We start from the raw sequence: 57,671 nt of genomic DNA on the forward strand, positions 1-57,671 counted from the left end.
CGGACACCTTTCTGTGGGAAAATCATTTCCGTGTACATTCCCACTTGCAGGTAGTTTCGCCCTAACCTCGACATATCTTCTTGTGTCAAGTAGGGACTAAAAAAATTTTGAGAATTTACAAGCCGTTCATAGGTGGACAACCACCCGTGAACGGCTTGCGTTTCTCTATGCTCTTTTGCCGTTCTTTGTGCGACGTTTCTTATACGCCGCTTCAAACGCCTCCATCATCGGAGTGACCGGAAGCTCGTTGTCAGGCTTGGACAGATACTCGAACCGGATGCCGTTCTCCCGGAACTTTCGCTCAAACCTCATGAAAGAGGAAGTGTCCCGGCTGATTCGCGAGGTGTCGCGGGTGAGGATCGTACCGATGTCCTGACGCTTTGCTTCATTCAGCAGGAAGTTCATGATACCTTCCGTATGGACGCCGGAGATGCCGTCTGCCGCCACAGCAGCAGCCACCTCATAGCCTTTGTCCTTCGCATAGCGTTCCAGCTCTTCCCGCTGGTCTGCTGCCGCAAGCTGATCCGCACAGGCAACGCGGATATAAAGAAATACTTTCATTTGGTTTCTCCTTCTGAGGTAGTGAGGAAGTCCTTGACCTTCCAGACGATTTCTATGTTGTCAAGATCGTAAATGTAGACCGCAGAAATGAATGCGTGGGTCAGCTCATAGGTCAGAGCTTTGCAGTCGGCGTACTGTTCGCAGACCGCATCCAGCTTTTCATCTGAACAGGCGGTCTCGGAGTCAAGCTCCTTCATCCGCTCGTGACTGCGCTGGATTGCTCCATCGTTTTCAGCAATCTTCACATCCGCTGCCGCCTTCTGCTGAATGTACGCCTCCTTCGTGATTCTTCCGGCTGCATACTTCTCGTAGAGCCTCAGCTTGGACGCCTTGTGCTGCTCGTTCTGCTTTTGCAGAGTGCGGATTTTATCAGCACATTCCTTGATGGCAGATTTCCGCAGATCACCGACTTCGCGGTTCTGTATTGCTTCCTTCTGTGCCAAAGCAAGAAACTGAGTAAGGGCATGGAAGACAACCTTCTCAATATCCATTTCCGGAAAGCTCCTGCCAACCGGACAGTCTGTGTTTCCGTTGTTGACCGAGTGAATGCACTGGAAGTATCGAATGCCAGCCTTGTTCTTTCGGCGTGTCATAGCACGTTTACAGTTACCGCAGCGGACGAGTCCCTTGAGCGGATAGTCATGCTGCTTGCGCGTGGGATTCCGTCCTCCGCCTCGAATGACCTTCTGAGCAAGCTCAAAGTCTTCCTTGCTGATAATAGCTTCATGCGTTCCTTCTACGATAATCGGCTCATTGACAACACGCTTTTTTGAGCCGACACCGCAGGACTTCATTTTGCGGCTGACCAGTGTTCCGGTGTAAACAAGGTTCTTGAGAATGTTATAGACCATCACGGTTTCCCAACTGATTTTCTCGCTCATGTTACTGAACTTCTTCTTGTCGGGATGCTTGCTCTTGAAGTATTGCCCCGGCGTCGGGATGCCTTCATCATTCAGGCTGCGGGCGATCTGAGAGGTGTTGCTGCCTTCCAGCGCCTCGCGGAAAATACGACGGATCACATCAGCCGCCTCCGGGTCTACGGCAAGTTTGTTCCGAATGGTGGGATGCAGGACGTAGCCGTATGGGGCGTAGCCACCGACATACTTGCCCTGCTTCATCATCTGGATTTTTGCCGATGTGGTCTTTACGGAAAGGTCTTTGCTGTATGCGGCGTAGATGATGCTGCGCATAACCACTTCCAGACCGCCCGTTGTGCCTTTGTAATCGTCGCTGTCATAGCCGTCGTTGATGGAAATAAAGCGGACGCCCATGAATGGAAAAGTGCATTCCAGATAGTTCCCCGTTTCAATGTAGTCACGAGAAAAGCGGGAAAAGTCTTTGACGCAGATCAGATCGATTTCGCCGCGCTTGACCTTCTCCATCATCTGCGTGAACTGAGGACGGTGAAAGTTCGTGCCGGTATAACCGTCATCCGCAAACTCAGACCGCTGACAGTGAGACAACTCCGGATGATTGTCGAGAAAGCGATTGATGAGCATACGCTGGTTGCCGATGCTGTCACTTTCCGCCTTGCTGCCATAGCCGGTATCTTCATCAGCCATTGAGAGGCGGATGTAGATGCCGATGTTGTATTCCTTGCTCATTTACATCGCCTCCTGTACTTCCTTGATACTCTGAACGGTCAGAGCGTAAATATCGCCGTATTTCATGACCAGCTCGATTGAGCCGTCCTCATGGACTTTCACAAGCTCTACGGACTCGTCAACTAACTCCTGAGAGAGTTTTGCTGCGCCGCTGGCAGATTTCATCAGCGTGAGCCACTTATTGTCCTCGGACATTGCCTCGGCAAACTTTACCTTCCGCTGAACCGCTTCATCCAACCGCCGTGAAAGATCGACATACTGCTCATCGTAGGCTTTCTTGGCAAAGGCGTATTCCTCTTCATCGAGAACGCCTTCCGTGAAGTCCTCATAGAGACGGGTACGCTTCTTGGAAATACCGCTGAGTTTCAGATTCAGGCTTGTAATGAGCGCATTCTGCTGATCTCGGATGCTGCGTTCACCTTCGCTGTTTCTCAGTTTGGCAAGCAGCTTGTCGTAATTGAGAGCCGCCTTGACTTGAAGCTGAATCGCCGCAAGCACATCGGCTTCGAGTTTGTCCTGCCGCGTATAGTGTGGCGTACAGAGATTGCCGCGCTTGACGGATGAACTGCACTCATAGAAGGCGTACCATGCGCCGTCCTTGCGCTTGTCAACGCGCTTGCGATGGAAGTAGAGCTTTTTGCCGCAGTCTGCGCAGACGATTTTGCCTTCAAAGAGATTGATCAGCGTAGCGCGGATTTCTTCCGTGCGCTCCATCTTCTCAACCCTTGTCCTTGCAGCAGCGTTCCGCATTTCTCGTACCTTCTGGAAGTCCTCACGGGAGATAATCGCCTCGTGAGTATTGGGAAAAACAATCCATTCCTCACGGTCAATGTGCTGATTCTTGACGCCCTTGTAGATGGCGTTCAGCGTCCGTCCGAGAACGGTATCTCCGACGTAATGGGGATTATCCAGAATGGTAGTCAGTGAAGACTTGTTCCAAATCTTCTTTGCCGTAGCATTGCCTGTGCGGACGCCGACCTGATACTTCTGAAACTCCGGATTGGGCGCGTTCATTGCATCAAGCCGGTCTGCAATCGCAGGAAGGGACAGTCCTTCAATTTTCCATTGGAAAATCTTCCGGACAATCGGTGCGGTTTCTTCATCGAAAACCATATTGCTGTGTTCTTCATCCCAGCGATAACCATACGGGAGATTGCGCTTCTTGAACTCTCCACTTTCCATCTGTGCTTTGAGCGCAGTAGAAACCTTGCGGGAGATGTCCTTCGAGTAAAGGGTGTTGATCATGTTTTGCAGAGGGATAATGAGGCTTTCGCCGGAGCCGTCCGTATCAAAGTTGTCGTAGTTCTCTTTGATGGCGATAAACCGAAGCCCGATCTGCGGAAAGACCCGTTCCAGATAGGTTCCAGCCTCGATGTAGTCACGCCCGAACCGGCTGAGATCACGAACTACAAGGCACTTGATCCTGCCGGTGCGGATGTCGTTCATCAGCCGGTTGAACTCCGGTCTATCAAAAACCGTTCCTGTTCGTCCGTTGTCCACATAGGTATCTATCAGATTCAGGTAGGGACGCTCTGCAATGTAGGACTTGCAAATCTCAATCTGATTTGCGATGACATCCACCTTTTCGGACTTGCCGCTGTTTTCAACGGAAAGACGGGCATAGATGGCTGTTGAGAAGACCTCGGAAGAAACACATTCGATAACCGGCTCTTCGACTGCAATTTGCTTTCTGCTTTTTCTTGCCATTTGCTCATCCCTCCTTTATACGGCAATATCCAGTTCATCGGCATAGCCGAGAACGTATTCAATCGTCTGCTGGTATTCGTCCCTGTATTTGAAGACGATTTCGATTGCATGGTTTTCGTGAATCAGAATGCGGTCAACAAGGGACATCAGCACACGGCGGTTCAGTTCTTCGACGTTTTCATACTGCTTGAAAAGCGTTACCCAGTTCCGTTCGGTCGTGCCGGTTGTCACCGTCTGCTTCATTTCTTTTTTGACCCGCAGAAGTGCCTCCTGTTTGTCCTCAATGATTTTGGTGTAGCTGCTGCGGAACTCGAAGTATTCCGATTTATCAATGACGCCGCCGATGAAGTTCTCGTAAAGCCCCAGCTTGAGCTTTTGGTACCGTTCAATCTCTTCCTCGATTTTGGCGATCTGAGCTTCGTAATTGAAAGCCTTACGGCTCTGAGGCGGAAGCCGTTCTATCATCGCAAGCGCGTGTTCCAGATTGATGACAAGCTCGATCTGGTCATGAATGGCACGGAAGACCTTCTCTTCAACCTCTTTTGCGGCGATGCTGTGCGGGCTGCACGTCCGGGTGTGCTTATTGGTGGAGCAGACGTAGTAGATATACTTTTTCGTCTTCGACGGGACGGTCTTGCGGATCATTGGCTGCTGACAGTCTCCGCAGAACAGGAAGCCGGAAAACAGATGCGCTTCGTCCTGATCGGGCGAACAGCGCATATCCCGCTGCATCATGACCTTGACTGCCATGAAGTCCTCGTAGGACACAAGAGCTTCATGCGCATTTTCTACCTTGACCCACTCGGATTCATCCTTGCTTTTCACAACGCGGACTTTGTAGTTGGGAGTGCCGCGCTTGCCTTGCGCCAGAACGCCGATATAAACCTCGTTGGTGAGAATACGCTGGACGGCTTTGTATGTCCATTTTGCGGTATCGCCGGTTTTGAAGACGGTATCGAACTTTACACCGGCGGAATGCTTGTATTCCATTGGGGACAGGACGCCCATCTGGTTCAGACGCTTTGCAATGCGCCCAATGGAGAAGCCGTCCTTGTACATGGAAAAGATCATCTGCACATATTCGCTGACCGCTTCATCCACGATGAGCTGGTTTTTGTTCTCCGGCGATTTCATGTAGCCGTAAGGGGCGAACGAACCGACGAACTCACCGCTCTTCTGCTTGACTTCCAGACTGCTTCGGATTTTCATGGAGATGTCCTTGCAGTAAGAATCGTTAATCAAGTTTTTGAACGGGATAACAAAGGAGTCGGACTGCGGATCACCGGTCAGACTGTCATACGCATCATTGATTGCGATGAAACGTATGCCGAGCTGCGGGAATATCTTCTCAATGTAACGTCCGCCGTCGATGTAGTTTCTTGAGAAGCGGCTGAGATCCTTGACTACAATGCAGTCAAGCGCACCCTTGCGGATTGCCTCTTCCAGCTTTTTGAACTGAGGACGATTGAAGGAAACGCCGCTGTAACCGTCATCCACAAACGGCTCACAGACAAGCTCCAAATCCTCATGTCTTGCGATATAGTCCTCGCAGATGGCTCTCTGGCTGGCGATGGAGTTGCTTTCTACTTTGTCTCCATCCTCACGGGACAGACGGCAGTAGATCGCCGTGCGGTAAACCTTGTCTGGCATAAAAATAACCTCCGTTTTTCTGTTTGGTGTGGTACATCAAATCAGAAAGACGAAGGCTTGCTTCAACTCTTATGAAGAGGAACACGAAAACGCCACATGACCATCAAGGCAAGCGGCTTAATCCGTATTCTTCTTTTTTTGACCGATTAAATTATACCACAGGCTCAATCGCTTGTCCATAGAACCGGGCGAAAAGATTCAGACTGTTCATAAATCAAAGACCTCTCAGATAGTGTTCCAGACAATCTTCCATTGTCGTATCCGTCTCGGTGAAGCTGATCTTCACCACAGTTTTTCCGTCCAGATAACAATAGGGATTTCTGATCTGCTTAATGAACTCCCTCAGCCTGTCCTCTCGCGGTGCCGCAGGATCAAGCCGGATGCTGCTTCTCTGAACGAGTGTGCTTCGGTCAACCGTTTTCGGGCTGACATTTTTCATTGTTTCAATGCCCATCATATTCTAAGCACCTCCTGTTTCGTGAAAATATTCAGGACAAAAGGATATGGCAGAGCATCTTGTGAAGATACCCTGCCACATAGTTTTCATCCTGAAACTATATAGTAAGTTTCTTTTGGGTTTGTTTCATTGTCCGGCATATTTGCAGCACGCGCCCCTGCCAGAAGAACTTTGCAGTTCCGGGAATGCTGCGGACTACCAATGGTCAATCGGTATCATGGGACTCTCACCCCTCCGAGGATCGCTCCGAGCCGCCCATTCAAAGAAAAGACGGAAGTATCATTATACCCGGCATCTGCATCGTCGCAAGCAGCCGCACCACACGACTGTTATAGCTCTCCGGAGGTCGCTCACTCCCTTTCGGGAGGTCTTGGCGTCGGAAGCTGTGTTGCTTCGCAGAAGCGGAAAGATCCGCAGCACTGAACTATTCAGTTTTCAAGGAGCAGTGAAGTGGTCTGATTGACCCTTTCACTTTACAACGGACATCTTTTTGCCGTTTGTTGAGTACCGCTCAAAAAATTCTTTGAAATTTTTTCTGCACCGCTGCTTTGAGGTCAAATGCAGCTCTGATGCCGATGCCTTTCCTTCGGGCAAACTCTCGAAGAGTCAGTCCTTCACGGGTCATCGCAAGATACAATTCGCGCTGCTTCTCGGTCAGAATGGAAAGAAGCTCCTTCTCTTTGAGGGCGGTAATCAGTTCCTCCATGCAGTCGCGGGAGTCTGCCAGCCATGCAGCGGACTTCACATCGTCCTCCGGCATAGCGTCAAGGGACAGCACGGTATCAGAAATTTTCTCTGCGCCGTCCTCATCCTCAGAGGTGTTGTCAGAGCCATACGAGCGTCTGATCCGCTTTTCCTCTGCGCGAAGGATTCTCATAACCTTGCGGTCAACCTCGGAAACTTCGCCGGTTCGTTTCACGCGCACCATGCACTTGCCGTCCTCCGTAGTCCAGAGGTCGTAATCGAAGGCGATAGGGGTCTTAGGGATTTTCATTGTTCATCCTTTCCGCTGCGCGGGAGCAGCGGGAAGGGTGAAGACAGAAAAAGAGCCGCATGACGGTGAGGTTTGAATCCCATGCCGATAAAACAGAGCAATTAAACTCTGTCTCATGCGGCATTAGGATGACTTCACCTATCAGGCGGCTCCACAGCTCAGCTATGACATATATTTTATTTTAGAACAGAGGCTTGTCCTCCGGTTTTTACTTGGTACGCGGTCGCAGTCTTCTCATATTCAGCACATCAAAGACTGTGATCCGCCCGCATTTCTTGCACTTGGATTCTACATGACCTCTCGTGTCCTCGTAGACAGCAATGGCATTATGCTGACAATAGGGACATTTCAGGTATCGGGGCTTTTGCTGGGAAATGGCAACTCTTGCCCTGCGGATTTTTTCGATCAGCTCCGGCGTCGGTTCCTGAACCCGAATGGATGCTCTCTTCATTACCACACCTCCAATGGGTCAACATACTCACTGAATGGACGATCTACCATGTAGCCGAGCTGACGAAGGCGGATAGAAGCCGTTGTCTTGGAGACACCGAACAACCGGCAGAAAAGGCGCAGCGTTAAGTGATCACCATACGAATACCTCCCCTCGTAATTGATCAGCGGCGTTTCTGCAAACCGACGCATTGCCAGGTCAACCTCTTTTTGAGGAAGCAGGATCGCCGCGCCCAAGACATTTGCTTGCCACTCGTTCCAGTCCTCGCGGGTTTTCAGCTCTCGCGGCGTATAGGCTGTCCGTGCGGAATATTTCATTTCGCAGGAAGCCTTTACCTCTTCCGATTCCAGTTGGAAGAGAATCTGATGGGCGCACTCGTGGGCAAGGGTAAATCTGCGCTTGGCGCAGAGCCGCTGCACGTTGCCGGATCGAATGAAGCTCTCGTCCAAGATGACCTGATTACGCTTCAAAGCCAGTGTGCGCGTAATACCAAGTTCCGTGATCTTGTACTCAGTGTCGGCATAGGCAGTGACACCGCAGATGCTTCCATCCGGCGAGAGACGGGCGAATGATACGCGAAGACCGAGATAATTCTTTGCAAACTGATCAATGGGTGTTGGCAAAGCTGATCGGTCGGGCTTGTCCGCCTCATCCCCGAAAAAGAACCGATTGAAGTCCTTTGTTGTTGAGGCTGCAATTTCTTCAAGTTGGCGCTGGGATAAAATCATGAGCAGTTGTCCTCCTTTGCTTCGACAAACCACTTGTCTCCTTCGTGAAAAAGAAATGACTCCTTTCCGCGAATCTGAACTGTGTAACGGATGCCTCCGCCCCCAACCTTCTTGGATGTGGCGCGGCATTTGTAAAGAATCTGGTCGATTTGAAAGATTACACCGTTGTCCCACCAGATAAGGCGAGGGAGGATTGCCCCCTCCTTGTCCACATCCAGCGTAACCGAGACGTATGCTTTTCTGTACTGTGTAGCCATTTCTGTTTTTCTCACTCCTGTTCCCTCATACCGGTGTATGCCGGTACGGATGATCTTCGGCAGCATAAATGCCTGTCCATTTGAACTGCTCAAAAGATGTAACTTTTTCGTGTACAACTACTCATGCCCCTTGACAGGATGAGCAATTCAGGATATACTATGAGTAGTTGGATTGCTCAGTCATTATTATACGCACTTCAAGTGCCTTTGTCAATAGACTTGCGCAATTTGATGTCGCAAACTTTTTGTGAACAGGAGTGATTACCAAAATGACGTTTGGAGAGAAATTCAAGGCTGAACGGGAGAAGCGGAAGCTGACCCAGCAGGAAGTAGCCGATGCACTAGGGATCAACAGGCGTATGATTACCCGGTACGAGAACGGCATTTCCTTTCCCCGTACCAAGGACGCTTACAGAAAAATCGCGGAATACTTCAAGGTGGATGTGAACTATCTGCTGACCGAGGACGAAGAGTTTGTGGTTCAGGCATCCGAGCAGTACGGCTCCCGTGGCATGAAACAGGCAAAAGACCTGATTGAAGGGATGTCCGGTTTGTTTGCGGGCGGTACGCTGTCCGAGCAGGACAAGGATGCGGTGATGAAGGCGTTGCAGGATATATATTGGGAATCCAAAGCCCGGAATGTTGAGAAATACACGCCGAAGAAATACAAGAAGACCGGTACGGACGCAGAGGAATAACTGTCTACGTCTCGGTTTCTTGACGGATTTACTTTGACTGTTTTCAACATGAAAGGGGTGAAGGTCCCGTGATAATTCGCTCCGAGGAAATATACAAAAAGGCGAACAGCATTGTCAAAAGCTGTGGAACAAGAGATACCTTGAAGATTGCCCGTGAGCTGGGCATTCATCTCCATTTTCTTGACAATCTGAACGATCTGCTCGGAATGTACACCTACCGCCATAAAGAGCGGCATATTCTTCTGAACTCCAACATGGAGTATCTGATCATGCAAATGGTTTGCGGTCACGAGATCGGGCATGATACCTTTCACCGTGATCTTGCCAAAGGAAACGAACCGCTCCCGGAGTTCGTGCTGTTCGATATGCGCACAAAACACGAATATGAGGCGAATGCGTTTGCCTCACACCTGATCATTGACGATGATGAGCTGATTGACCTGATGAAGCAGGACTACGATGTGGTGCAGCTCTCGGCTGCAATGGGAACAAACATCAACCTGATGCTGATCAAGCTCAACGAACTGAACCGCATGGGCTGGCAGCTCAACTTGCCTTATGTACCGCACTCTGACTTCCTGAAAAATGTCAGACCGGAGGGCTGAATGAGGATGAAGGATAGCAATTAGATGAACAACAACGACTATAAAGAAGCCTTTTTCTATGCCGCTTCCATCTTTAACGAACGCTTGGGAACGGAGTTCGGAGTGGACAATCTTGTGCTGCGCTGCTTTCAGACGGAAAACCAGCAGGAAGTCTTTGAGCAGTTCTGCAAGCAGTATTTCCCGGATCGCCTGACAGATCAATATAAAGAGGACGGCTATTTTGACTTTCACGCTTCCGCTTTCGTTGGCAAAGAAGATGGCGTGGACGGGATCCTGCTGCGGACAGACATAGCGCGTCATCCGGCAGAGTTGAAGCACATTCTTCTGCATGAGCTGGCGCATATCTTCTGCACCCGCAACGAGCTTGGCGGAGACAACTTCTATGAACGATATTGCATGGACGATACCATCAGCCGCGAAGAGGACGGAACCATTAACGCCGGATATGCGGTCTGGCGGGAACTCGCGGCGGAGCTGATTGCATTTGAGCTGGATGACAACTGCGACGTAGTTCCGCTCCGACGCAAGAAAGACCTTCTCAGCTATTACGAAGGAGAACTCCTGACCGGCAACGGGAAAATGGGCGTCAGCATGATTCTCTGCGAGGCGATGACCAGTGCTGAGGGCGAGGCGTCTATGACATGGGACGCTGCCAAAAGCAAGTTTACGCGGTTCAAGCCCTTTGATGATCCACTGTACAAGGACTTGCTGGAACTGGTTTTTACACACGTTAGAGAATACTTTATCGTGATCGACCGCGACTTTATCTATGAAATTGGAGTTTTGTATCTAAGCATTGCCGCACAAGCGATGATTGCGTCCCTAAAGAACAGATTTCAGGAAGAATAGACAGAACGATAGAGAGAAAGGACGGGCAATGATATGAAATATAAGCTGTTTCGCTCCCCCGGTGATCTGGACAAGGCGGTCCGGAAGCACGAACTGGTTGCCGTGGAGACCGGCAAAAGCATTGATGATGTGGCAGATGCGCTTATCCGTGCCGTTCGGGATGATCTTGCGGAAATGCCGGAGTATGCGCACTGCGAGACTGCCGCCTATGTACCGGAACCGGTTAAGTCGTTTCGCAGGGTGAGGCGTTACCGGTATGAGATGATGGGTATTGTCTACCCGAAGTACGCCGAAGAGAACGTCCTGATTGACTACGGAATTATCGAGGAAGAAGAGGTATGAGCAATGAGTAATATCATTGAGACCCGCAGGAATCTAAAGAACGTATCCTAAAACATCTGCAATCACGTCTGCCTAACGCGACCAAAATGCAGCTTGAGAAAATCATAAAGGGGTAACGCAATGGACGATATTATCTTTGAGAAGGATTACCGGGAAACCGAGTCTGCCGAATACGATAAATGGTGCGATGAGGTGTTTGACCGCGCAGTTAATTGTGGTATGCTGAAAGCGTACTCCGAAGCAATGGACAAGATACCAAAGATCATTGTACCGGAGGACAAGAAGAACTACGAGTATCTTCTGGAACGCTGTGATGCGTTTGTCAAGCAACACCGCGGGTATATCAAGGGAATCGTGGACTATCATCGTTGGCACGCGGAAATCAATATGTTTCTTCCGTTTGCGGAGTTCGATGACTCAGAAGACCTTGCATTTTTGAAAGAAATTGCAGAAAAATCGCAAACCGTCTGCTTCTCCCCGGACGAAGAAGGTGGCATTCGCGTTCATATTTTTATCAACTACTTTGAAGAATTGATGTCAGCCGAACACAAGTCATACATCGAATACGATGCTATTATGCAGGACAAGAAACTATCTGAGTTACTTGGCATACCGGAGCTTTCTGACGAGGAAAAAGAACTCGCCCTGAAAATGAAGGGCATACTTGACCGCATTGATGAGGAAACAAGGATTGACCGTACCACGGCTTTTCGAGCCGTGCTTGATAAGATGACAAAAGAGCCGGAAGAAAACTGGTCGCTTCATTATATGGCAACATTGCTGGAAGCTCTGCTATACTTCATGCTGAATGAAGGAAATGAAAAGATTGATGAGGAAGAACACAATGAGTAATAAACTTGTAGCATATTTTTCTGCGTCCGGCGTGACTGCAAAGGTAGCCGAGACGCTGGCTGAGGCAATCGGCGCGGACATCTTTGAGATTGAGCCGAAGGTGCCTTACACGGAAGCTGATCTGAACTGGATGGAAAAGAACGCCCGCAGCACGATTGAAATGAACGATCCCGCTTCACGACCGGAAATTGCCGTGAAGCGGGACAACATGAAGGACTACGATACAATCTTTGTGGGCTTCCCAATCTGGTGGTACGTTGCGCCGACGATTATCAATACGTTCCTTGAGAGTTATGACCTGAGCGGCAAAACGATCATCCCGTTTGCAACCTCCGGCGGAAGCGGCATTGGCAAGACGAACGAACGCCTTGCGCCGAGCTGCAAAGGCGCAAAGCTGATGGACGGCAAAGTTTTCAAGGGCAACGTCGGGCATCAGGAGCTTGCGGCGTGGGTTGAAGGACTTGGACTTTAAGGGGCAGACAAATCGGAAGTTGTGGAGGTGCTTTATGAACGAGAGAGAAAAAATTATCCGATTATGGTTTGATATGTGGATTAAGAAAGCAGATTTAGGAATTGACAATATTTTTACAGATGATGTTGTATATACTGAGAGTTGGAGTCCTAAATATGAAAACCGCAAAACGGTAAAGCACTGGTTTGACGAATGGAATACACGCGGAAGTGTTCTTGTCTGGGAGATTAAGCAATTTTTTCATCAAGGCAATCAAACAATCGTGGAGTGGTATTTTAAAAACAAAATGAATAATGGAAATGTTGAAGAATTTGACGGAATATCTTTAATTGTATGGACACAGGATAACAAAATAAAATCATTAAAAGAGTTTGGTTGCAATCTTCATAATTACAATCCATATCGAGATAGTGATATTCCCGTATTTCGAGAAGAAAAAGCAAATTGGTTTTGAGAGGACTATAAATTCCAGTTTAACGAACAGGAGATGATGATCGCATGAAAATCCTACATGAACTTTCTTGGCTATGGGAAACGCTGGGCATTGCGCTTGTTGCTGCGGCTGTCTGCATGGCTTGCGCTGCGCTGATTGGCAAGGCAGCGAAGAAGAAGCTCGACAAAAAGGTGTTGGCGGTCGTAGGGGCAGCGGCATTTGTGGGCGCGATTCTGGCGGTCATTCTGATCGCCCGGACACCGATGCCGCTTTGATAGGACGGAGGATAGAATCATGCCGCTTCAAATCGTCAGAAATGACATCACGAAAATGAAGGTGGACGCCATCGTCAACGCTGCCAACGAGTCGCTGCTGGGTGGCGGCGGTGTGGACGGCTGCATTCATCGTGCTGCAGGACCGGAGCTGCTGACGGAATGTGAAACGCTCCACGGCTGCAAAACCGGGAGCGCAAAAATCACGAAGGGCTACAAGCTGCCCTGCAAATATGTCATTCATGCTGTCGGTCCGCGCTGGTATGACGGACGGCATGGTGAGCGCGAACTACTGACATCCTGTTATCGGACATCGCTCATGCTGGCGAAGGAATACGGCTGCGAATCGGCTGCGTTCCCTCTGATTTCCTCCGGCATTTTCGGCTATCCGAAGGATCAGGCTCTCAAAGTGGCGATTGACACCATTAGCAGTTTCCTTCTCGAAAATGAAATGACGGTGTACATCGTCATTTTTGACCGCAAAGCCTATCAGATCAGCGGCAAGCTGTTTGCCGATATTGCAGCGTACATAGATGACCGCTATGTGGATGAGCATACTGATAATCGTTCCGAGCGTCTGCGCAGGATGAACGCCTTCCGGATGGAAGAACCCATGCCTTGCGAGGCATCCGTTTGTGAAGAGGCAATCGAACAGCTCATGCCTCCCGTCTCTGCGGCGGCTGCCCCCAAAAAGGCGGCAACCCTTGATGACGCGCTGGGACAGATCGACGAGAGTTTTTCCGAGATGCTTCTGCGAAAGATTGATGAGCGCGGCATGACGGACGCGCAGTGCTATAAGAAGGCGAATATTGACCGGAAGCTCTTCTCGAAGATCCGCTCGGACAAGTCTTATAAGCCTTCCAAGCCCACGGTCATTGCGTTTGCCATTGCCCTTGAGCTGCCGCTTGTTGAAATGAAGGATATGCTCATGAAGGCTGGCTTTGCGCTCTCCCACTCCAACAAGTTTGACATCATCGTGGAGTATTTCGTGGAGCATGGGAACTATAATGTCTTTGAGATCAACGAGGCTCTGTTTGCCTTCGACCAAAGTTTAATAGGAGCATAAGGTCTATGGATAAAGTGTTTCAGAAATTTTTGCGAAGTGGTGTTGACCTTTCGCCCGTAGGGGTGGAGCGTCGTGAAGATAACAACCCATACTTTTGCACGCCAAAAGGTGCATCTATTTTTGGCTGGGCGGGTGTGGACGGCATCCACTTCTGCTTTGTTCGAGACTTTGGCGGTATGGTATTTTCCGTCAGTCCCATGAACGCGGCTCCGGATTTTGTTCATCCGCTGGCAAACGATTTTGAAGACTTTCTGAGGTTGCTCCTTGCTTGCAGTGATTCGGCAGCGCTGGAACAGGCGTGGATGTGGGATAAAGCCCAGTTTGAAGCCTTTTTGCAGGACAACCCTCCAACGCAGGATCAGCAAAGAACGCTATCAGAGCTTGCTGAGAAAATGAAATTGACGCCTATGGAACAGCCGTGGGTATACATCAAAAAGCTGCAAGCATCTTTTGATTATAGTAAGATCAAGTACACCGAGGACTATTATGATGTTGATATGAACCCAGAAGCAGAACCGACCATGCCTGAGTGGAAGGTCTACTTTGATGGAAACTTCTGGGGACATTCGGGAAAAGACCATGCCGGAACGGAAATCCGGTTGAATAAGCAATTTGACTGGGCGAGGCATCATTGGGTTATTCCTGCGGCGTATTCTTGCAGCAAGGGACTCGTCATGGACTTTTGTATGCGTACCCCGGAAGAAGACATTCGCAAGTTCATAACTAAATGGGATTTACACCCCGAAAACGACTCCTGCGAATACTTCACGCAGGAGCAGCAAATGCAGATAGATTTAGACAATCCACTTTGCCTTGACTTTATTCCTCGTTTGGAATTGAACGGGAAAACAATGCTGACCTCCCACGGCTGTTCCGTGGTCTTTAATCCATGTTTGCCAGACGGGGTGATCAATGAAGCGGAAGCAAAGTGGGCATTGGAACACTATGATTTGGATACATCCTATGGATGGATGATTTTTCGGGCAGCTTTTCCGTGGACAAGCAAACGCCGTCCTGAAATAAAAGCCCTCTCCCTTACAATGGAGCAGCAGTCGTGTCGTGTCCCGGGACCACATTTCAAGGCACACGCTCCCGGTGATTCGTTTTCTTTCCTCCATCCGGTCAGTGGAAAAAAATACACATTGACTGTACAGGAATTAGAGCAGCAGACAATTTCCGAAAAGCGTTACGGTTCTGACCGCTGGTTTTATCCTACGCATTTTACTGCTATGAGCTATACACTTTCTCCTGAACCTGACAGCGATGTTACGATCTGTGATTGCGCTGAGGGGGACAAGCCTTTGGAAATTGCGCCATGCTCTGACCGCTATGCACCAGAGGCACGAAACGATATTGCTTGTATCGGCATTATCGGCGGAGCGGACGGTCCAATCGCAATCGTGTGTGGAGACAGCTCAAAAGAAAAACTTCATGCAGTTTGTTCCTCTCTACACTTTGAGCCGGTGGAGGGTGATATTGAATGGCGTATCGTATTCAACATTAAAAGCTCCAATGAAATGTCATTAGGGCTGATCTAAGAAGAAAGCGGAGGCAAAGAAGGTGAAACAACACACTTACATCGCAATCGACCTGAAATCCTTCTACGCCTCCGTGGAGTGCCGGGAGCGCGGCTTAGATCCTCTGGACACAAACCTTGTTGTTGCGGATGAAAGCCGTACCGATAAGACCATCTGCCTTGCCGTCACGCCCTCCCTCAAGAGCTACGGTATCTCCGGACGCGGGCGGCTATTTGAAGTCAAACAGCGCGTGAAGGAAGCGAATGCCGGACGGCAGCACGACGCGCCGGGACACAGATTGGACGGCACATCACACTTCTACTCTGAGCTGCAAGCAAACCCGTATCTGGCGATTGACTTCATCATCGCGCCGCCTCGGATGGCGTACTACATGGAGTATAGCACCCGCATCTATCAGGTTTATCTCAAATATATTGCCCCGGAGGACATCGTGGTCTACTCCATCGACGAGGTGTTCATGGACGTGACGGACTATCTGAATACCTACAAGCTCTCGGCACATGATCTCGCCATGAAGATTATCCTCGATGTGCTTGAGACAACCGGCATCACGGCAACCGCTGGGATCGGGACGAACCTCTTTCTCTGCAAAGTGGCAATGGACATTGTAGCGAAGCACATCCCAGCCGACAAGAACGGCGTCCGAATAGCCGAACTGGATGAAATGAAGTTCCGGCGTGAGCTTTGGGCGCACCAGCCTCTCACGGATTTCTGGCGCGTGGGTCGAGGTATTGCGAAGAAACTTGAGCAGAATGGGATGTTCACAATGGGCGATGTTGCCCTTTGCTCGGAGCGGAATGAGGACTTGCTTTATAAGCTGTTCGGCAAGAACGCGGAATTGCTCATCGACCATGCGTGGGGCTGGGAGCCTACGACCATTGAGGCAATCAAGGCATACCGTCCCAGCTCCAACAGCATCAGCTCCGGTCAGGTATTGCACTGTCCCTACGAGCCGCAGAAGGCGAAGCTGGTTGTCCGGGAAATGACGGACTTGCTTGTGCTGGACTTGGTGGACAAGGGACTTGTCACCGACCAGATGGTTCTCACCGTCGGCTATGACATTGAGAACCTTACCGATCCGGCACGACGGGCAAAGTATCACGGTGCAGTGGAGAAAGACCCCTACGGGCGGGAGATTCCCAAACAGGCGCACGGCTCTATCAACCTCGACGGTCACACATCATCTACCCGCAAAATAATGTGCGCTGTGTCAGAACTCTTCGACCGGATCGTGGACAAGAATCTGTTTGTCCGCCGTATGTATGTTGTAGCAAATCATGTCCTGCCGGAAGCGGACGCGCCGAAGAAAAATGACGGTGCTGTCCAGCTCGATCTCTTTACCGACTATGCCGCCGAAGAGAAAAAACAGAAAGCTGAGAATGCCGCCTTGGAGCGTGAGCGGAAAATACAAGCCGCCACGCTTGCAATCAAAAAGAAGTATGGAAAGAACGCCATCCTCAAGGCAATGAATCTTGAAGAAGGTGCAACCGCGAAAGACCGCAATGCGCAGATTGGAGGGCATAAGGCGTGAACAGAAAATACAACGAGATCATGGGGCTTCCTCACCACGTCTCCAAAACGCGATCACAAATGCCGATGTCAGATCGTGCAGCGCAGTTTGCGCCCTTTGCCGCCCTCACCGGCTATGATTCTGCAATCAAGGAAACCGGACGTCTGACCGACGAAAGGATTGAGCTTGATGAGGGAGCCTTGACCGCTTTGAACATGAGGTATCAGCTTCTCATGGATGCCCTTGATGAAGAGCCGGAGGTTGAAATAACCTACTTCAAACCTGATGAGCGCAAAGCTGGCGGTGAGTATGTAACTGCAACCGGCGCAGTCATAAAGGTTGATGACTTTGAGCGCCTGATTACCATGCAGGACGGCACGAAGATTCCGATGGATGACATCCTAAGCATTGACGGAGAGCTGTTCTTGTCCTTAGAATAATGTCGCTTGCCATGCGACCAAATGAAGTGAATACCGAAGTACAATATGACTGTAAGGTGAGACACCAAGCAGTCATATTTTTATATACGGAGGTACAAAACATGAGAAAGAACTTGACGGAGATCGTATTCATCCTTGATCGCAGCGGCTCTATGAGCGGACTGGAAACAGACACCATCGGAGGATTCAACTCCATGATTGAAAAGCAGAAAAAAGAGAATGGCGAGGCATTGATCTCTACCGTTCTCTTTGACAACGTGAGCGAGGTTATCCATGACCGTGTGCCGGTTCAGAAGGTGGAGCCGATGACCGACAGGGACTATTCCGTTCGCGGCTGCACCGCGCTTCTGGATGCTATCGGCGGAGCGATTCATCACATTGGGAATGTCCATAAGTACGCAAGAAAAGAGGATGTCCCTGAACACACACTGTTCGTCATCACAACGGATGGCATGGAGAATGCAAGCCGCCGTTATGACAGCGAGAAGGTCAAGAAAATGATTGAGCGTCAGAAGGAAAAGTATGGCTGGGAGTTTTTGTTCCTCGGTGCAAACATCGACGCGGTTGAGACGGCAAGGCATTTCGGAATTGGTGCAGACCGAGCGGTCAACTACCACTCTGACCATGAGGGAACGCAGCTCAACTATGAAGTTCTGAGCGAAGCGGTTTCTGCTGTCCGATGCAGCGTACCACTGGGTACGAATTGGAAAAAGCGTATTGATGAGGACTTCAATTCCAGAAAGGACGGGAGAAAGCAATGAGAACGATCACCGTAAAAGGGACAGGAAATGTCTCCGCAAGACCGGATTACATCATCCTCTCCTTGAACATTGAAACCTTATCTAAAACCTATGACCGTGCAATGTCGGAAGCTGCCGAGAGAATCGAAAGACTGCAAGGTGCCGCAGTCTGCGTTGGGTATCGCAAAGAAGACTTGAAAACCACGAGCTTTGATGTCCAGACAAGATACGAGAACGTCAAGGATCGGCAAGGAAATTACAAGCGAGAGTTTGTCGGATATGCTTGCAGCTATCGCTTGAAACTTGCATTTGACTTTGACAGCAAACAGCTTGCAAAGGTCATTTCTGCGATTGCGGATTGCGGTGCAAAGCCGGAACTCAGTATTGCATTCACTGTAAGAAACCCATCAGCGGTCAGCGAAAAGCTGCTGATCAGCGCGACGGAGAATGCCAGAGCGAAGGCGGAGATTCTTTGCAAAGCATCAGGCAGTACGCTTGGGCAGCTACTCAATATCGACTACAACTGGGGCGAACTCAATGTGTATTCCAGAACAAGCTATGAGGTCGAAGACTGCATTCAGCCTCTTATGGCGATGAGTAAATGCTCTGCGCCAGAGATCGAGCCGGACGATATTGACGGGTCGGACACCGTGGCTTTCACATGGGAAATCCAATGATTTTTTGACTTTTTTGAAATCCGGTACTCAACAAACGCTCTTATTGTGTCCGTTGTAAAGTGAAGGGACATTTCACGGAGGAATCTTCGGGGAATACGATTTTGGGAGATTAGCAAGCAAATCCGGTGAGTACCCACCGGAGAAAAATCAGTTAAGGGGACCCTGCCCTTAACATCAGATTTTTGCTTGTTGGGATAGCCCCAAACCCTTCTAATCTTTACGACGGAGGGCGCAGCATGGTACGAAGAACACGAGACATTCAGAAGAAGATTTGGCTGACACCGCAGGAAGAACGGACGATTGCAAAGAAGATGGAGATGATCGGCACGGAGAACTTCAGTGCGTATGCAAGGAAGATGCTGATCGACGGCTACATCATCGTTGTGGACTACACGGAGCAGAAAAAGCTCGCCGCCGAAATCAACAAGATCGGTGTGAACATCAATACCGTCTGCCGCAGGATCAACTCGACGGGACGATTCTATCAGGACGATATTGACGAGCTGAAAGAAAAGATGGATGCTGTATGGCAGTTACTAAAATCAAAGCAATCCGAGGAACTTTGAGCAAGGCAATCGCGTACATTTTGAATCCCGAAAAGACCGATGAGAAGCTGCTGGTCTCGTCCTACGGCTGTGCCAGCGAGACCGCAGCGCGGGAATTTGAATGGACGCGAAAAATAGCCGAGCAAAAAGGGATGAATCCGGTCAGGATCATAGCCCGTCATGTGATCCAGTCCTTTGAAATCGGAGAGGTCACACCGGAACTTGCCCACGAGATCGGCAAGCAATTTGCGGATGAAATCCTCGGTGGAAAATACGAGTATGTGCTGACCACTCACATTGACAAAGACCATGTTCATAACCATCTGATTTTCAATGCGGTTGACTTTGTGGACTACCACGCATACAAGAGCTACAAGCGGATTTACTATGATATGCGTGAGGTCAGCGACCGGCTCTGTATGGAAAACGGTCTCTCTGTTATCCCTCCCTCTCAGAACAAGGGCATGGGCTATAAGGAATACACCGAAGCCAAACGCGGTACGAGCTGGAAGCAAAAGCTCAAGCAGACCATTGACCGGCTTGTCATCACAGCGAAGGACTACGATGACTTTCTGCGGCTCATGCAGGAAGCCGGTTATGAAATCAAGACCGGCAAATACATCTCCTTCCGCGCTGAAGGTCAGGAGCGGTTTACCCGGTCTAAAACCATCGGAGAGAACTACACCGAGGAACGCATCAAGGAGCGGATTGCCGGACGGACGCCCCGAAGAAGCCGGAAGCAGACCGCACCGAAGGGCATCTCTCTCATCGGAGATATTCAGGAGAGGATCAGACTTATCGACAGCAAGGGCTATGAGTATAAAGCCAAGCTCACGATCCTCAAGGAAGCGGCGCGTACGCTTAACTATCTCACGGAAAACAACTTGCTCCAATACGCCGATCTTGAAAGGAAGGTCGAGGACGTTCACAGCTCCTATGACCGCACCGGCAAGGAACTGAAAGGTGTTGAAGCACGACTGCGGGAAGTCCAGCCGCTCATCAAAAACATCTCCAACTACCAGCGGCTCAAGCCCGTATATGACGCATTCCAGAAGGCAAAAGATAAGCCGGGTTTCAAAGCAAAGCACGAAGCCGAGCTTGTGATCTTTGAGGCAGCGAGAAGCACATTACTTGCCATGCAGGGAGATGAAAAACTGCCGAGCTTGAAGACGCTGCAAGCGGAGCAAGCGCAACTCTTTGAAGAACAGGAACGGCTATATGCTGAGCGGAACAGGCTCAAAAAAGAAGTAAAGCAAATAGAGACGATCAAGTCTAATGTTGATACGTTCCTCTCTCCTTCTGCTGACCATGACCGTGATCATCGGCGCAGCACACAGCGCGAATAGTCCTTTCAAAAGCAGGGCATCTCCTGTTGACCGGAGATGCCCTGCATCCTTGAGAGAAGGTTCGAGAAATTGAAACTTTTTCTTTAATTTCTGAATCAACGAATTGCTTTTGAGAATGAAATCCAGTATAATATTATAAGCGATGTTGAATGCAAGCAAGCGAAAGGGTGGTTGCCGTGCGCATAAGCTATAAGAAACTATGGATGCTTCTTCTGGAACGCGACATAAAGAAGGCTTCTCTACGACATGAGGTAGGGTTGTCTGCCGGAACATGGACAAAACTGAATAAGGGGGAAGAAGTGTCCCTCTCTATTTTGCTGCGCATTTGTGATTACTTGAACTGTGACATCGGAGATATATGTGAGGCTGTGCGAACGGACAAGAACTGAGTCCGGTTTTTCGTACAGCTCTTTTTGTAAAATAGGTTAGATAAATACACAGGGAGGATTTTGATATGGCACGAGCCGCATCGGCACCGAAGAAGGAGATTTCTATGGAGGAAGCTCTGTGGAAGTCCGCAGATAAACTCCGTGGTTCTGTCGAGCCAGCAGAATATAAACACGTCGTTCTCAGTCTCTTCTTCTTGAAGTTTGCCAGCGATAAGTTTGAGGCACAAAGGAAAGCTATTTCTGAAAAATACGGTGAGAAGTTTGTTGACAATGTTGCCTTCTATACGAAGGACAATGTATTCTTCCTGCCTGAGATCAGCCGTTGGTCTTTCATCATGGAGAATGCGAAACAGGATGACATTGCGCTGAAAATCGACACCGCCCTCTATACGATTGAGAAAGCGAATCCCGCACTGAAAGGCGCACTACCGGACAACTACTACTCACGTCTTCACATCGACACAGCGAAGCTGGCATCACTGCTGGACGAGATTGATAAGATCAACACCGGCGATAAAGAGAATGACATTATCGGGCGGGTCTACGAATACTTCCTGAGCAAGTTTGCACTTGCGGAAGGCAAAGGCAAGGGCGAGTTCTATACGCCGAAGTGCATTGTCAATTTAATTGCAGAAATGATTGAACCGTATGATGGCATTCTCTACGACCCTTGCTGCGGTTCTGGCGGTATGTTCGTGCAGTCAATGAAGTTCGTGGAGGCACATCACGGCAACAAGAAGAAGGTCTCTATCTATGGTCAGGAATATACAAACACGACGTACAAGCTGTGCAAAATGAATCTGGCTATTCGCGGCATCTCTGCAAACCTCGGAGAAATGGCAGCGAACACATTCACCAATGACCAGCACAAGGACCTCAAGGCAGATTACATTATGGCAAACCCGCCTTTCAATCAGAAAGAATGGCGTGGGGATAATGAGCTGATTGATGATCCGCGCTGGGACGGCTATGAAGTTCCGCCCACGAGTAATGCAAACTATGGCTGGATTCTGAATATTGTTTCAAAGCTCTCTCAAAACGGTGTTGCCGGTTTCCTGCTTGCAAACGGCGCACTGTCTGACGATGGCACAGAGCTGAAAATCCGCCGTCAGCTCATCGAGAACAATCTCGTCGAAGCAATCATCATCCTTCCCCGAAACCTCTTCTACACCACGGACATCAGCGTTACGCTTTGGATTCTGAACAAGAATAAAAAGGCTCGTGTGGTTGAAGAAAACGGTGAAGTAAAACGCTTCCGTAACCGTGAGCGCGAGATCCTTTTCATGGACTTGCGGCAAATGGGAAGCCCTTATGAAAAGAAGTATATTGAACTGACAGAAGAAGACCGTGCAAAAGTCACGAGCGTCTATCACGCATGGCAGCAGGAAGGCTATGAAGAAACTTATCAGAATGTGCCTGAATTTTGTTACAGCGCATCTTTCGATGAGGTTGTTGAAAAGGGCTTTACCCTTGTTCCGAGCCGTTACATTGAGTTTGTAAACCGCGATGAGAACATCGACTTTGATACGAAAATGAAGACGCTGCAAAGTGAACTGCGTGATCTGCTCATTGCAGAAGAAAAGTCAAAGGCAGACCTGTTGACCGTGTTTAAGGAGCTGGGCTATGAAATCGAATTATGAACCTCTTGGTAAACACATTCGGCTTGTTGATTATCGAAACTCCGAGGAAGTCACCAGCACTGTTCTTGGCATAAGCATCGACAAAGAGTTTATGCCTTCCGTCGCAAATGTAATTGGCACAGATTTGAGCCGGTATAAGCTAATCAGCAAGGGATTGTTTGCCTGTAACCCAATGCACGTTGGGCGCGATGAACGTCTTCCGATTGCGCTCTATGAGAAAGACAGCCCCGCAATAGTTTCTCCGGCGTATTTCATGTTTGAGATTATTGACCGCGATGTCTTAAATGAAGAGTATTTGATGATGTGGTTTCGTAGACCGGAGTTTGACCGTGAGTGCTGGTTCATGACGGACGGCAGTGTTCGAGGCGGAATTTCATGGGACGATCTTTGCCGTATAAAGCTCCCTGTTCCCTCCTATGCGAGACAATGTGAGATCGTTAGGTCCTACCGTGCAATTACCGACCGCATTGCTTTGAAGAGAGTGGAAAATGATAATTTAGTGGCTTAACTTACCATCTTCGACAGAATTGACTCACGAAGTTCCGTTAGCTGCTGTACCTCTTTTTCAACAAGTTTCTTATGCTCAATAAACGGGATGATTGAATTGTGAAATTGCTTGATAATTTCTTCTGGTGGAGAGACTATATCAAGGTTTTCAACGCCGCTTTTCGTCAGATGAGCCATGACACTCCCGTGACCTTCTTTACTTAACTTATTAAGCTCCTGCTTTAAGTAGAGAAAGATGTATTCACGGTAATATGGGGCTGTTTTGGAAAAATCAATTTTCCAAATATGGTAGTGATAAATCGTTTTTACGTCATTCCAGATATACAAGCCGAACGAAGCCGACCAGCAGAATAACAGATCATCGGGATAGCAATACTTGTTGTCCTCAAGCTCCATGTCAGAGTAGTACCAGCTATTTTTTGTGAAAAAGTTACCTACTCGTAAAACCCTGTATTTACCTGAGTCGAGAAGTTCTTCCTGACTATACGCTCTCCCGTTTAGCAGATCGCATAGATCACAGAATTTGCAGACGCTCCAACTTGCAGGAATTTCACCGAGCTTTGTAGCACAGGTAGGCTCAGACTTGAATGGAGTAAAGTCAACAAAGTAGTTTTTGTAAATTGCTTGCATGGTGGAATCTAAATTATCATTTACAGGAGGAATGACCACAATGAAATGTACCAACTGCGGGAATGATAATCCTGCTACCCTCTGGGATGAGGGAGACACAATTTACTGCTCAGTGTGTACTCACAGAACGCGGAAAACCGACTTTGAAGACGATTCTGTTCAATGTCCATACTGCCACCGCCTGAGAGATAAAAAGGCGATGTATTGTAGATATTGCAATTCCTCTGACTGGACACCAAGTAGTCCGGCAGAGTTTGCCGAAATTGATAAGATATTAAAGGACATGGGCTATTAGAAATTGAAACACTCTCACCAGTGGCGAGAGTTTTACCCTAAGAACTGCCACTGAAAAGTCGTTCTCTGAGAATATTCAAAGGAGACACGACAATGAAAGAACAACTGATTCAAGAAGTGCAGCGTCAGATGCTTCCGTTTCTGAACAACGCACAATTAAAACAGCTTCAAAGCGTCCTTGAAGGGGTGCTGAGTGGCGTAGAGCTAAGTCACAGCGCGGGCATGGTAGAAAGCGCAAAGGTCGATACGGTTGCCTGTTTCATCAACGCAAAACGCATTGAAGGCTGCTCAGAAAAAACCTTGAGCTATTACCGTCAGACCATTGTGTCAATGTTGTCCGGCATTGAAAAAGAGCCACAAGAGATCGTAACGGAGGACTTGCGGAAGTATCTAACAGAGTATCAGACGAGCCGGAAGTCAAGCAAGGTCACGATAGATAATATTCGCCGCATCCTATCCAGCTACTTTTCGTGGCTTGAAGATGAGGATTACATCGTAAAAAGCCCGGTACGCCGGATCCACAAGGTAAAAACGGCAAAAGTGATCAAGGAAACCTATACCGACGAGGCATTAGAAATCATGCGGGACAACTGCTGCAATGTCCGCGATCTTGCGATGATAGACCTTCTTGCGTCCTCTGGAATGCGTGTTGGTGAGATGGTTGCCCTTAACCGCGATGACATCAACTTCAATGAACGGGAATGCGTTGTTTTCGGAAAAAGAAGTAAGGAACGGATCGTTTATTTCGATGCCAGAACAAAAATCCATCTCCAAAACTATCTGGAAAGCCGCACAGACACCTGTTCAGCGTTGTTTGTCTCGCTAACCGCACCGCATGACCGTTTGCAGATTGGCGGCGTAGAAAGACGGCTTCGAGAACTGGGGAAAAGGCTGAATCTGCCTCGTGTCCATCCACATAAGTTCCGAAGAACACTGGCAACGTCTGCCATAGATAAAGGGATGCCCATAGAGCAAGTCCAGCAGCTCTTAGGGCATCAGAAAATCGACACGACCATGCACTATGCTATGGTCAAACAGCAAAACGTCAAGCTGGCACACAGAAAATACATAGGGTGAGGAATGGTATGTACAAATCAATAGATGAACTTGTTGAAAGAATAGACGAACGAAATAGCGATGGAAAAATCTCAACGCTCATTGGAGTGAGTATTGACAAGTGTTTCATCAACTCTGTTGCAAATATCAACGGGACGGATTTAACCAAATACAAAATAATCCGTAGAGACGATTTTGCCGTGAGCCTAATGCAGGTGAGTAGAGATTCAAAAATCCCAATCGCCCGGTTGAAGGACTACGATCAGGCTATAATGTCACCAGCCTACCCGATATTCAGAGTTAGAGATACCAGCGTAATTCTTCCGGAATACTTGGAAATGTGGTTCATGCGACCTGAATTTGATAGAGAAGCTGCGTTTATTGCGGTCGGCGGAGTTAGAGGGAGTATGCCGTGGGAAGAATTTGCAAAGATGAGACTTCCTGTTCCGAGTTTGGAAAAGCAGCATCAGGTTGTTCGTGCCTACCAAATTGTCGCTGATCGTATTGCAATCAAGCGGAGGATAAATGATAATTTGGTTGCGACCGTTACTGTAATCTACCGCAGGATGTTTATTGAGGGTGGCAGAATATATCCGACTGCCCCACTGAAACAACTTTGCTCTAAAATTGGAAGTGGTGCAACACCGAAAGGCGGAAAAACAGCATATCAAGAGTCAGGTGTTTCACTTATCCGAAGCACAAATGTCTTTGATTACGCCTTTTCCTATGATGACCTTGCTCATATTTCTGATGAACAAGCAGACCAACTCTCAAATGTGGTTGTCGAGGAAAATGATGTCCTTTTCAATATAACTGGCGTATCGGTTACACGATGCTGCATCGTTCCGGCGGATGTTCTTCCTGCTCGTGTAAATCAGCACGTCATGATATTGCGTCCCAATACGGCTATGCCAATGAGCTATTACGTTATGACAACGCTTTGCTCTGCCGAAAACAAAGCCAAACTCATGGGAATCGCCCAGTCTGGTTCGACCAGAGAGGCAATTAACAAGCAGGAAATGGAGTCTTTCTCGATTCCGGTTCCGCCCACAAAAGAAGTACAAGATTTTGAGATTAAGGCGCGTGGGCTATACGAATCTGTCATCCGGAACACAGAGGAAATTATGCGGCTGAATGTCATGCAGCAGCTACTTTTGTCACAACTATCAAGCCGCTAAATTATCATTTACAGGAGGGCAATACGATGACAATTTCAGATATTTTGCAACACCCTGTATTGCCTTTTGAAATTGAGGATGTCAAGCTGGTCAAACTATTCAGCTTCTTCCTTCATTCTGCCCCCACAATCGAAAGTGCAACGGCAATTTCAATGGAGGCGGCAAGACTTGATCAGAACTGGATGAGCTTTATTACTTCCTATCCGAAAGAATCTTGGCTCGTTATCGCACCAAACTGCACGTTTGGAGCGTATATGATAAAAGCCGGTCTTGATGGAAACGCAGTTGTATCTCGTCGAAAGAAAGGGTTTGTCTACAAGAGAAAATCGAAGGATGAAACAGATTGCGAAGCCTGTCTGCGCCATATCCGTAATGCCATTGCTCACAATAATGTATTTTTACTGAATGCTGGCAATCGCAAGTTCATCTTGTTTGATGATTATAATAAGGACAAAAAACATAATGCGCGGTTGCTCTTTACCCAGAGCGATCTTCAACGCTTAAAATCAGAGATCACAAAGTAATTTAGGAGGGGTGATAAAAATGGCAAACTTCAACGAGCATTCTCTTGAAATGTCCATCATGGAGTTGTTTCAGGATGAAGGTTATATCTATTTGAATGGTGAGCAGATCCACCGTGAACGCTCTGAGGTTCTGCTTATCGATGATCTGCGGAAGTACCTCCTGAACAGGTATGCCTCAGAGGGACTTACCCCAAGCGAAGTTGATAGCATTATCCTTCGTCTGAGGTCTATTTCCGGCACGATCTACGAAGCAAACAAAGCAGTTTGCAAAATGGTTTGTGACGGCTTCATCTTCAACCGCGAAGATCACACAAAGAAAGACCTTTACATTGAGTTGATTGACTTTGATGAGCCAGAGAAAAACGTGTTCAAGATCGTCAACCAATTTGAAATTGAAGGCATCAACAACCAACTACGCATACCGGACGGGATTGTATTCATCAATGGCATTCCTGTTGTTGTTCTTGAGTTTAAGAGCGCAGTCAAAGAAAACACAACGATCATGGACGCCTATACTCAGCTTACCGTGCGTTATCGCCGTGATATTCCTGAACTCTTCAAGTATAACGCCTTCATCGTCATAAGCGATGGTGCAAATAATAAATACGGTTCCTTCTTCTCCCCGTATGACTTCTTCTATGCGTGGAGAAAGATTGAAGCTGACGATAAGGAATTGGACGGCATCAATTCCCTTGTAACTATGGTGAGCGGACTGTTCCGCAAAGAACGGCTTTTGGCAGTCATCAAGGATTTTGTCTATTTCCCTGATAGCTCGGACAAAGACCTCAAAATCGTCTGCCGCTATCCTCAGTATTTTGCTGCGGTCAAGCTGTTTGAGAATATCAAGGCACATCTCAGACCGGAGGGAGACGGCAAGGGCGGCACATACTTCGGCGCGACAGGCTGCGGAAAAAGCTATACTATGCTCTTCCTCACAAGAATGCTTATGAAGAGTACCTTCTTCCATAGCCCTACAATCCTGATTATTACCGACCGAACGGATTTGGATGACCAGCTCTCAAAGCAGTTTGTAGCATCTAAGAAGTACATTGGTGACGAAACCGTTGTGAGCATTGATTCCCGCGAAAAGCTGCGTCAGGAACTTCAAGGCAGGACAAGCGGCGGGGTGTACATGACCACCATCCAAAAGTTCACCGAGGACTTGGAGCTTCTGACGGATAGAGCGAATGTGATCTGCATATCCGATGAAGCACACCGTAGTCAGATAAACCTCGATCAGAAAGTCAAGGTCACTGCCGAAGGTGTAGAGCGAAGCTATGGATTCGCAAAGTACCTACACGATTCTCTCCCCAATGCTACCTATGTCGGTTTCACCGGCACGCCCGTAGATGGCACGATTGAAGTCTTCGGTCCGGTTGTCGATGCCTACACAATGACAGAGGCGGTCAAAGACGGTATCACAGTCAACCTTGTCTACGACGGACGCGCTGCACGGGTCACGCTTGATCAGGCAAAGGTTCGGGAAATTGAAGATTATTATGATCGCTGTGCTGTTGAAGGCGCAAATGAGCATCAGATTGAGGAAAGCCAGAAGGCGGTTGCTCATATTGATGCGATCATCGGTGATCCTGACCGACTTCACGCAGTTGCGGAGGACTTCATTAACCACTATGAGACCCGCGTTGCCGAAGGAGCTACCGTTGCAGGAAAAGCAATGTTTGTCTGCTCTAATCGCAAGATTGCATACGCTTTTTATCAGATTATAGTTGGAATGAGACCGGAATGGGCAGAGAAAAAGGTTTGCCCTGACGGGGTTCAACTGACGGAAAAAGAGAAAAAGGAACTCAAACCCATCGAGAAGATCAAGCTCATCATGACGCGAAATAAAGATGATGAGCCTGAGCTATATGAAATGCTGGGAACGAAAGAGGATCGCAAGGAGTTTGACCGTCAGTTTAAGAACGTTAAATCAAACTTCAAAATTGCCATCGTTGTTGATATGTGGCTTACCGGCTTCGACGTACCGGCACTCGACACAATCTACATCGACAAGCCCATCCAGCAGCACAGCCTTATCCAGACGATTTCCCGCGTCAACCGCGTCTATACCGGCAAGGACAAGGGCTTGATCGTGGACTACATCGGCATTAAGAAAAACATGAATCTCGCCCTCAAGAAATACACCAACTTTGAGAGCGATGAGTTTGAAGGCGTCGAGCAGTCTATCACGATTGTTAAAGACCAGCTCGATGTCTTGGCTCAGATGTTCCACAACTTCAATAGCACGGATTACTTCAACGGCTCACCGAAAGAGCAGCTTGCTTGCCTCAATCGGGCTGTTGAGTATGTACAGCTCACGGAAGATTTGGAAACTCGCTTTATGGCGGCAGTCAAACGCATGAAACAAGCGTTCAACCTATGCAGTTCAAGTGAGGCTATCTCTGATAAAGAAAAGGACTATCTGCACTTCTACTGTGCTGTGCGCTCTATTCTTTTCAAACTCACAAAGGGTGATGCCCCTGACATTTCACAAATGAATACCCGTGTCCGTGAACTTCTTGAAGGTGCAATTCAATCTGATGGTATAGAGGAACTGTTTGAGACGGGAAAGCACATCTCTGTTGATATTTTCAGTGACGAGTATCTGGATAAGATCAATGCAATCCAACTTCCAAACACAAAGATAAAGGTGTTGCAGAGGCTTCTTTCTCAAGCGATTGATGAGTATAAAAAGGTCAACCGCATTATGGGCATGGAGTTCTCAGACCGCCTCAAGCGGGTTGTTGATGAGTACAACAATCGCCGTCGTGATGAGGCTTTTGCTAATGAAGTTCTTGACGATGTGGCGGAGCAGCTTGCGAAGCTCCTTGAAGAACTCAAAAAGGAAAAAGACTCCTTCAAGGGCATGGGAATTGACTACGAGGAAAAAGCCTTTTATGACATTCTCAAGGCGGTTGCCAAGAAGTATGAGTTCGAGTACCCGGACGATAAGATGATTGAATTGTCAAAGCGGATTAAGATTATTGTCGATGACAAAGCTAAATACACCGACTGGTCTACCCGTGATGACATTAAGGCAAATCTGCAAGTTGACCTCATACTGCTACTGGATGAATTTGACTATCCCCCCGTAACCATTGATGATGTCTACAAGGAGGTTCTGGAACAAGCTGAAAACTTCAAAAAGTACGCTCAATAACCCGCGTTCCATCGAAAGGAGTAGATCATGGGCAATTCAGTCATGTTGAATGGCGTCGAATATGCCGGAGAACAGATTGCATACAAAGACAGCACCTATGAACTTGTGTCAAAGGTAGCATATCTGATCGGCGTCCCGCTCCGTATTTTTCAAAATGAACACGAGCCGCCGAAGATAGAGATATACGACCGGCTTGAACAGGATAAAAATGCCCGTATCATTCGCAATCTCTGTATCATCCGCACCGCCATTGAGCGCAACTACCGGAGAATAAATGACATCATGCGGATGGAGTATCGAGGGCTGCTTTCAATGCCAGAGATCATCCCGGCTTCCAGTATGCAGCAGCTTTCAAACGACGGAATCAGCTTTATCAAAAAGTCGAGTACAAAGCTCTGCCACCACATTATCGAGATTAACCGGCTGATTTCAGACCGCATTAACAACTGCAAAAGCCTCTTTCCAATCTGGATTAACTGGACGTACATAAAAGATCTGTTCATTATGCCAAACGGCTTGACAGAGGACGGAACGAAAGATGCTGCCGATATTTATTACGCAAGTCTCTCCTACTACCCCTATCAAATGTATATCAACTGGGTACCGATGGACGAGGGTAATGTCCTCTATAATGATAAGAAGTTTGCTACCCTGCTTTATCAATGGCATTGCGACGCCTTCACGGAATACAGTAAAGTCTCTGATGCAGGGGCTTTTGTAAAAAACAATATCTACGACTTCATTGATGACAGCGAGAAGACCGTATTGGTGGTGGACTGCGAAAACTCCGACCCGTACAAGCTGTGTGCCACGCTCAAAAATCTTGATTATGAGGTCATGCAGAAAATTACGGCGATCATTCTCTTTGATGACGTACATACCGCTACGGCATGGCGGATTCTTGAAAACTACACCCGCATCCCCGTTGAGCATATCATGATTGAGCGGATCAAGCAGAACAAATCACTGGTAGACATCAAGCTCACCGCAAGAGCCTGTCAGGAACACTACCAGAAGCAAGTGGATTCCTTCGTCATCGTCTCAAGCGATTCCGACTACTGGGGGCTTATCTCTTCCTTGCCGGACGCCAGATTCCTTGTCATGATTGAGCGGGAAAAATGCGGACCGGATATGAAGGCGGCACTCGCAGAATCCGGGATATTCTACTGCTATCTGGATGACTTCTACTCTGGCAACAGCGAGGACATCAAGAAAAACGCACTATTCAAGGAGATGTACCGCTGGATTGACAACTCCGTTCACCTGAACGTCAACGATATGTTTGACGCTGCTCTGCGAAACACGAGGATCGAAATGTCTCCCGCAGAGCGGCGGCAGTTCTATGAGAAGCACATCAGACACATGACGCTGACCATCGACGAGAACGGAAACGTCAGCATTGAACTGAAACGCGGATAGCATAGGTTTCTATTCCGGGAGGAATGTGGATGGACAACAGATTCTATTTTGGATTCAATACATCGGAGGAACGGAAAAAGCGCAGAAAAGCAGAGCTGTACTCCATGAGTGAGCAAGTCAGCACCTTCTTTTGGGATGAAGCCCCGCAGCATGGTTTGGAAATGCGTGAGGGACAGCAGGATATGTCCTTTGAGATTGTGGACGCCCTCATAAACGATCAGCATTTTGCGATTGAAGCTGGCGTGGGCATTGGAAAGTCCTTTGGCTATCTTGTGCCGGTGCTGCTGTACAGCAAACGCATGAACAAGCCGGTTATCATCGCAACCTCGACCATTGCGCTTCAAGAACAGCTCTGGCGCGATGTCCACGCGGTAATGCCCCTTCTTGGGCTGAACAGAGATGTTATCCTCGCAAAAGGACAGACCCATTATCTCTGCAACAAACGCGCAGATGAGTATATGTGTGACCCGAAAGCAGACCCACCGGACGCGATCAAAGAAGGAATCAAGCAAGGGTATGAGGAACGCAAGGATTTCCCGGAGGTTTTGCCGCAAGGAGTCTGGGACAAGGTAAACGTGCAGCGGTTCAGCATGAAGAATTGTGGCTCCTGTGAAAAGAAGTGCAAGTATTACAAAGTCCGCGCAGCATTAAAGTTTACGGATGGAGTGGTACTGTGCAATCAGGATTTTTTAACCCAGCATCTCATGAAACTCCGGCGCGGTCAGGAAGGGCTGATTAACGCCGCCGCTGATCTGCTTGTCGTGGATGAAGCACACAACTTGGATGATAAGGTGCGGAGTGCCACAACGGAGCGTTTCGGGCAAGGTATGCTCTTTGGAATGATTAAGAACGCATTCTATGAGCTGCGATCCTTTGACCAGAGCAGTGTGTCAGGTGAAAAGCGAGAGGCAGAGAGCGCAATCATCGCCTTCTATAACTGCCTGAAAGCACAAGTCCAAAAGCAGATCAACGAGGCAGAACAGGATATGCGCTACGCTGACCGCTTTTTCTTCGACAACAATGGCAGTGCGATTGAACTGCTTACCGAGATGAACGCCGCCATACACAACCTTTCGTCCAGCATTCAGATTTATTCCAGCATGGATTTCAGAAACAACCGTTCCTTTGCTGCCTCTGATGATCTGGATGCCGTCAGCGAGTCCCTTTCAGAGCTTCTTGACCAGATAGACGATATGCTGATCTGGATTGAGCAGCACGGCAGCAACACGGAACTCGTCTATTGCCCTAAAAACACAAAAGAAATTGTGAGCCGCCTATACTTCAATGGTGATGAAAGAACCATCTTGACCTCTGCCACGCTGACGAACGCCACGAGCGGGTCTCTGGAAGAACAGTATTCTTACTTTATCAGCAATACCGGCTTTCCCGCTGGTGACCGCGGCTGCTTATCCGAGCCAAAGCCTTCCCCATATCCATACGATGAACACGCCATGATCTACTATTGCGACGATCTCCCGCACCCGACCAGAGAACATGAAGCCTTCATTGAAAAGGGTGTGGAGCGACTGCTTGAGATCCTGAGCATTTCCAACGGAAAGGCACTCGTGCTGTTTACGGCAAAGACCGACATGGAAGAGGTCTACTCCATTCTCAGTGAGAAAAATCTTCCGTACAAAATCTTGATGCAGCAGCCGGGATCGTCGCAGGACAAGGTGCTGAATGAGTTTAAGGAAGATACGAACTCCGTGCTTCTGGGGACGGGTGCATATTGGGAAGGTATCAGCATTGAAGGAAAAAGCCTTTCCAATGTCATCATTTTCCGGCTTCCGTTTCCTGTCCCCGATCCAATTATCGAGTATAAGTGTTCCGTTGCTAAGGATGCCCTGATGGATGTTCGTGTTCCCGAAATGATTATCAAGCTCAAGCAGGGCATCGGGCGATTGATCCGTAATTTCACAGACACCGGCATTGTCTGCATCATCGACCGAAGACTGCGGGATGAGCCGCCTGAACGCTATCATGATATTACATGGGACTCCCTGCCTATCAAAAATCGGACAAGCAGTTTGGAGGAACTGAGGAAGTTTTACGAAGGGCTGCCATCAGCCAAGGAATGATGATACAAACGGCAGTCTCTTCGGAAACATAGAGCAGCCCCCCAAAAACGAGAATCAGAAAATGGAGGTGTATCATGGTGTACAATGAAAATCTGCACGAAGAAGAACAGCATCTGATCCAGCAGATCGCCGAACAAACAGAGAGAGGAAAAATCGACTGGGAACTAACAGAGTACAATCCGCTGTCCTTTCTGAATGAGGACAAGATAGACAAGAACCCAGCAGTAATCTGTCAGTCCTTCTCCTTTGAAGCGATCATCGGCGGCTCCCGTTACGAGCTTGATGTCATGGAGAATATTGATGTGCCGTCCGGTATGGGAGACTACACCATAACCTTGACGCGGGATGAAATCGAAAATTATCTTAAAATTGAGGATGCGCTTTCCTTTGACTGTGACCGCTATGAATGCACACCGGAGGAAGTCGCAGAGCGATTTACGGACAGCCCCATTGTCCGTCTCTGCAACGCCATCATTCCTGCCACGCTTGGGCAGGAAGATTTAGAAGAGGTCTTCACATGGGCAAGGTTTTTCAACGAGACTGGCATTTCTGCAAAGCTGATGAATCATCCGCTGACCAAGCTCTGTGAAAAGCTGTTCGACGAACACCGTCTGATGGACTTCCATCGCTGCGTCTTGGATGTGGGCTATCGAAAGCTGCTCCTAAATGAACTGGCTCATAACTAAGACACGGAAAAACGCCCCCGACACTGTGCCAGACGCACAGTGCCGGGGGCGTTCCCGTTTCCAGCGATTTATTTTTCTCTCGGCAAGGGACTGTTCATAAGGTGACACTTTCCGTTTTGCGAAGCCGCGAAAATTCGATGTGTTCCGTGGAGATGTTCACTGGGCAGCATACGCCGTACACGTTTCCAATAATCACTGAGTAATGCAATGTGTATTCGCTATCGGGAAATACTTCACGGTTTTCGCAACGCTTGTTTCAGGAGTGGGATTTTTGCCTTATTCCCGCGTGACATCAAGGGAAACCGGATTGATAACGATGATAGATTTGCCCTTTTTGTGGGCATATCTCACGGTGTTCCCGGTACCGCTGGGGCATCCATTCCATACTGCGAGAATATAATCGGCGTGATCGACCATGTACCGATTTCTCTTGTCCATGCAGTCCGACGTGTACTCCCGTTGCAGCATGGTCTCCTTGTCACACTTTGCCGCGATATTATAATACCGTTCCCGTGAAGCCACAGACCATTTGATCGCTTGTGTCTCACAAGGGATTGCACTTTCCAGAGTAATGTGAGGGTATTTCGATTTCAAATCGAGTACAATTTCCGCAGCGTACATATCGACGCCAAGAGCCATGCCGGTAATAAAATGCGTGACGCCCTCGTTCTCGATGAGTGCTACAATCTGATCCCGCATAACAGATTTCAAAGAAGTACAACGCTTATCGGATTCATCAAAGCCGAACGGAAGACTCTGCGGTCTATGACCGGTAAACGCACAAGTCTTGCCTTGAACGGATTGCTTTTCAGCTTTTTGAGCAGACTTTCTAAACTCAATAATGCGCGACATGACACCCCTTCTTTCACTCTTTTGGTAGGTAACTCCATTCTATCACCCTCATCACGGACAGTCAACGCATTGTCGTTAGTAAAATCAACGACGGCGTACCGTGGATAATGACACCGCCGTTAGGTACACTAAATGCAAAGGTGGTGAGGCTATGCGAGAGAAGAAGGACATCAATATTGAAATCGGCGGCAATATTCAAGTGGCAAGAGAACAGGCGGGCTATACGCAGGACACGCTCTCAGAAATGCTTGGCATGACGCCGAATCACCTGAGTGCTATTGAGCGTGGTGCTTCCGGTATTTCTCTTGAAGCCTTGCAGCGTCTTTGCCGTTTGCTGGGCGTCAGTGCGGACCGAATTATCTTTGGGACCGATGAGCCAGAAGCGGAAGCCCTTGCCCTTGCCAGACGTATTTCGGATATAAAGCCGGAATACCGGCAACAGGTTCAAGAGCTGCTGTCCGCTATTTTGAATATGTCATAAAAAAAGAGCCTCTGCCGACACCCAAAACGGGCATCGACAGAGGCTCTTGGTTTGTTTTCCGGGCATTCAAACAAGTGCCGAAATCGACCCTTATTCTCGCTCTATTGCTGGAACTGTGCGGGGAATATAATCACACTGGGCGGTCATTCCTCGTCGCTCTGAGGCTTGCAATCACAGGCTTTTTCGACCCCTAACTGTCTACACCTCGATGCCTTGCGGGAGAAGTGCGGACAGGCGATGAGATCGGCACGGAAACTCTGCTTGCAGCTATGGACGCAGCGGACGCAGAAGCGGTTATACTTCCGGCGTCCGCTGTCCCCGATGAAGAACGACCACTCCTGTCTCCATTTATGACTTCTGCTCACAGCTCAATCTCTCCTTTGTGCTTTTGGGGAGGGCAGCATTCCTTCTGCTTTTCAGCCTTTGCAGACTTGAGCCTGTCCATGATGGAGGACTTTTCAACCCTTTCGGGGGCTTTGGCATCAAGGGTCTTGTCCTCCTTCGGACCGTTGTTGATGATCCCATCAATCATGCCGTAGTCATCCTCCATCGACATCTCCGCCGCCTTGAGGTAGTTTTCCTTCTCAAGAGCCGCCATCCAGCTTTCCTTGCTGATACCGAGCATTCCGCCCTTTGCCGCATGATCGGCAATCTCCTTGACATCCACGCACAAGCCCTCGGTATTATCGGAATATAGACGGTAAACCTCGCAGCCCTTCTCCAAAGCCTTCTCAGCCGCCTCCTGACCGGCGGGAAGAACGCCAGCCCATGCGTAGCCGTAGTCCTTCATATCCTGAACGGAGAGCGCGGGATCGGGCATTTCCGGCACTTCCTTGACCTCAAGGTCGAGAAGGCGGAGCGTGTCATTGTCAAAGCCGTTGTAGACATCATCAAGGACGAGCTTACCGCGCTCATCGACAATGATGCAAGCCGCCTCATCGCCGTAGGTGTCATGCTCCATAAGGTAAAAGCTGTGACCGCCGATTTCGTGCTGGTCAATGGTGTGCCACGTCCCGATGTGACCGGCAACCGTCAGACCGGAGGTATCGGCATTCATCTCAAAGTCCTTCTGCTCAACGCTCTCCTGCTTCTGCTGTTCCTTCGAGATCATGGGAATCGCTACAATCTTATCGCCCAGCTTGACAAACTGCTCCGGAACTTTGAAGAGGTCGGAGAACTTCTGCATCTGCTCTACGGTCAGAGAGCCGAAGCTGTCATCCGTCAAGCCAACTACCATGAATGTTCCGGCAACAACGTCGTAGATGTCACCGTCCTCATCACGCAGAGCGCGGTTCAGTGGCAGACCTTCCAGCTTGCCTTCCTCATTACAGACTAAGGCAACCGGGTCTTCGTAGGGATAAATTGCCTCGATGTAGCCGCCGACCTCATGCTGCAAGGACTTGAGATCCGGGTCAATCTCCTTCACATAAGGCTCCTTGCCCGGCTCAACGATGAGAACGGCAATGGTGCTGTCACGCTCGGCGGCTTTCCCTGAGCCGGTAATCCGGTATTCGTCGGGAATATCATCAAGCTCACCGTCAAACTGCCTGTCCCAGCGTTCGCTTGCAACACGGACATAGCCCTCGTCGGTGAAGCGTCCCTGCTCATCCATCGCAATGTCGCGCCCATAGCGTTCATAGTCGATGTAGTTTGCCAGAGGACCGAGATCCTTTTCAGAGTAGATACCGGCTTCGTGGGCGTAATAATAGCCGAGGTCGGATTCGTCGTTGATGCCGGGCATAATGTCGTAGCAGTCCAGATTGAACGTCAGGTTGATGAGATCGTCAATATCGCTGACCTCATCGCAGCCAGCCTCCATAACGGCAACGAGCTTTTCCTGATCGCTCAGGGAAAGCTCGTCAATCAAAGCGGCAAGGTAGTTGAGCTTATCAAGGCTCTCGTACTCGCCAAGCATCTTCTGAACACCGTAGATCGGGCATTCGTAGTCGGTGATAAACCACTCTTCATAGGGCTGACCGAACTCATCCTGCTTGCCGATTCCGATGCGCTCAAAGACCTTCTGCATCTCTTCTTCGGTGGTGGGCAGCTTCATCCACTCACCGACCAGCATACCCTCGTTGTACTTGCCAAGGTTCGTGACGAAGGCTTCAAAATTACCGTCTAATACGGGCATAGGCATCCTCCTTTCAGTCATCCACCATGCCGTCCGGCATGATATACAGTTCCTCAAACTCCGCGTCGGTCATGGCTTCGAGCTTCCGGACGGTTTTGTACATCAGCTCTGCGATCTCGCCGTCCATGTCGTTCAGGGTGACGCTCTTCATATCGTCGATCAGCCGCTTCCGGCTGGACGTGTTGAAACAGCACATCAGGTTGGTTTCTTCCACGGTAAAGTTTTTCATATCAGAGTTCCATATCCTTTCCTTTGTTTTTCTGCGGCTTCGGTGTGTGGGGCGTCTGTGCTTTCTGCGCGGATTTCAGCTTGTCGCGGATGGATTCACGGGCAGCGGGCTTTTTCGGGATGGTGTCGTAGATGGCAGTCCCGGCATCCTCCACATAGGAGCGGACATACTGGATGCTTTCAGAAAAGCGGATGGGGCGGTTCTTGTCCTCAATGTTGGTCAGTCGGACTTCATCGGCAGCAAAATCAACCGCGTCAATTCTGCACTTGATTCCGTCCACATTCAGCGTCGCGCCGACAGGAATGTAATCTGCGGCTTTGAGTTCCTTGAAGGTCTCGCCGTCCTTGCTGAGAAAGACATCTACGCCGGACTGCCAGAGCTTCTTTGATGCTGCTCCCCACGCAGCTTCACGGAAGCCGGTCACCGGCATGGAGGGCTTGCCGCGTACCTTCTTCTCAAGGAGCTTCGTGCCGAGCAATGGCGCGGCTTTTTCCGCGTCCTTGCCGTACAGCTCAAAATAGCCGTTCTGGGCAAAGCAGACCAGCGCATCGGGATGCGCCTTTTTGACTGCTTCGTATTTGCGGAGTTCAGAGATGGGCAGAGGCGAAAGCACCTCTGTCCTCTCTGCCTCCGGCAGTCTGTCACGGCGGCTTTTCTGCTTAGACAGCACTTCTGTCAGAGCATCCGCGTCCTTTGGGAGCGTCTGGTGGGTTTTGACGCCGCCATGCTCACCGACCAGAGTCATTGCTGCATCGAAGCTGCTGCGGCAGGGTGCGTCCAGCACAAAGCCATCTGCAAAGGTCAGCCGGTCGTGATCCGGCGCAACCGAGTTCTGCGCTACGCTTGCCGCCTGTTCCCGGTAGTTGATCTCAAAGACATCTCCGAAGACCTTGCCGCGCTTAACGGCTTTCGGGACAATGACACGAGCAATGCACTCGTCGTAGGTCTGTTCCGCGTAAAAGCGGAAGGTGTTGTGATCTCGCGTTCCCTGAATAAAGACTTGATTTTCATTGAGGCAGTGCGTCCCATGCGGACGGCAGAACCACATCAGCGTCTTGTCTTCGGGATTCTGGCTTTCGGCGGCGCGGCGGATGATGCGCTTGTCGATGTCGAAGTCTTCCTTGTAGCTGTCTACATGACTATCCACAAGCTTCTGCAGCTCCGCAACGATGTCAACGTCTGTGTATTTCTTCATGCTTCTCCTTTCTCACAACTCCATGTCGTGTGTTTTGGATTTGACCGGGGACTTCTTCTCCGGCTGCGTTTTCGCGGCAGCTTTGAGCTGATCGCGGATAGAGGGCTTTTCCTGCTTCTGCTCCTGCTTGACGTATTCCAGCGTCGGCATCAGCTCACGGTAGCAGCCCTGTGTTTTCCGCGCCGCATGACGGCGATGGATTTTGAACAGCGGCTCACCGTTCTGCGTGACCGTGTTGCCCTCGATCCTGACGCCGTTCCGTGCCAGCAGATTGAAGGAATGGTTAGAGGCGCGATAGGACGCCCGCATACCGTCATTGTTATAGGCAATCTGCCCCTTGAGCGTGTCCATGACGGCGGCTTTGATTTCCTTCTCTTCGGCAGTCAGGCGGTGTGCCTTCGGTGCTTTCGCTGCTTCCTCCGGCAAGGGGACAACGGGAGGCTTGACCTCCACGGTTTTTACCTCGATAGAGGTAATCTCATCGTTCTCCCACGCAACGACCTCCGGGTCTCTTTCCGTTGCCTTCTCAGAAGTGACATCCTTTTGAGCTTCGGTCTGCTGACGAAACGCATCGACGAAAAGGGCGGTCAGTCCGGGATTGGGTTTATCCACAAGGAAGCGGGAGGCGTTCTCAGGGCAGACCTCAACGTTCTTCGCCCATTCCTTGAGGGGCTGGGGAATGCGCCCGTCAAAGTCTTTCTGCTGAATGGTGTTTGCGAGGACATACCGGACGCGCTCCGGAGAGAACTGCTCAAGGACACTTTTTACGGCAGCATCCGCATCCAGCCGGTTATCTCCGTAGTTGGAGCTGATCGCCGCTTCAATCGCTCTGCGGCATTCCTCGTTTGCAGCAAGGGAGGCACGATATGCTTCCATCTCACCGGCTTCATAGGCGTAATTTGCCGTCTCACGGTAAATGGGGACTTCCGACATCGGCTCTGCGGGCATTTCGTTTTCCTTCTCTGCGGACTGTGCTTTCTCTGCCAGCAGCACCTTGAGCTTGGCGTCAATACCCTCGATCATCTCAGCCGCCGTCTTGCGGATGGCGTCCAGAGAGCTTTTCAGTTCCTTGGTCTCCTTGCCGGAAGACCAACCGGCGATGTAGCCAAAGGAGTAGTCCGAGGTTTCAATGCCGTAACGCTGACAAACCGTGTAGGCTACGCTTTCTGCCTCAACCTCTTTGGTGTGACGATCCTTCTTGTCTTCGGGGGCGGTTTTCTCATCCGGCTTGACGGCGTGTAGCTTGGCATGAGCAATCTCGTGAATGGCGGTTTTGACCGTCTGGATTTCGCTCATACCCTCCTGAATGGCAATGCGGCTTTCAACCGGCGAGAAGAATCCCTTTGCGCCGCCCGGAATATCCTCAAAGGAAATAGGAACGGGAGATTCCTGCTTGAGCGCATCGAAGAACGCCTCGTAGTTCTCGACGGTGCCTTTCAGCTCATCGACGATGATGTCCGGAAGCTCCTTGCCGTCCGTCTGAGAAACATCAAAGACGCTTACCACCTTGAAGGCGGGACGCAGAACCTCGACTGTTTCCGTGACAGCCTTCCCATCTGCGCCGATCACCGGCTTCTGTGTCACGGGGTTAATCTTCTCGCGCTCTTCCTGCGCCTTGTACGGTGCGGGTGCAAGAATCTTGATGCCCTTTTCGCCCTTCATGACCTGTCGGTCGAAGTTGCGCTGCCACGAGGTATAACCGGCAACATAGGTTGCCTCCGGCTTCTGCATCGCAATGAGCAGCGTGTTGTTGAAGGAATAGTTGTAGAACTTGGACATCGTGCGGAGATATTCCTTGAAACGCTCGGATTCAAAAAGCTCCTTGATGCCCTGTTCCAGCTTGTCCGTAATTTCGCGGACTTGCTGTGCATTTCTGTTTTCAGCCATCTCAAACCTCCATTTCGTATTTGCTTCGGGAAGAAGAAAACCCCGTCTGAGATTTGCTCAATAAACGAGCCTTTACCTCAGATGGGGTTTCTCTGCGCGTCATCCGACGATGGAAGATGTTATCCTCGTTCTCCCATTCAATCAGCCGGTCAAACAGCTCCGGGTGTTTTGTAATCATGTGCAGTAGCTCTTCGTCGCTTGCGTTGGGACAGAACCAGCAGCCGTTTCTCCGGCAGTGAGCGTAGATCGGGGAAAGCAGCCCGTGTTCCGTACAGAGCTTGTAGGCGTCCGCCTCGGTCATGCCGTATTTGGCAAGCAGACTGACCTTCGTTACTCCATCCAGACGAGCAAGGCGTTTTGGCTCATCCTCCGCGATGCCGACATAGCTCACCGTGTCCGGCGAGAGTGCGGCATTGTACTTGCGGACGGGCGGGATTTTGCAGTCTCGATTGACCGCGCACATACCAGCCCATGCGAAACCGCGAACCTCTCCCTTATGCGGTCCGCGAGTGATGACATGATGGAACACATCATCGTAGGTCTTGTCTGCATGGAGAATGGTGAACTTGATGCCCAGCTCCTTTTCGCAGAAGGGCTTGAGCCGGTCATAGATGAAGTCCCGGTGTTCCGGGACTTCGCCGCTTGTATCCTTGTCGAACATGACCTCGCTGAAAACCGCCTCGTCCAGCGGCTCATTGTGCTGTGCAGCCAGCAGGAGCGTCGCTACGCTGTCTTTGCCTCCGCTGCAAGAGGCAATATACTTCGGGCGGGTCATCGGTCAAACTCCATCTTGAAGCTGACGTATTTGCCGCCGCTGTCATCCAGACGGATCACCGCATCGTAGAGCTGAGGCTTCTTCGGCGTGTAAAGCCCGGTCACTCGGCACCAGCCCTTGTCCAGCAGCTCCTTTGCGATCTTCTTGGTCAGCTTCTTTTTCTTGCTGGAAAAGAACTTATTGTCTTCCCACAGGCAGAAGGAGCATTCCTTGTTCGAGCAGTAGAAGTTGCCCTTGCCGACATAGACCGGAGAGCCGCAGCGGGGGCATTTGCCGATTTCCTCTTTCCCCGTGCCGAAACGCTGGGCTTCGGCATCGGAGAGAAACGGGTAGGCTTTCACGAGATCCCCGGTCATCTGGACAATGCCGCTGAGGAAGGCGTCCGCATCCGCATTGCCGCGCTCAATCTCCATGAGCGTGTTTTCCCATTCCGCAGTCATTGTGGGAGACGTGATCTGTTCCGGCAGAACACAGACGAGGTTGCAGCCGTCCTTTGTGGGAATGAGGGATTTGCCTTTGCGCTCTGCAAAGCCGGATTTCACCAGCTTCTCAATGATACCGGCGCGGGTCGCGGGAGTGCCGAGACCTTTCTTCTCGGTGTCATCGTCGAACTGATCGTTTCCGGCAGTCTCCATCGCAGACAGGAGCGTGTCTTCCGTGTACTGCTTTGGAGGCGTTGTGAAGTGTTCGGTGACACTGGCAGATACGCTGTCCAGAACATCGCCCTCATGGACTTCGGGCAGGGACTTCACGGGATCGTCTTTTTCCTTCGCCTTGAGGGAAGCCTTGAACAGCTCTTCGATGGCTTTCCAGCCGTTTTGAATGACGGTCTTGCCCTTGGTTTTGAACGTATAGCTCTCGCAAGAGAGCGTGATTTGCGTTTCTGCGTAGGTGTGCTTCTCGCCGGTCGCACACAGAAGGCGCATCCCAACAAGATTGAGGATTTTCTGCTCTGACTGAGGGAGCGCCGAAACATCCTGCTTTTCGAGCAGGACGGTGGGGAGAATAGAGTGGTGATCTGTGACCTTGCTGTTGTCGGTTACGCGGGCAATGTCCGGAGTAACCGAAACGTCGGAGAAAAGCGGAAGCTGGTGGTAGACGATGGAAATGACTTGACGGGCGGTGTCCTCCATATCGTCCGTAATAAACTGGCTGTCCGTGCGCGGATAGGTCAGGAGCTTCTTTTCGTAGAGCGTCTGGACGAGATCGAGCGTCTGCTGGGCGGTGAAGCCGTAGTATCGGTTTGCCTCGCGCTGCAAGGTGGTCAGATCATAGAGCTTCGGAGGATTGACCGTCTTCGTTTCCCGCTTGAGAGAAGAAACGACGGCTTGCTTTTTCTCGCAAGCCGCCGCAATTCTTTTTGCTTCCTCTTCGGTTTTGACCTTTTCCAGATCGCCGGTCAGATCGCCCTTGCCGACGTGGACGTTGAAATACTTCTCCTTTTGGAACGTAGAGATTTTCCCGTCACGCTCCACCAGCATTGCAAGGGTCGGCGTCTGAACGCGCCCGACCACCAGCTTCTTGTGATAGAGCGTGGTGAAAAGGCGGGTGCCGTTGATGCCGACAATCCAGTCCGCCTTCGAGCGGCTGAGTGCCGCTTCATAGAGACGGTCATATTCCTTGCCGTCCCGGAGATGATTGAAGCCTTCGCGGATGGCGGAGTCCTCCAACGAGCTGATCCACAGACGCTTGAAGGGCTTGGTGCATCCGGCTTTGTTGTAGACCAGCCGGAAGATCAGCTCACCCTCGCGTCCTGCATCGGTTGCGCAGACCAGCTCGGTGACGCGCTTGTCCTTCATGAGAGCGGACAGTACCTTGAACTGCTGTGCTTTGTCCTTCGTGACCTCAAACATCCAGCTTTCCGGAACAATGGGCAGATCGTCATACCGCCACTTTGCATACCGCTCATCGTAGGAGCTGGCGTCTGCCAGCTCCACCAGATGACCGAAGCACCACGAAACGATGTAATTGCCGCCCTCCATGTAGCCGTCCTTGCGGGACGTCGCGCCCAACACCTTTGCGATGGACTGGGCAACGCTGGGCTTTTCAGCAATGACTAAGATCAATCTTCATCACCATCCGTTTCAGCATCCTCCGCAATCTGCGGCTCTTCATCCTCGTTGATATACGGCTCTTCCTCGTAGCCTTCATCATCAAAGAAGTCCATATCCTCATCCTTGAGCTTTCTGCCCTTGACGAACTTGATGTAGTAATAAGCTGCACCCGCAGCACCGGCAAGGGCAAAGATGACGAGGATCATGCCGATGTTGGACTTCTTTTCGGGCTTGGGCGCGGGGACATCGGTTTCCGCATCCTTATCCGGCTCAGGTGTAACGGGGGCTGTGCCGGTGCATTCGCTCATGTTGGTCTTGCAGACCGGGCAGTCGGTGTTGACCTGACCGGCAGCGCATTTTTCCTTGCAGTTACAGGTAGTCAGAGCAGCCGCAGTATCTTCATCCAACAGCGCAAGCAGATCGCTTTCATCGACCATGTTCAGGAAGTACGTCTGATACTGTTCCTCATCCTCGTTGATGGGCGCATCGTAGTCGATGACAATGAAGAAGGTGTTGCCGCTTTTCGTCTGGACAGTGATGAACTGCTTGTTGGTTGCCTTGTCATAGAGCAAGTCGCGGGTGTAGGCGTTGCCCTCATCGTCAATCGGCTCACTCTTCGGCTTTTCCGGCGTGGGAGTGATTGCGGGCTGCTGTTCGGGCTGGGTTGCCTCCGTGACGGGAAGGTTCTGTTCGGTATCATCGGCGTAGGCAAACGCCGTGACCGAGAAGCAGGACAGAACCATGACGCAGACCGCAAGGACGGTCAGAAAACGAAATTTCTTACGCATTGTCGATTACCTCCGTATTTTCGGTGGGCTTGTTGCCGCCCTTCATGGAAGACAGGAACGCCATGATCTGATCCTTGTCCATCACCATAGAGCGCACGGTATTGATGATTTCAAGGTTTTCCAGCTCTGTCTTCTTGTCGTACAGCTCCTTGAGCTGTCCTTCGATTTCGGTCTTTTTCTTTTCAGCCTTCTCAATGTCAGAGAGGACCTTCTGATACTTGGGATTCATGAAAAACTCCTTTCTTTTAATAGGCAGGTCTTCCGAAGGCATAGAAATGAGACTGCCAGTAGGAAGAATTGATGGATGCGTACTGAATGGGATCGCCGCAGTGGATCATGACCCCATCACCGACATAAATGCCGACGTGAGATACACCGGGGGTGTCATACGTCCCGACGAAAAAGATAAGATCACCGGGCTGTGCATTCGCCTTTGAAACCGGCGTACAGACATTGTAAAGCCCCTGTGCGCCCAGCCGTCCGGTATTCACAAGACCGCTGTTCGTGAGAACATAGCTGACAAAGCCGGAGCAGTCAAAGGACGTGTCGGGATTGGAGCCGCCCCAAACATACGGGTAGCCGAGATACTTTTCCGCCTCGGTAATCAGCGCTGCAAACTTCTCGTCGTTCAGGTATTCCGGGTTGACATCGTAGTCGGCGGGAGGATTGGTGATGTACTTGTCCACATAGGGAGAGTCACCGAACAGATCCTCGCGGTTGCCCAGCACCGACATATACGTTGCGTACATGGAAAGCTGTTCCTGAGACATGATGTAGACCGGGACATGGGAGAGATTGAAGTTTTCGAGCTTCACGTTGCAGATGTAGTAGTCATACGGGACGCGATAGGTTTCCGTGTGCGTGTTGCCGTCTGCGTCCGTCCATGTGTCGGTCTCCGTGCGGTATCTGGTTTCGACGATAACCTCTTCGGTGAGGATGTACTGCTTTTCAAACAGCATTTGGAGCGTACCCTGCACCTCATCCAGCGTGAACTCGCCCTCGTGGAGAGCCGAGAGAATGGAGATCAGCACATACGGGTCATGCTCAATATCATCCAGATCGAAGTGGTATTCATCGTAGTTGTGAGTGCTTTCGTAGGTGTCGAGATAGCGTTGCAGCTCCTGCTCCATTTGGCAATACTGCGCTTCTGCGCCCAGCATCGCATCATCCTCGCTGAGATAGGAGGAAGCGATAACCGACGAACCGGTAGAGGTGAGCATCGAACACGAGCTGATTCCGGCACCGAGCAGAACGAGAAGGGCAATTCCGACTCCGATCCAGATGAAGACCTTCTTGTTCTTCTCAAAGAACTCCTTGATCTTGTCGGACACCTTCTCACCGAGCTTCTTGCCGGTATTCTTTGTGGCAGTCCCGGCAGTCTGAGAACCGGCATTTCGAGCGGCGGCATATTCCTTCTTGATGTTCTGCTTCTGATAGTGCTTGTTCATGTTCTGCTTCTTCATCTCAGGATGCTCCTGCTGATTTCTCTCATATTGGAGCTTTGCATCCGCAGCATCCGCCTTATGTTCCAGCTTGGAGACCTTCTCATAAGGCTTGTTGATGCTGTTTTCCCGATGATGACGGAAATGCCTTGCGGCGGTCTCTGCGACAATCTCTGCTTTGTGCGCCCCCTCGACCGCCGAGTTTTCCTGCTCGACCTCATGGATTTTGCCGTGAATGCCGGAAGCAAGGGTGTCACCGACCTTGCGGACGGTTTTATCTGCTTCAAATTGCAGCTTGCCCTTGCCCTTCGGCTTTTTCAGCTCATCTTCAAAATGAAGGCGGGTTTTGCCCTTGCCGGTTTCCTCATCAAAGACGCGCTCTTTCTTGAGAACCTTGTGCGTGGGCAGCTTTTCACGGGCGGCATCCAGCCGACCATGCGCCTTCTCAGATTTTCTTTCGAGCTTCTGCATCCGCTTCGTGGGCGGGACGGCATCGTCCGAGACCGGCTTCGCAGAGGCAGTCTCCGCCGCTTGAGAGAGAACGGTGTCTGCATCCACGGCTTCAACCGCAGAGGTCTTGCGCAGCTTGTGCGTGACAACCGTTTTGGCAATCACCGTGCCGGTATGAGAAGAAACGCCGTGCTGCTCCAAAGCAGGAGGCTTGAACGGAGTCTCTGACGCGGGCAGCGGTTCGGGTGCATTCTGGGGTGGATTTTCTGCCTTTTTCTCTTCTGTGACGGACGTTTCCGAGGGCGGCTTAGTGTCGTTATCCTCGGTGTGTTCCGCCTGAAACTGACGCTGTTGACGGCGCATCTGCACCTTTTTCTGTTCCTCCGCAGAAGGAGCTTCGGAAGGCTCGACTGTCTCACCGGGCTTCACCAGCTCCGCATCTTCCAGCCGTTTTGACACTCTCTGCCCGGTGCCAGCCGTCAGGTTTTCCTCAACCGCGCCCTCCCGCGTCATCCGCACGACCACCTTGTCACGGGCTTTGAGTTCCGGTTCCTTGGACATCAGATTTCACCTCCAATCCGCTTGTAGGCAAGCTCGGTGTACGCCGGATTCAGCTCGATGCCGATGAAATGACGCCCCATCTGTGAGGCAACCATGCCGGTTGTGCCGCTTCCCATGAACGGGTCAAGCACAATGCCGCCTTCGGGACAACCGGCGAGAAGACAGGTCTCAACCAGCTTCGGAGGGTAGGCGGCATAGTGACCACCCTTGAAGGGAACAGTGTTGATCTTCCAGACATCGCGCTTATTGCGGAGCGGATTGATGTCACTGTCCTTGATCTCACCATGCTCACGGGGGAGGTTAATGGACTGCGGCTGGGGCTGACCGGGAACGGGCTTGCCGTATTTGTTGCCGCCCTTCATGCCGCGCTTGAGGCGTTCTGCCGTTGCGGGAGCAATCGGCTCTGAGATCGCCTTGTAGTCAAAGAAATACTTCTTCGACTTGGAGAACAGGAAAATATGCTCGTAGCAGCGGGCGCAGCGGTCTTTGACGCTCTCCGGCATGGGGTTATCCTTCATCCAGATGATGTCGTTGCGCAGATACCAGCCGGTATCGCGGAGGGCAAAAGCCAGCATCCACGGAATACCGATCATGTCCTTCGGCTTGCAGCCCTCAACCTTGTTGTTGAGAGCCACAGCCTGACCGTTTCTGCCGTTGGGGTTCTTCGGGTCAACAAAATCACCCTGATTGCCCTTTCCAGCGTAGGTGTCCGAGATGTTCAGCCAGAGCGTACCGTCTGGGCGTAAAACGCGCCTGACTTCGGTAAACACTTCCGTCAGGCGCGAGATATATTCCTTCGGCGTTGTCTCTCTGCCGATCTGAGCATCCATGCCGTAATCACGGAGCGCGTAATACGGAGGGGACGTCACACAGCAATGAACGCTGTCATCGGGCAGAGTTTTCAGGATTTCAAAGCAATCGCCGGTATGAATGATGTCAAGTTGTATGGTGGTGTACCTCCTGTTCTGTTGGATTTGTGTTTCCATTGAAATGTTGGCTGTAAAACCCGACAACATTTCAATGGGCATCAGTCGGAGTAATACTCGTCCGGCTCGTAATCCTCATCTTCCGTGAAGCCCTCGTCGAGATCGTCAATCTCGTCCGCCCAACGGTCGAAGATTTCCTCGGCTTCCTTCGCCGCCTCACGATAGAGGCTCAGGCGGTTCTTCTCAAAGGCGGCAAAGGCGGGGACGAACTTGCCGAACTCGCGGATTGCCTTCACATCCTGCGTGCGCATATCTGCGACGCACTGAATGATTTCGGACATCGTGAGCAGATCGTCGATCATGGTCTCGTAGTCTTCCTTGGCGATGGTGACGGTATCGGCATCGTCCTCCGCCGCTTCCTGCTTGCGGACACGGAAGGTCTCGTGAACATCCTTCATCAGTCCGATCACGCAGTCGGTGGTCTCGTCGAAAATCTCCTGCATACGCGCTGCCATCTCGTCGGCGCAGTCCTCCAGTTCCTCATGAACGTGGAGGTAGGCGCGGTGATGCTTTTTCAGTTCGGTTTCCTCGCGGATGAGCGCGATGAGATCGGCGCTCATGTCGATGATCTCAAGCAGAAGGTCAATCGGCTTGGTGATGCTGCCGAACGTGGTATTCACGGGAACACCGCTGACTTCTGCGATGATGTTCTTGTCATTCTCAAGGTTGAAGTTCTTATCCATATTCAAAATCCTCCTATCAGTTCTGTGTGGTTTCTTCTAAGCGGGTGGTCATGATGCGGTAGAGCTGAGTGTCCTTCGGAAAATCGTCCTTGAAGGGAACGATGGTCGAGCCGTAGAAGATCAGCCCCTCACCGGCATTGGAATTGGTGATGTAGTTCTGCTGGCTGGGCGAGATGTTCAGCGCCTTCGAGAGAATCTGCCGGTCTCCGGACGCCTGATTCAGAAGGTAGACAAAATCCGAGTTTTCAAAGATGTTCTCTACCTCGCGGGATGCAAGCAGGTCCTTGACGTTCTGGGTGATGCCGGTCGGGATGCCGCCCCATTTTCTGAAACGCTTCCAGATTTCCACGCTGTACGCGGCGGTCTGTTCCTCTTTCAGCAAAAGGTGAAACTCGTCCATGTAGTAGCGGGTAGCCTTGTGCTGGGCGCGGTTGATTGTGACCCTGTTCCAAACCTGATCCTGCACAATCAGCATACCGAGCTTCTTGAGCTGCTTGCCGAGTTCGCGGATGTCATAGCAGACGAAGCGGTTGTTGACATCCACATTCGTTCTGTGATTGAAGACGTTCAGAGAGCCGTGAACATAGATTTCAAGGGCAGTTGCGATGCGCTGTGCCTCCGGTTCCTTCTGATTTCTCAGAATGTTGTAGAGGTCTTCAAGGATCGGCATTTTTTCCGGCTTGGGGTCTGCAAGAAACTCCTGATAGACCATGCGGACGCTGCGGTCAATGATGGTCTTCTCAACCGGCTGCAAGCCGTCCTTGCCGCCGACAATCAGCTCACACATGGAGAGGATGAAGTCAGATTTCAGCGTCAGCGGGTTTTCCTCTTCGGAGTAGTTCGTGTTGATGTCCAGCGGATTGATGTAATCCGTGCTGACCGGCGAGATGCGGATGACCTGACCGCCGAGTTTCTTCACGAGGGGGAAATACTCGGCTTCGGGGTCGCAGACGATGATGTCATCCTCCGTGATGAGGAAGGCGTTCGTCATTTCGCGCTTTGCGGAGAAGGACTTACCGGAACCGGGCGTACCCAAGATCAGCCCGTTGGGGTTCTTGAGCCGCTTGCGGTCAACCATGATCATGTTGTTTGACAGCGCATTCAGCCCGTAGTAGAGAGCTTCGCCGCCCTGAAAAAGCTCCTGCGTGGTGAACGGCACGAAAACCGCCGTGCTGGAAGTGGTCAGTCCGCGCTCAATCTCCACCTGATTGACGCCGATAGGCAGAGAGGACATCAGCCCTTCCTCCTGCTGGAAGTCGAGACGCTTGAGCGCACAGTTATACTTCTGGGCAATGGCGGCGGTCTGGAACACCGCGTTTTCGAGCTTCTGGCGGTTGGTTGCTGTGTTCATGATGAGGATGGTCACGAGGAACAGTCTCTCATTGCGGGTCTGGAGATCCTGCAACAGACGCTTTGCCTCACCGCCGAAGGTGGCAAGATCGGACGGGATGATGTCCATATCGTAGCCGGAGCGGACTGCCTTTTTCTGCTCTTCAATCTTCATCTTGTCGAGGTCGGTGATCTTCGACTTGATGCTCTTGATTGCCTTCGCCTGGTCAATCGTCCGGATATGAAAATTGACCGTGATGTTGCTGTCCATCTCAAGGAAGTCGGCAAGCATACGGTCATTGAGTTCCGGCGCGAGGATTTGGAGAAAGCTCACCGCGCCGACGGTTTTTCCCATCTTGAAGCACTTACCTTCACGGAAGTCAAAGGAAGTGGGCGCGATGAAGTCCTTTGTGCTGAGTCCCGTCCGTGCAACCATATCGAAGGAAAAGCGGAACGGCTCATTGGTGTCCATGTTAAACACATCATGAAGCACTTTCAGCCGCTCGTAGCCGGACAGCGGTTCCGTCCTCACACCGAGGGTTTTGAAGTTGTTGAGAATGTCGGTTTCAATGCGTTCGAGCTTCGGCTTTGCCGTGCGGAGGGAGTCCGCCTCAATGCCGAAGGTGATGTACTTCTTCTTGACCAGTCCGTTGTTGCCCTTGGTGAGCTGACTTTGCAGCATTCCGGAATACTCAGAGCGGATGTCGTTGAAAGCGTCCTCCTGTGCCGGAATGTTGATGCGCTTGCGGAACTCATTGAGACTTGCCTTCTGATTGATGAAGGAGAGCTGGACGAAAATCGAACTGTCAAAGTAGTTCAGAAAGTCGCACCATGCTTCAAAGATGGCAGTTTTGTCCTCGTTCTGTGCAAGCTGGTAATTGATGTCCTCAAAGGCGATGGACTTCGTGTAGAGGCGGCTGTTTACCTTGCAGATACCGTCGCGGCACATCTCCACATAGGGAATGGTCTGCTGGGCGGACTTGCGGACTTTCTTTGCCTTCCTGTCCTTTTTCTTCTGCATGACGATCCGCTTCTTTTCCTGAGCGGAAAGGGCATCGCCGTAAACGACGCCGTTTTTGACCGTCATCTTAGGCTTTGCCTTTGCTGTGCTGTTGTTCAAGCTGCAATTCCTCCTGTTCTTTGATTTTCTGCTGAATTTCAGCGTAGAGATTGTTTGTGCGATAGGGACGCACCTTGTCCCGGATAAACATGGACTGTACGATGTGGTACAGATACTTCTCGGCGGGCTGACCATCCTTCTCATAAAGCGCGAAGAAGATGAACGGGAGCATGATGACCACCATCAGCATTGCCGCCGTAGATAAGTCGAGATGCGCCTTCGCCAGAAAGAAGATCGGGACGCCGACTGCCGCAGCGATGGAAAAACAAACGAGCTGCCGCTTAGTCAGGTTGAACATGACCTTCGTTTTGACGCGGTTAAGATCCTTCGGGACCGGAACAAATGCCATTGACTGTTTCCTCCTTTCCGAGCTGCTTTTCATAGCGCAGCTTCATTTGTGCGGGATATTGATCCTCCTTCGGCTGACGCTTGCCCGTCCAGCGAAGCCCACCCGCTTTGCCTTGACAGATCCAGCCGGAAGCCCGAAGGCTTGCACCGTTTTCACTTTCCAGCGTGTAGGTGATGATGCGCTTATAGCCCATAGCCGCAGCAGCTCTTGCCGCCGCGCCGTAGAGAAAGCTGCAAGCGTTCTTTGCGCCATTGGTGCATAGCCTTGTGACCTCCAACGTGAAGCCGTCATCCAGATACCGGCTGACAGGACGCCCGGCGATGATTACGCCGACCAGCTCACCGTCTGCTTCACAGCCGATGGAAAACTTGTGACCGGCAACCGGCTTGTGATGCCGGTGATGCTGCCGGACATACTCGTTGGCGTCACGAAGAGAGATGGGTTTTAGCCGCAGCATGGTGTTTCCTCCATAGGAAGATGCGCCGTGCATTCGACCTCGTTGCCCCAAACATCCCAGCCTTCGGGAGACTGACGGGCAAAAAGCTCTACGCGGGGAAGGTCTCCCATGAGCCGAACAATGCGCTCCCGCGCTTCATCCGGCTTTTTGGAATGCTCTTCGATGTGGCTGAGGATGACCTGACGCACACCGGCGTCAACTCGCTTCGGGTGTCCCTTTGTAGCAAGGATGCAGATTTCGGCGTTTGCCCTTGTCCAGTACCCCATGCCGGTAAAGAGGTCATCGTTCCTGCGGTTTTGCTTCACCCATACAAAAGCCACGGTCTTATAAGAAAAGCCCCATGCCGTCAGCACTTCGAGTGCTTCACAGAGGCACGGGAACGTGATCCAGAGAAACAGGGCGCAGTCCTTCGCGGCAAGCTCACCGACCGGAAGTGCCTTGATGTCCTCAATGCACATTGTCGGGTAGTGGCTTTCTGCCGACCGTCCCTGTCCCTTCTTGGAGTAAGTCCGATACGCCCAAGGGGGATCGGCGTAGATGATGCTGTACTTCTTCATGCTGCCGACCTCCTTAGTGCGCATGGAAAATGGATTTTGCGAGGCTTCCGGTCTTGAACAGCGAGAAGCACAGAATAACCGTGTACGCTGCCACAGAGAACAGAGCCGAATGAATGTTGTCTGCGATGATCATGCCGTTGATCAGCACCGCATAGATGCCGACGCAGACCATGATGAGGAAGCCCTGAAATGCCAGAGCGAACAAGCCTTTCAGATAGTTTGTGCCGATGCTGCCCCATTCGCGGTTGCTCATGGTTGCGATGGGAATAGGCGCAATGCTCACGGTGCAGTAAATCTCAATCATGCGCCCGTAGAGAATGACCGTAATGAGGATCGCCATGATTTTGAGGCACAAGCTGATCAGAAGCGTTTCTATTGACAGACCGAGCAGTTCTCCGACGCCCATGTTCTCCATGCCGGTACGCATCTGCGCAATCGTCGCGTCAATGTCAATGCTGGTGTTGCCGTGGATTACTCCTGCTGCACCGGAAACTACGTTCTGCCCGATGTCGAATACTGCCATCACGATGTCAAAGGTGTGCGTCACGAGATAGATCGCCACAGCCGCCTTGAAAAACCACTTGAAGAACATCCAAGTGTCCATGTCGTGAAGGTTGTTTTTCTCGGTGATCATGGAAATCAGCTCGTAGCACAAAACAAAGGTGATGATGATACCAGCGATGGGGACTATCACGTTTTCGGATAGTCCCCGGATCATCTGGTACACGCCGCCGTTCCAGCCGGACGGAGTTTGACCGACCTCGGCGGCAATCGTTCCTACCTTCTCGTTGACATCGGTGAACATATTGGTCAGGTTGCTCTCGATCCATCCGATCAGCATATCCTTGAGAGCCTGTTCGATCTTTTCTAAAATGCTGCCCAATATTTCACCACCCTTCGGTTAAGCTGGGCTTGCCGTGGATTAGCCGAACAAACCGGAGAGCAGGGGGATAAGGGTCGTGCCGATCAGCACCACACCGCCGCCAGCCATGAGCTGCTTGATGCCCTGAGACTTGGCGCCGGGGTTGTCGTTGCCGTAGCCTTCCATGAGGTTGACAACACCCCACACTGCGAGACCTGCGCCGAGGGCGATAACGAGCGTCTGAAGAACCGTGACAGCCTGATTGATAAAAGCCATAGATTTTCCTCCTTGAATCGATGAAAGTTGAGTGTGTATTTTTGAAAATGGGCATAAAAAAAGAAGCCCCGTCGCTGTTCTGCTTTGGGATGAGCCATCAGGCTTTACCCACTGCGCAGTGCAGCGACGGGGCTTTAATCCGCTTCGACCTCGCCCATATCATAGAGGTCGAATGTGTCATCGGGCTTGACTACCAGCTTGTGCTGCCGGTACTTCTCGATGTCAAAGGCGTTCCGCTTGTTATAGTCGGAGAGCTGCCGGTACTTTGGATGCTTCGTAATGTCGTATTTGTTACTGAGAAAAGGTCTCACGCCTCGAAGCTGCAAAATACACTTAGCTCCGTCCATGACGGCGATCTCATCCTGAGACATCAGTTCCTTGCCGGTTTTCTGATAGTTCAAGCCATAGGAGTTGTTGTTGGAACGGGTTTCTGAGGTGTTGTAAAGGTCGATTGTCTCCTTGCCCAGCACCTCGCTGATTTCCTTGAGGGTCGATTTTTCTTTTCCACCGAGGAAAAGTGTGCAGTCACAGTTGCCCGTGATGGTGTCAGCCGCGTCCTTGTAGATGGTCTTGAGCTGAGACTGGGACTGCAAGATGATTGACGCCGAAATTTCCCGGCTACGGATGGTTGCGATGAGCTTATCAAACTTCGGGATTTGACCGATGTTCGCAAATTCATCCAGCAGACATCGCACATGGACGGGAAGTCGTCCGTTGTAAACGTCATCTGCTTTGTCGCACAAAAGGTTGAAGAGCTGGGAATACATGATTGCCACGACAAAATTGAATGTATCATCGGTATCGGAAATGATGACGAACAGCGCCGTCTTCCGGTCTCCGATGGTGTCCAGCTCCATCTCGTCGTAGCTCATCAGCTCCCGCAGCTCTGCAATGTCGAAGGGCGCAAGCCTTGCACCGCAGGAAATCAAGATCGACTTAGCGGTTTTGCCAGCCGCCAGCTTGTATTTGCGGTATTGCTTGACCGCAAAGTGGTCAGGGTCGCGGGCTTCCAGCTCATCGAACATGACATCCACTGGGTTCTTGAAGGTCTCATCGTCCTCTCTGGCTTCTGAGGCATTGATCATTTCGAGTAGGGTAGTAAAGTTTTTCTCGTGGTCGGGTGCCTCGTACCAGATGTAGCCGATGAGGGCTGTGTAGTAGAGCTTTTCCGCCTTGACCCAGAAATCTTCGCCGGACTTATCGCCATCTCCCTTCGTGTTGACGATGATCGTATTGACCAACTTGAGGATGTCCTTCTCGCTGCGGATGTAGCTGAAAGGGTTGTAGTGCATGGATTTCCGGAAGTTGATGGTGTTCAGCGACTTAATAACGTAGCCGCCCTTTTCAAGCATTTTGCCGCATTCCACCAGCACGGTTCCTTTCGGATCGGTCACAACGTAGCTGCTGTGCATCTGCATCAGGTTTGGTTTCACGAAAAAGCGCGTCTTGCCTGAGCCGGAACCGCCGATGACAAGGATATTTTTGTTGCGGGCGTATTTCGGCTGCTTCGGGCGGCTGTTCATGGTCAGGAACTCCGTCTGCGTCAAGATGACGTTGTTCGAGAACTCCGGGTCCATGTACGGCTTGATGTCCTCTGGCTTGCCCCATCGTGCAGATCCGTATTCTTCGCCCTGCCGGAACTTCTTGCGGTTTTTGCCCTTGACGTAGACCGCCAGCTTGAGCAACACGCCAGCCGACAGACCAACGAGCAGATCGACGGGATGAAAGCTGGGCAGCGGATTTGCAAAGGCAGTGCCGAACACGGCAAAGCCGTTTGTCAGCTTGTCGATGAACTCCGTGCCGGGGGCGAGACGGAACACAGCGGCGATCTTATCCGCAAAGTAGAAGGTGAAGACATACGGGAGGTTCAGAAGAATGAGCTTCTTCACATCGGGTTTGTTCACAGCTCCACACCCCGATCCTTGGTCTTGACCTTGACTTTCTCCTTGTGCTGCGCCTTGCTCTGGGCTTTCTCCTGATCCAGCTTGTGCCGGATGGACGGCTGTTCCTTCTGCTTAACCGTCTTGGCGGAGAACTCCTTGAAGGCGGCGGTCATTACATCAACGTCCCGTCCCTTGAAGAAGACAAGATAGCTGGGCGGCTCAACAGAAACGTCCTTCTTGAGCGCAAAGTCCAGACCGTATTTGCTGGCAGTCCGCTCAAAGGACTTAATGTTGCCGTCCGTCACTTCGATGTTGGAGATAGCGGCATTCTGGCTCATCAGATGCTTGATGGACTGCTTGCCGCGAAAGGTTTTGGGCTGCTGCATCTGCTTCTGCGCCTTCTCGATCTCCTGAACGAACTTGTCCAGCGCCTTTTTCAGTACCTCGGCAGAGATTTTGCCGCCCTTGATCATGATTGCAACAACTTTGGTGTTGACTTCATCCTGCATTGCAGTGATACCTCCTTTCCTTGAAATGATTGAGGGAATGCTGCCTCAGCTAAGGCGGCACAATCCGGCGATAGATGCTTTTCATTTACACTGTCCTCCTTTCCGAGCATTGCTCACGATGGTATTCATTAAAGAGTGTCTTCACAAAGGCTATAATCGTAGGTCTTCGGCTTCTTTGACCCTGCCGATCTGTCCTGCCCGTAGAAATCATGATTGACGAGGGCGGAGTAGTAATTGTCTATCGTCAGAGAGGCGTTATACAGAGCGGTCAACAGGTACGCCCGGATATTACGGATGTCTGACGGGTTCTTGTTCATTGCTTCCAGAACGTACTCAATGTGGCTGCTATTCAGCTTGAGAAAGCGGGATTTGACTACTTGCTGCGGCATATCCTCGCCATTGATGCGGATGGTCGGTGCAGTGGAACAGACGGCATCCAGCATGATGTCCATGATCTCCCGGAAGCGGTCTTTATCGAACTTCGGATCCTGACAGAGAATGTCGTAGTCAAGATTCTCTTTGATAATCTCTTCATACTCGCTTCGCTCATCCATCCTGTCCATCCCATCAAGATTGATGGATTGATAGTTCTTTGAGAGAGTATTTCTTTCTTGGGTAATTACTTGATCAGTATTTATTTGTGCGGACTTATCCCCGCGTGGATTATCCACATCTGGCTTCTCCACACATGGATTTTCCGTGTGTGGTATTTCCCGTTCTGGCGTGGACTCCTGCGGCTCTTCGTATATCTCAAAGATTGTGCTGCTCATCCTGCCTTTACCGTCTCTCTGCCGGTGCCGGACAAGGTAGCCGTGCTTTTCAAGCTCACGGAGCGCGGAGAGAATGGCATCCGGACCTTCCTTGCAGATTGCAGAAAGTCCCTTGGTTGAGAACTTCCAGCCATCATTGAACGAGAGCATCTTTGAGAGAAGACCGACCGCCTTGAGTGACAGGCTCTTGTCTCGGAGGTGGAAGTTCGCCATGACGGTATAGCCACGATTTTTATTTACGCGATAGACTGCCACGAAAATCACCTTGCCATCTTGGAAAGCAGTTCTTCGCCGCACTTTTTCTGGAACTTCATTCGGATGACCTCCTTGCCCTTCGGCGTGAAGTAGGTCTGAGAACCGGTGTAGCAGAACGTCACAAAATCGCGGACGATGAACAGTCCGGCATTGCTGTCCTTGTTGTAGGGAAGTAGCTGCCCGGAAGGAGAGCGGAACAGGTACTTTTCTTTGAGAAGGAACTGGACAAACTTGCGCTCCGGGATTTTCAGTTCCTTCGCCGTCGTTCGGATATTGGTGCAGTCATCCGGATTGATGAAGGCGTCGTAATAATCAGCTTTGGGCTTTGCCGTGATCAGCTCACACTCAAGAGCCTTTACGCGATTCTTTTCCAAAATCAACGCCTGAGCAAACTCCACAATGACCGCAGGTTCCTTCTGTATGCGTTCCAGA

General features: G+C 50.5%; 59 protein-coding genes (1 of these 59 running past the window's edge). 27 read left to right on the forward strand and 32 right to left on the reverse strand.

Going from position 1 to position 57,671, the window contains the following annotated elements; all coding sequences use genetic code 11:
- Positions 1-165: 165 nt before the first annotated feature.
- The 9 genes from C4885_RS04660 to C4885_RS04700 form a co-directional block, all read right to left on the reverse strand.
- Positions 166-561 carry a recombinase family protein gene (locus C4885_RS04660; RefSeq protein ID WP_005934733.1) on the reverse strand — a complete coding sequence of 132 codons (396 nt, stop codon included), beginning with the start codon at positions 559-561 and terminating at the stop codon, positions 166-168.
- The gene (locus C4885_RS04665) at positions 558-2,165 is read right to left on the reverse strand and encodes a recombinase family protein (protein WP_113999248.1); all 1,608 of its coding nucleotides are present in this window, start codon (positions 2,163-2,165) and stop codon (positions 558-560) included. Before C4885_RS04665 ends, C4885_RS04660 begins: the two co-directional genes overlap by 4 nt.
- Positions 2,166-3,872, reverse strand: coding sequence for a recombinase family protein (locus C4885_RS04670; RefSeq protein WP_113999249.1), 1,707 nt, complete (start codon positions 3,870-3,872; stop codon positions 2,166-2,168).
- A gap of 15 nt (positions 3,873-3,887) precedes the next feature.
- On the reverse strand, positions 3,888-5,522 hold the full coding sequence (locus C4885_RS04675) for a recombinase family protein (RefSeq protein ID WP_113999250.1): 1,635 nt from the start codon (positions 5,520-5,522) through the stop codon (positions 3,888-3,890).
- Between the two features lie 214 nt (positions 5,523-5,736).
- Positions 5,737-5,979: a DUF6870 family protein gene (locus C4885_RS04680; protein ID WP_006573495.1), complete on the reverse strand. Its 243-nt coding sequence runs from the start codon at positions 5,977-5,979 to the stop codon at positions 5,737-5,739.
- Positions 5,980-6,490: 511 nt separating this feature from the next.
- The gene (locus C4885_RS04685; RefSeq protein ID WP_005934739.1) at positions 6,491-6,973 is read right to left on the reverse strand and encodes a hypothetical protein; all 483 of its coding nucleotides are present in this window, start codon (positions 6,971-6,973) and stop codon (positions 6,491-6,493) included.
- Between the two features lie 208 nt (positions 6,974-7,181).
- Complete coding sequence (locus C4885_RS04690) at positions 7,182-7,424, reverse strand: hypothetical protein (RefSeq protein WP_005934741.1); 243 nt, start codon at positions 7,422-7,424, stop codon at positions 7,182-7,184.
- Positions 7,424-8,152 carry an ImmA/IrrE family metallo-endopeptidase gene (locus C4885_RS04695; protein WP_008816141.1) on the reverse strand — a complete coding sequence of 243 codons (729 nt, stop codon included), beginning with the start codon at positions 8,150-8,152 and terminating at the stop codon, positions 7,424-7,426. Before C4885_RS04695 ends, C4885_RS04690 begins: the two co-directional genes overlap by 1 nt.
- The gene (locus tag C4885_RS04700) at positions 8,149-8,475 is read right to left on the reverse strand and encodes a hypothetical protein (protein WP_033119693.1); all 327 of its coding nucleotides are present in this window, start codon (positions 8,473-8,475) and stop codon (positions 8,149-8,151) included. The genes C4885_RS04695 and C4885_RS04700 overlap by 4 nt, the downstream gene beginning before the upstream one ends.
- 203 nt (positions 8,476-8,678) lie before the next feature.
- Between C4885_RS04700 and C4885_RS04705 the strand changes: the two genes are divergently transcribed.
- The 19 genes from C4885_RS04705 to C4885_RS04795 all read left to right on the forward strand — a co-directional run bounded on the left by C4885_RS04705 (position 8,679) and on the right by C4885_RS04795 (position 23,331).
- Complete coding sequence (locus C4885_RS04705) at positions 8,679-9,107, forward strand: helix-turn-helix domain-containing protein (protein ID WP_005934745.1); 429 nt, start codon at positions 8,679-8,681, stop codon at positions 9,105-9,107.
- Between the two features lie 140 nt (positions 9,108-9,247).
- On the forward strand, positions 9,248-9,712 hold the full coding sequence (locus C4885_RS04710) for an ImmA/IrrE family metallo-endopeptidase (protein ID WP_223385148.1): 465 nt from the start codon (positions 9,248-9,250) through the stop codon (positions 9,710-9,712).
- A gap of 24 nt (positions 9,713-9,736) precedes the next feature.
- The gene (locus C4885_RS04715; RefSeq protein ID WP_113999251.1) at positions 9,737-10,561 is read left to right on the forward strand and encodes a hypothetical protein; all 825 of its coding nucleotides are present in this window, start codon (positions 9,737-9,739) and stop codon (positions 10,559-10,561) included.
- Between the two features lie 33 nt (positions 10,562-10,594).
- On the forward strand, positions 10,595-10,903 hold the full coding sequence (locus C4885_RS04720; RefSeq protein WP_006573501.1) for a hypothetical protein: 309 nt from the start codon (positions 10,595-10,597) through the stop codon (positions 10,901-10,903).
- A 120-nt stretch (positions 10,904-11,023) separates the two neighbouring features.
- The gene (locus C4885_RS04725) at positions 11,024-11,755 is read left to right on the forward strand and encodes a hypothetical protein (protein ID WP_006573502.1); all 732 of its coding nucleotides are present in this window, start codon (positions 11,024-11,026) and stop codon (positions 11,753-11,755) included.
- Positions 11,748-12,227, forward strand: coding sequence for a flavodoxin (locus tag C4885_RS04730; RefSeq protein WP_006573503.1), 480 nt, complete (start codon positions 11,748-11,750; stop codon positions 12,225-12,227). Before C4885_RS04725 ends, C4885_RS04730 begins: the two co-directional genes overlap by 8 nt.
- A gap of 34 nt (positions 12,228-12,261) precedes the next feature.
- Positions 12,262-12,681 (forward strand): nuclear transport factor 2 family protein, encoded by a 420-nt coding sequence (locus tag C4885_RS04735; RefSeq protein ID WP_006573504.1) that lies wholly within the window; start codon positions 12,262-12,264, stop codon positions 12,679-12,681.
- A 44-nt stretch (positions 12,682-12,725) separates the two neighbouring features.
- On the forward strand, positions 12,726-12,935 hold the full coding sequence (locus C4885_RS04740; protein ID WP_006573505.1) for a hypothetical protein: 210 nt from the start codon (positions 12,726-12,728) through the stop codon (positions 12,933-12,935).
- A gap of 19 nt (positions 12,936-12,954) precedes the next feature.
- Positions 12,955-13,998 (forward strand): O-acetyl-ADP-ribose deacetylase, encoded by a 1,044-nt coding sequence (locus tag C4885_RS04745; protein ID WP_006573506.1) that lies wholly within the window; start codon positions 12,955-12,957, stop codon positions 13,996-13,998.
- Positions 13,999-14,003: 5 nt separating this feature from the next.
- A complete protein-coding gene (locus C4885_RS04750; RefSeq protein ID WP_113999252.1) occupies positions 14,004-15,536 on the forward strand; it encodes a hypothetical protein in 1,533 nt (510 codons plus the stop codon).
- A gap of 22 nt (positions 15,537-15,558) precedes the next feature.
- Complete coding sequence (locus C4885_RS04755) at positions 15,559-17,067, forward strand: DNA methylase (RefSeq protein WP_113999253.1); 1,509 nt, start codon at positions 15,559-15,561, stop codon at positions 17,065-17,067.
- Positions 17,064-17,486, forward strand: a complete 423-nt coding sequence (locus C4885_RS04760; RefSeq protein ID WP_113999254.1) for a hypothetical protein — start codon at positions 17,064-17,066, stop codon at positions 17,484-17,486. The genes C4885_RS04755 and C4885_RS04760 overlap by 4 nt, the downstream gene beginning before the upstream one ends.
- Positions 17,486-18,247 carry a VWA domain-containing protein gene (locus tag C4885_RS04765; protein ID WP_199488075.1) on the forward strand — a complete coding sequence of 254 codons (762 nt, stop codon included), beginning with the start codon at positions 17,486-17,488 and terminating at the stop codon, positions 18,245-18,247. Before C4885_RS04760 ends, C4885_RS04765 begins: the two co-directional genes overlap by 1 nt.
- Positions 18,244-18,903 (forward strand): SIMPL domain-containing protein, encoded by a 660-nt coding sequence (locus C4885_RS04770; protein WP_113999255.1) that lies wholly within the window; start codon positions 18,244-18,246, stop codon positions 18,901-18,903. The genes C4885_RS04765 and C4885_RS04770 overlap by 4 nt, the downstream gene beginning before the upstream one ends.
- Before the next feature lie 236 nt (positions 18,904-19,139).
- The gene (mobC, locus tag C4885_RS04775; protein ID WP_113999256.1) at positions 19,140-19,469 is read left to right on the forward strand and encodes a plasmid mobilization relaxosome protein MobC; all 330 of its coding nucleotides are present in this window, start codon (positions 19,140-19,142) and stop codon (positions 19,467-19,469) included.
- A complete protein-coding gene (locus C4885_RS04780) occupies positions 19,430-20,794 on the forward strand; it encodes a relaxase/mobilization nuclease domain-containing protein (RefSeq protein WP_199488076.1) in 1,365 nt (454 codons plus the stop codon). Before mobC ends, C4885_RS04780 begins: the two co-directional genes overlap by 40 nt.
- Before the next feature lie 149 nt (positions 20,795-20,943).
- A complete protein-coding gene (locus tag C4885_RS04785) occupies positions 20,944-21,183 on the forward strand; it encodes a helix-turn-helix transcriptional regulator (RefSeq protein WP_113999258.1) in 240 nt (79 codons plus the stop codon).
- 65 nt (positions 21,184-21,248) lie between these two features.
- The gene (locus tag C4885_RS04790) at positions 21,249-22,823 is read left to right on the forward strand and encodes a class I SAM-dependent DNA methyltransferase (protein WP_113999259.1); all 1,575 of its coding nucleotides are present in this window, start codon (positions 21,249-21,251) and stop codon (positions 22,821-22,823) included.
- Entirely contained in the window at positions 22,807-23,331 is a 525-nt protein-coding gene (locus tag C4885_RS04795) for a restriction endonuclease subunit S (protein ID WP_113999260.1), read from the forward strand. Before C4885_RS04790 ends, C4885_RS04795 begins: the two co-directional genes overlap by 17 nt.
- Here C4885_RS04795 and C4885_RS04800 read toward each other — a convergent pair.
- Positions 23,328-24,014, reverse strand: coding sequence for a restriction endonuclease subunit S (locus C4885_RS04800; protein ID WP_199488077.1), 687 nt, complete (start codon positions 24,012-24,014; stop codon positions 23,328-23,330). The two genes, C4885_RS04795 and C4885_RS04800, sit on opposite strands and share 4 nt — an antisense overlap.
- A 333-nt stretch (positions 24,015-24,347) precedes the next feature.
- Here C4885_RS04800 and xerA point away from each other — a divergent pair, with 333 nt between their 5' ends.
- The 7 genes from xerA (at position 24,348) to C4885_RS04835 (ending at position 34,355) form a co-directional block, all read left to right on the forward strand.
- Positions 24,348-25,331, forward strand: a complete 984-nt coding sequence (gene xerA / locus C4885_RS04805) for a site-specific tyrosine recombinase/integron integrase (RefSeq protein WP_113999261.1) — start codon at positions 24,348-24,350, stop codon at positions 25,329-25,331.
- An 8-nt stretch (positions 25,332-25,339) separates the two neighbouring features.
- Positions 25,340-26,488, forward strand: a complete 1,149-nt coding sequence (locus C4885_RS16420) for a restriction endonuclease subunit S (protein WP_158538811.1) — start codon at positions 25,340-25,342, stop codon at positions 26,486-26,488.
- Positions 26,489-26,514: 26 nt separating this feature from the next.
- Positions 26,515-27,012, forward strand: a complete 498-nt coding sequence (locus C4885_RS04815; RefSeq protein WP_113999262.1) for a hypothetical protein — start codon at positions 26,515-26,517, stop codon at positions 27,010-27,012.
- A gap of 19 nt (positions 27,013-27,031) precedes the next feature.
- The gene (locus tag C4885_RS04820; RefSeq protein ID WP_113999263.1) at positions 27,032-30,172 is read left to right on the forward strand and encodes a type I restriction endonuclease subunit R; all 3,141 of its coding nucleotides are present in this window, start codon (positions 27,032-27,034) and stop codon (positions 30,170-30,172) included.
- A 27-nt stretch (positions 30,173-30,199) separates the two neighbouring features.
- Positions 30,200-31,591, forward strand: a complete 1,392-nt coding sequence (locus tag C4885_RS04825; protein ID WP_113999264.1) for an NYN domain-containing protein — start codon at positions 30,200-30,202, stop codon at positions 31,589-31,591.
- A gap of 29 nt (positions 31,592-31,620) precedes the next feature.
- Complete coding sequence (locus C4885_RS04830; RefSeq protein ID WP_113999265.1) at positions 31,621-33,669, forward strand: ATP-dependent DNA helicase; 2,049 nt, start codon at positions 31,621-31,623, stop codon at positions 33,667-33,669.
- Positions 33,670-33,743: 74 nt separating this feature from the next.
- Positions 33,744-34,355, forward strand: a complete 612-nt coding sequence (locus C4885_RS04835; RefSeq protein ID WP_113999266.1) for a hypothetical protein — start codon at positions 33,744-33,746, stop codon at positions 34,353-34,355.
- A 276-nt stretch (positions 34,356-34,631) separates the two neighbouring features.
- Here the strand turns inward: C4885_RS04835 and C4885_RS04840 are convergent, their stop codons facing one another.
- On the reverse strand, positions 34,632-35,207 hold the full coding sequence (locus tag C4885_RS04840) for an SLOG family protein (protein WP_008982971.1): 576 nt from the start codon (positions 35,205-35,207) through the stop codon (positions 34,632-34,634).
- Positions 35,208-35,358: 151 nt separating this feature from the next.
- Here C4885_RS04840 and C4885_RS04845 point away from each other — a divergent pair, with 151 nt between their 5' ends.
- Positions 35,359-35,688 carry a helix-turn-helix domain-containing protein gene (locus C4885_RS04845; RefSeq protein ID WP_006573527.1) on the forward strand — a complete coding sequence of 110 codons (330 nt, stop codon included), beginning with the start codon at positions 35,359-35,361 and terminating at the stop codon, positions 35,686-35,688.
- Between the two features lie 361 nt (positions 35,689-36,049).
- On the opposite strand, the gene C4885_RS04855 is transcribed toward C4885_RS04845, so the two are convergent.
- The 21 genes from C4885_RS04855 to C4885_RS04955 all read right to left on the reverse strand — a co-directional run.
- On the reverse strand, positions 36,050-37,822 hold the full coding sequence (locus C4885_RS04855) for an antirestriction protein ArdA (protein ID WP_242979489.1): 1,773 nt from the start codon (positions 37,820-37,822) through the stop codon (positions 36,050-36,052).
- 13 nt (positions 37,823-37,835) lie between these two features.
- Positions 37,836-38,051 (reverse strand): transposon-transfer assisting family protein, encoded by a 216-nt coding sequence (locus tag C4885_RS04860; RefSeq protein ID WP_113999269.1) that lies wholly within the window; start codon positions 38,049-38,051, stop codon positions 37,836-37,838.
- A gap of 1 nt (position 38,052) precedes the next feature.
- Complete coding sequence (locus tag C4885_RS04865; RefSeq protein ID WP_113999270.1) at positions 38,053-39,246, reverse strand: DNA mismatch repair protein MutS; 1,194 nt, start codon at positions 39,244-39,246, stop codon at positions 38,053-38,055.
- A 12-nt stretch (positions 39,247-39,258) separates the two neighbouring features.
- Complete coding sequence (locus C4885_RS04870) at positions 39,259-41,133, reverse strand: DUF3849 domain-containing protein (protein ID WP_113999271.1); 1,875 nt, start codon at positions 41,131-41,133, stop codon at positions 39,259-39,261.
- Position 41,134: 1 nt separating this feature from the next.
- Entirely contained in the window at positions 41,135-41,908 is a 774-nt protein-coding gene (locus C4885_RS04875; protein WP_113999272.1) for a phosphoadenosine phosphosulfate reductase, read from the reverse strand.
- Positions 41,905-43,974: a DNA topoisomerase 3 gene (locus C4885_RS04880; RefSeq protein WP_113999273.1), complete on the reverse strand. Its 2,070-nt coding sequence runs from the start codon at positions 43,972-43,974 to the stop codon at positions 41,905-41,907. The genes C4885_RS04875 and C4885_RS04880 overlap by 4 nt, the downstream gene beginning before the upstream one ends.
- Positions 43,971-44,750 carry a DUF4366 domain-containing protein gene (locus C4885_RS04885; protein WP_113999274.1) on the reverse strand — a complete coding sequence of 260 codons (780 nt, stop codon included), beginning with the start codon at positions 44,748-44,750 and terminating at the stop codon, positions 43,971-43,973. The genes C4885_RS04880 and C4885_RS04885 overlap by 4 nt, the downstream gene beginning before the upstream one ends.
- Positions 44,743-44,979, reverse strand: a complete 237-nt coding sequence (locus C4885_RS04890; RefSeq protein WP_113999275.1) for a DUF4315 family protein — start codon at positions 44,977-44,979, stop codon at positions 44,743-44,745. Before C4885_RS04890 ends, C4885_RS04885 begins: the two co-directional genes overlap by 8 nt.
- Before the next feature lie 16 nt (positions 44,980-44,995).
- Entirely contained in the window at positions 44,996-47,203 is a 2,208-nt protein-coding gene (locus C4885_RS04895) for a C40 family peptidase (RefSeq protein WP_113999276.1), read from the reverse strand.
- Positions 47,203-48,189, reverse strand: coding sequence for a site-specific DNA-methyltransferase (locus C4885_RS04900; protein WP_256359659.1), 987 nt, complete (start codon positions 48,187-48,189; stop codon positions 47,203-47,205). Before C4885_RS04900 ends, C4885_RS04895 begins: the two co-directional genes overlap by 1 nt.
- A gap of 41 nt (positions 48,190-48,230) precedes the next feature.
- Positions 48,231-48,872 (reverse strand): nitrogen fixation protein, encoded by a 642-nt coding sequence (locus C4885_RS04905; RefSeq protein WP_113999277.1) that lies wholly within the window; start codon positions 48,870-48,872, stop codon positions 48,231-48,233.
- Between the two features lie 16 nt (positions 48,873-48,888).
- Positions 48,889-51,288, reverse strand: a complete 2,400-nt coding sequence (locus C4885_RS04910; protein WP_113999278.1) for a VirB4-like conjugal transfer ATPase, CD1110 family — start codon at positions 51,286-51,288, stop codon at positions 48,889-48,891.
- Between the two features lies 1 nt (position 51,289).
- Positions 51,290-51,670 (reverse strand): PrgI family protein, encoded by a 381-nt coding sequence (locus tag C4885_RS04915; protein ID WP_113999279.1) that lies wholly within the window; start codon positions 51,668-51,670, stop codon positions 51,290-51,292.
- Positions 51,639-52,127 (reverse strand): XF1762 family protein, encoded by a 489-nt coding sequence (locus C4885_RS04920; RefSeq protein WP_113999280.1) that lies wholly within the window; start codon positions 52,125-52,127, stop codon positions 51,639-51,641. The genes C4885_RS04915 and C4885_RS04920 overlap by 32 nt, the downstream gene beginning before the upstream one ends.
- Positions 52,115-52,684: an MT-A70 family methyltransferase gene (locus C4885_RS04925; protein ID WP_007593032.1), complete on the reverse strand. Its 570-nt coding sequence runs from the start codon at positions 52,682-52,684 to the stop codon at positions 52,115-52,117. The genes C4885_RS04920 and C4885_RS04925 overlap by 13 nt, the downstream gene beginning before the upstream one ends.
- A 13-nt stretch (positions 52,685-52,697) precedes the next feature.
- Complete coding sequence (locus C4885_RS04930) at positions 52,698-53,567, reverse strand: VirB6/TrbL-like conjugal transfer protein, CD1112 family (RefSeq protein WP_005934793.1); 870 nt, start codon at positions 53,565-53,567, stop codon at positions 52,698-52,700.
- A 39-nt stretch (positions 53,568-53,606) separates the two neighbouring features.
- Complete coding sequence (locus C4885_RS04935) at positions 53,607-53,822, reverse strand: Maff2 family mobile element protein (protein WP_005934794.1); 216 nt, start codon at positions 53,820-53,822, stop codon at positions 53,607-53,609.
- Positions 53,823-53,956: 134 nt separating this feature from the next.
- The gene (locus C4885_RS04940; protein ID WP_113999281.1) at positions 53,957-55,726 is read right to left on the reverse strand and encodes a VirD4-like conjugal transfer protein, CD1115 family; all 1,770 of its coding nucleotides are present in this window, start codon (positions 55,724-55,726) and stop codon (positions 53,957-53,959) included.
- Complete coding sequence (locus tag C4885_RS04945) at positions 55,723-56,214, reverse strand: PcfB family protein (RefSeq protein ID WP_113999282.1); 492 nt, start codon at positions 56,212-56,214, stop codon at positions 55,723-55,725. Before C4885_RS04945 ends, C4885_RS04940 begins: the two co-directional genes overlap by 4 nt.
- 128 nt (positions 56,215-56,342) lie before the next feature.
- Positions 56,343-57,248 (reverse strand): DUF6017 domain-containing protein, encoded by a 906-nt coding sequence (locus C4885_RS04950; protein ID WP_113999287.1) that lies wholly within the window; start codon positions 57,246-57,248, stop codon positions 56,343-56,345.
- On the reverse strand, positions 57,245-57,671 hold the 3' portion of the coding sequence (locus tag C4885_RS04955; RefSeq protein ID WP_040647224.1) for a phage antirepressor KilAC domain-containing protein. Its footprint extends 335 nt past the window's final position; 427 of the gene's 762 nt are visible here — the last part of the coding sequence; its start codon lies beyond the right edge, outside the window; the stop codon is at positions 57,245-57,247. The genes C4885_RS04950 and C4885_RS04955 overlap by 4 nt, the downstream gene beginning before the upstream one ends.

Source organism: Subdoligranulum sp. APC924/74 (assembly GCF_003324125.1).
Lineage (GTDB): Bacteria > Bacillota > Clostridia > Oscillospirales > Ruminococcaceae > Gemmiger > Gemmiger qucibialis.

Excerpts from the sequence above, each read along its gene's own strand:
- C4885_RS04840 (WP_008982971.1), bottom strand. The coding sequence starts at position 35,207 with ATGTCGCGCATTATTGAGTTTAGAAAGTCTGCTCAAAAAGCTGAAAAG.
- C4885_RS04905 (WP_113999277.1), bottom strand. The coding sequence starts at position 48,872 with ATGGATAAGAACTTCAACCTTGAGAATGACAAGAACATCATCGCAGAA.
- C4885_RS04750 (WP_113999252.1), top strand. The coding sequence starts at position 14,004 with ATGGATAAAGTGTTTCAGAAATTTTTGCGAAGTGGTGTTGACCTTTCG.
- C4885_RS04900 (WP_256359659.1), bottom strand. The coding sequence starts at position 48,189 with ATGGAAACACAAATCCAACAGAACAGGAGGTACACCACCATACAACTT.
- xerA (WP_113999261.1), top strand. The coding sequence starts at position 24,348 with ATGAAAGAACAACTGATTCAAGAAGTGCAGCGTCAGATGCTTCCGTTT.
- C4885_RS04845 (WP_006573527.1), top strand. The coding sequence starts at position 35,359 with ATGCGAGAGAAGAAGGACATCAATATTGAAATCGGCGGCAATATTCAA.
- C4885_RS04835 (WP_113999266.1), top strand. The coding sequence starts at position 33,744 with ATGGTGTACAATGAAAATCTGCACGAAGAAGAACAGCATCTGATCCAG.
- C4885_RS04830 (WP_113999265.1), top strand. The coding sequence starts at position 31,621 with ATGGACAACAGATTCTATTTTGGATTCAATACATCGGAGGAACGGAAA.
- C4885_RS04870 (WP_113999271.1), bottom strand. The coding sequence starts at position 41,133 with ATGGCTGAAAACAGAAATGCACAGCAAGTCCGCGAAATTACGGACAAG.
- C4885_RS04920 (WP_113999280.1), bottom strand. The coding sequence starts at position 52,127 with ATGCTGCGGCTAAAACCCATCTCTCTTCGTGACGCCAACGAGTATGTC.
- C4885_RS04815 (WP_113999262.1), top strand. The coding sequence starts at position 26,515 with ATGACAATTTCAGATATTTTGCAACACCCTGTATTGCCTTTTGAAATT.
- C4885_RS04700 (WP_033119693.1), bottom strand. The coding sequence starts at position 8,475 with ATGCTGCCGAAGATCATCCGTACCGGCATACACCGGTATGAGGGAACA.
- C4885_RS04935 (WP_005934794.1), bottom strand. The coding sequence starts at position 53,822 with ATGGCTTTTATCAATCAGGCTGTCACGGTTCTTCAGACGCTCGTTATC.
- C4885_RS04855 (WP_242979489.1), bottom strand. The coding sequence starts at position 37,822 with ATGCCCGTATTAGACGGTAATTTTGAAGCCTTCGTCACGAACCTTGGC.
- C4885_RS04825 (WP_113999264.1), top strand. The coding sequence starts at position 30,200 with ATGGGCAATTCAGTCATGTTGAATGGCGTCGAATATGCCGGAGAACAG.
- C4885_RS04795 (WP_113999260.1), top strand. The coding sequence starts at position 22,807 with ATGAAATCGAATTATGAACCTCTTGGTAAACACATTCGGCTTGTTGAT.
- C4885_RS04765 (WP_199488075.1), top strand. The coding sequence starts at position 17,486 with ATGTCGCTTGCCATGCGACCAAATGAAGTGAATACCGAAGTACAATAT.
- C4885_RS04895 (WP_113999276.1), bottom strand. The coding sequence starts at position 47,203 with ATGTCCAAGGAACCGGAACTCAAAGCCCGTGACAAGGTGGTCGTGCGG.
- C4885_RS04745 (WP_006573506.1), top strand. The coding sequence starts at position 12,955 with ATGCCGCTTCAAATCGTCAGAAATGACATCACGAAAATGAAGGTGGAC.
- C4885_RS04730 (WP_006573503.1), top strand. The coding sequence starts at position 11,748 with ATGAGTAATAAACTTGTAGCATATTTTTCTGCGTCCGGCGTGACTGCA.
- C4885_RS04875 (WP_113999272.1), bottom strand. The coding sequence starts at position 41,908 with ATGACCCGCCCGAAGTATATTGCCTCTTGCAGCGGAGGCAAAGACAGC.
- C4885_RS04680 (WP_006573495.1), bottom strand. The coding sequence starts at position 5,979 with ATGATGGGCATTGAAACAATGAAAAATGTCAGCCCGAAAACGGTTGAC.
- C4885_RS04705 (WP_005934745.1), top strand. The coding sequence starts at position 8,679 with ATGACGTTTGGAGAGAAATTCAAGGCTGAACGGGAGAAGCGGAAGCTG.
- C4885_RS04735 (WP_006573504.1), top strand. The coding sequence starts at position 12,262 with ATGAACGAGAGAGAAAAAATTATCCGATTATGGTTTGATATGTGGATT.
- C4885_RS04665 (WP_113999248.1), bottom strand. The coding sequence starts at position 2,165 with ATGAGCAAGGAATACAACATCGGCATCTACATCCGCCTCTCAATGGCT.
- C4885_RS04670 (WP_113999249.1), bottom strand. The coding sequence starts at position 3,872 with ATGGCAAGAAAAAGCAGAAAGCAAATTGCAGTCGAAGAGCCGGTTATC.
- C4885_RS04780 (WP_199488076.1), top strand. The coding sequence starts at position 19,430 with ATGGCAGTTACTAAAATCAAAGCAATCCGAGGAACTTTGAGCAAGGCA.
- C4885_RS04715 (WP_113999251.1), top strand. The coding sequence starts at position 9,737 with ATGAACAACAACGACTATAAAGAAGCCTTTTTCTATGCCGCTTCCATC.
- C4885_RS04720 (WP_006573501.1), top strand. The coding sequence starts at position 10,595 with ATGAAATATAAGCTGTTTCGCTCCCCCGGTGATCTGGACAAGGCGGTC.
- C4885_RS04685 (WP_005934739.1), bottom strand. The coding sequence starts at position 6,973 with ATGAAAATCCCTAAGACCCCTATCGCCTTCGATTACGACCTCTGGACT.
- C4885_RS04725 (WP_006573502.1), top strand. The coding sequence starts at position 11,024 with ATGGACGATATTATCTTTGAGAAGGATTACCGGGAAACCGAGTCTGCC.
- C4885_RS04945 (WP_113999282.1), bottom strand. The coding sequence starts at position 56,214 with ATGCAGGATGAAGTCAACACCAAAGTTGTTGCAATCATGATCAAGGGC.
- C4885_RS04695 (WP_008816141.1), bottom strand. The coding sequence starts at position 8,152 with ATGATTTTATCCCAGCGCCAACTTGAAGAAATTGCAGCCTCAACAACA.
- C4885_RS04865 (WP_113999270.1), bottom strand. The coding sequence starts at position 39,246 with ATGAAGAAATACACAGACGTTGACATCGTTGCGGAGCTGCAGAAGCTT.
- C4885_RS04820 (WP_113999263.1), top strand. The coding sequence starts at position 27,032 with ATGGCAAACTTCAACGAGCATTCTCTTGAAATGTCCATCATGGAGTTG.
- C4885_RS04790 (WP_113999259.1), top strand. The coding sequence starts at position 21,249 with ATGGCACGAGCCGCATCGGCACCGAAGAAGGAGATTTCTATGGAGGAA.
- C4885_RS04785 (WP_113999258.1), top strand. The coding sequence starts at position 20,944 with ATGCAAGCAAGCGAAAGGGTGGTTGCCGTGCGCATAAGCTATAAGAAA.
- C4885_RS04910 (WP_113999278.1), bottom strand. The coding sequence starts at position 51,288 with ATGACGGTCAAAAACGGCGTCGTTTACGGCGATGCCCTTTCCGCTCAG.
- C4885_RS04890 (WP_113999275.1), bottom strand. The coding sequence starts at position 44,979 with ATGAATCCCAAGTATCAGAAGGTCCTCTCTGACATTGAGAAGGCTGAA.
- C4885_RS04660 (WP_005934733.1), bottom strand. The coding sequence starts at position 561 with ATGAAAGTATTTCTTTATATCCGCGTTGCCTGTGCGGATCAGCTTGCG.
- C4885_RS04675 (WP_113999250.1), bottom strand. The coding sequence starts at position 5,522 with ATGCCAGACAAGGTTTACCGCACGGCGATCTACTGCCGTCTGTCCCGT.
- C4885_RS04690 (WP_005934741.1), bottom strand. The coding sequence starts at position 7,424 with ATGAAGAGAGCATCCATTCGGGTTCAGGAACCGACGCCGGAGCTGATC.
- C4885_RS04885 (WP_113999274.1), bottom strand. The coding sequence starts at position 44,750 with ATGCGTAAGAAATTTCGTTTTCTGACCGTCCTTGCGGTCTGCGTCATG.
- C4885_RS04860 (WP_113999269.1), bottom strand. The coding sequence starts at position 38,051 with ATGAAAAACTTTACCGTGGAAGAAACCAACCTGATGTGCTGTTTCAAC.
- C4885_RS16420 (WP_158538811.1), top strand. The coding sequence starts at position 25,340 with ATGTACAAATCAATAGATGAACTTGTTGAAAGAATAGACGAACGAAAT.
- C4885_RS04925 (WP_007593032.1), bottom strand. The coding sequence starts at position 52,684 with ATGAAGAAGTACAGCATCATCTACGCCGATCCCCCTTGGGCGTATCGG.
- mobC (WP_113999256.1), top strand. The coding sequence starts at position 19,140 with ATGGTACGAAGAACACGAGACATTCAGAAGAAGATTTGGCTGACACCG.
- C4885_RS04740 (WP_006573505.1), top strand. The coding sequence starts at position 12,726 with ATGAAAATCCTACATGAACTTTCTTGGCTATGGGAAACGCTGGGCATT.
- C4885_RS04770 (WP_113999255.1), top strand. The coding sequence starts at position 18,244 with ATGAGAACGATCACCGTAAAAGGGACAGGAAATGTCTCCGCAAGACCG.
- C4885_RS04915 (WP_113999279.1), bottom strand. The coding sequence starts at position 51,670 with ATGGCATTTGTTCCGGTCCCGAAGGATCTTAACCGCGTCAAAACGAAG.